Origin of the sequence: Paraburkholderia aspalathi, from assembly GCF_905220735.1 — a bacterium.
GTDB classification, from domain to species: domain Bacteria; phylum Pseudomonadota; class Gammaproteobacteria; order Burkholderiales; family Burkholderiaceae; genus Paraburkholderia; species Paraburkholderia aspalathi.
This window is the reverse complement of sequence record NZ_CAJNBA010000003.1, coordinates 512,172-568,398: the sequence shown is the minus strand read 5'-3', so window position 1 is coordinate 568,398 and position 56,227 is coordinate 512,172. Positions and strand designations below refer to the sequence as shown.

General features: G+C 62.9%; 56 protein-coding genes (2 of these 56 only partly in view). 23 read left to right on the top strand and 33 right to left on the bottom strand.

The annotated features are described in order from the left end of the window. On the top strand, window positions 1–986 hold the 3' portion of the coding sequence (locus KHO30_RS21465) for a phospholipase D family protein (protein ID WP_211702222.1). It extends 691 nt beyond the left edge of the window; 986 of the gene's 1,677 nt are visible here — the last part of the coding sequence; its start codon lies off the left edge, out of view; it ends in the stop codon at window positions 984–986. A gap of 16 nt (window positions 987–1,002) precedes the next feature. After that, window positions 1,003–2,403, top strand: coding sequence for a class II fumarate hydratase (gene fumC / locus KHO30_RS21460; protein ID WP_093640558.1), 1,401 nt, complete (start codon window positions 1,003–1,005; stop codon window positions 2,401–2,403). 164 nt (window positions 2,404–2,567) lie between these two features. Here fumC and KHO30_RS21455 read toward each other — a convergent pair whose 3' ends face one another. The 4 genes from KHO30_RS21455 to KHO30_RS21440 all read right to left on the bottom strand — a co-directional run bounded on the left by KHO30_RS21455 (window position 2,568) and on the right by KHO30_RS21440 (window position 5,829). After that, window positions 2,568–3,074 carry an acyl-CoA thioesterase gene (locus KHO30_RS21455; protein ID WP_093640561.1) on the bottom strand — a complete coding sequence of 169 codons (507 nt, stop codon included), beginning with the start codon at window positions 3,072–3,074 and terminating at the stop codon, window positions 2,568–2,570. Window positions 3,075–3,220: 146 nt separating this feature from the next. Continuing rightward, window positions 3,221–4,282: a GlxA family transcriptional regulator gene (locus KHO30_RS21450; protein WP_211702220.1), complete on the bottom strand. Its 1,062-nt coding sequence runs from the start codon at window positions 4,280–4,282 to the stop codon at window positions 3,221–3,223. Further along, window positions 4,282–5,550, bottom strand: coding sequence for an MFS transporter (locus tag KHO30_RS21445; protein WP_211702217.1), 1,269 nt, complete (start codon window positions 5,548–5,550; stop codon window positions 4,282–4,284). Before KHO30_RS21445 ends, KHO30_RS21450 begins: the two co-directional genes overlap by 1 nt. Before the next feature lie 135 nt (window positions 5,551–5,685). Then, complete coding sequence (locus tag KHO30_RS21440; protein WP_167378466.1) at window positions 5,686–5,829, bottom strand: hypothetical protein; 144 nt, start codon at window positions 5,827–5,829, stop codon at window positions 5,686–5,688. A gap of 247 nt (window positions 5,830–6,076) precedes the next feature. On the opposite strand from KHO30_RS21440, the gene KHO30_RS21435 reads away from it, so the two are divergent. Beyond that, window positions 6,077–6,790: an ArsR/SmtB family transcription factor gene (locus KHO30_RS21435; protein WP_093640570.1), complete on the top strand. Its 714-nt coding sequence runs from the start codon at window positions 6,077–6,079 to the stop codon at window positions 6,788–6,790. A gap of 182 nt (window positions 6,791–6,972) precedes the next feature. Further along, the gene (locus KHO30_RS21430; RefSeq protein WP_211702214.1) at window positions 6,973–9,513 is read left to right on the top strand and encodes a DUF6600 domain-containing protein; all 2,541 of its coding nucleotides are present in this window, start codon (window positions 6,973–6,975) and stop codon (window positions 9,511–9,513) included. A 126-nt stretch (window positions 9,514–9,639) separates the two neighbouring features. Here the strand turns inward: KHO30_RS21430 and KHO30_RS21425 are convergent, their stop codons facing one another. Together KHO30_RS21425 and KHO30_RS21420 are read right to left on the bottom strand one after the other, a co-directional pair. After that, window positions 9,640–10,611 carry a thymidylate synthase gene (locus KHO30_RS21425; protein WP_200621402.1) on the bottom strand — a complete coding sequence of 324 codons (972 nt, stop codon included), beginning with the start codon at window positions 10,609–10,611 and terminating at the stop codon, window positions 9,640–9,642. A 185-nt stretch (window positions 10,612–10,796) separates the two neighbouring features. Next, window positions 10,797–12,191 carry a sigma-54 dependent transcriptional regulator gene (locus KHO30_RS21420; protein ID WP_093640579.1) on the bottom strand — a complete coding sequence of 465 codons (1,395 nt, stop codon included), beginning with the start codon at window positions 12,189–12,191 and terminating at the stop codon, window positions 10,797–10,799. Window positions 12,192–12,727: 536 nt separating this feature from the next. Here KHO30_RS21420 and KHO30_RS21415 point away from each other — a divergent pair. The 9 genes from KHO30_RS21415 (at window position 12,728) to KHO30_RS21375 (ending at window position 21,292) form a co-directional block, all read left to right on the top strand. After that, window positions 12,728–13,288 carry a hypothetical protein gene (locus tag KHO30_RS21415; RefSeq protein WP_093640583.1) on the top strand — a complete coding sequence of 187 codons (561 nt, stop codon included), beginning with the start codon at window positions 12,728–12,730 and terminating at the stop codon, window positions 13,286–13,288. Window positions 13,289–13,350: 62 nt separating this feature from the next. After that, a complete protein-coding gene (locus KHO30_RS21410; RefSeq protein ID WP_234487939.1) occupies window positions 13,351–13,842 on the top strand; it encodes a hypothetical protein in 492 nt (163 codons plus the stop codon). Beyond that, window positions 13,839–14,486, top strand: coding sequence for a hypothetical protein (locus tag KHO30_RS21405; RefSeq protein WP_211702211.1), 648 nt, complete (start codon window positions 13,839–13,841; stop codon window positions 14,484–14,486). Before KHO30_RS21410 ends, KHO30_RS21405 begins: the two co-directional genes overlap by 4 nt. Before the next feature lie 29 nt (window positions 14,487–14,515). Then, window positions 14,516–15,913: a serine-rich family protein gene (locus tag KHO30_RS21400; protein ID WP_211702208.1), complete on the top strand. Its 1,398-nt coding sequence runs from the start codon at window positions 14,516–14,518 to the stop codon at window positions 15,911–15,913. Window positions 15,914–16,081: 168 nt separating this feature from the next. Continuing rightward, window positions 16,082–16,696 (top strand): C39 family peptidase, encoded by a 615-nt coding sequence (locus tag KHO30_RS21395; protein ID WP_234487016.1) that lies wholly within the window; start codon window positions 16,082–16,084, stop codon window positions 16,694–16,696. 6 nt (window positions 16,697–16,702) lie between these two features. After that, window positions 16,703–17,503 carry a peptidase C39 gene (locus KHO30_RS21390; protein ID WP_211702205.1) on the top strand — a complete coding sequence of 267 codons (801 nt, stop codon included), beginning with the start codon at window positions 16,703–16,705 and terminating at the stop codon, window positions 17,501–17,503. A gap of 101 nt (window positions 17,504–17,604) precedes the next feature. Then, a complete protein-coding gene (locus tag KHO30_RS21385; protein WP_234487017.1) occupies window positions 17,605–19,047 on the top strand; it encodes a hypothetical protein in 1,443 nt (480 codons plus the stop codon). 186 nt (window positions 19,048–19,233) lie between these two features. Next, window positions 19,234–20,679, top strand: a complete 1,446-nt coding sequence (locus KHO30_RS21380; protein WP_372341968.1) for a sigma-54 dependent transcriptional regulator — start codon at window positions 19,234–19,236, stop codon at window positions 20,677–20,679. Between the two features lie 112 nt (window positions 20,680–20,791). Further along, window positions 20,792–21,292, top strand: a complete 501-nt coding sequence (locus KHO30_RS21375; protein ID WP_054036133.1) for a dihydrofolate reductase — start codon at window positions 20,792–20,794, stop codon at window positions 21,290–21,292. A 177-nt stretch (window positions 21,293–21,469) separates the two neighbouring features. Here KHO30_RS21375 and pmbA read toward each other — a convergent pair whose 3' ends face one another. After that, on the bottom strand, window positions 21,470–22,840 hold the full coding sequence (pmbA, locus tag KHO30_RS21370) for a metalloprotease PmbA (RefSeq protein ID WP_054036131.1): 1,371 nt from the start codon (window positions 22,838–22,840) through the stop codon (window positions 21,470–21,472). Between the two features lie 234 nt (window positions 22,841–23,074). Between pmbA and yjgA the strand changes: the two genes are divergently transcribed. Together yjgA and mog are read left to right on the top strand one after the other, a co-directional pair. Beyond that, window positions 23,075–23,686, top strand: coding sequence for a ribosome biogenesis factor YjgA (yjgA, locus tag KHO30_RS21365; RefSeq protein WP_211702414.1), 612 nt, complete (start codon window positions 23,075–23,077; stop codon window positions 23,684–23,686). Beyond that, complete coding sequence (gene mog, locus KHO30_RS21360; protein WP_211702202.1) at window positions 23,667–24,323, top strand: molybdopterin adenylyltransferase; 657 nt, start codon at window positions 23,667–23,669, stop codon at window positions 24,321–24,323. The genes yjgA and mog overlap by 20 nt, the downstream gene beginning before the upstream one ends. 65 nt (window positions 24,324–24,388) lie before the next feature. Here mog and orn read toward each other — a convergent pair whose 3' ends face one another. Beyond that, the gene (orn, locus tag KHO30_RS21355) at window positions 24,389–24,997 is read right to left on the bottom strand and encodes an oligoribonuclease (protein ID WP_200653471.1); all 609 of its coding nucleotides are present in this window, start codon (window positions 24,995–24,997) and stop codon (window positions 24,389–24,391) included. A gap of 159 nt (window positions 24,998–25,156) precedes the next feature. Between orn and KHO30_RS21350 the strand changes: the two genes are divergently transcribed. The 3 genes from KHO30_RS21350 to KHO30_RS21340 are packed head-to-tail and all read left to right on the top strand — an operon-like array spanning window position 25,157 to window position 27,705. After that, window positions 25,157–26,416, top strand: coding sequence for a M48 family metallopeptidase (locus tag KHO30_RS21350; protein ID WP_211702199.1), 1,260 nt, complete (start codon window positions 25,157–25,159; stop codon window positions 26,414–26,416). Then, complete coding sequence (gene rsgA / locus KHO30_RS21345; protein WP_211702197.1) at window positions 26,413–27,354, top strand: ribosome small subunit-dependent GTPase A; 942 nt, start codon at window positions 26,413–26,415, stop codon at window positions 27,352–27,354. Before KHO30_RS21350 ends, rsgA begins: the two co-directional genes overlap by 4 nt. Before the next feature lie 30 nt (window positions 27,355–27,384). Further along, window positions 27,385–27,705 carry a putative signal transducing protein gene (locus KHO30_RS21340; RefSeq protein WP_093640613.1) on the top strand — a complete coding sequence of 107 codons (321 nt, stop codon included), beginning with the start codon at window positions 27,385–27,387 and terminating at the stop codon, window positions 27,703–27,705. Between the two features lie 124 nt (window positions 27,706–27,829). Here KHO30_RS21340 and KHO30_RS21335 read toward each other — a convergent pair whose 3' ends face one another. From KHO30_RS21335 to rpsP, 6 genes are all read right to left on the bottom strand, one after another. After that, window positions 27,830–28,768, bottom strand: coding sequence for a CobD/CbiB family protein (locus KHO30_RS21335; RefSeq protein WP_093640616.1), 939 nt, complete (start codon window positions 28,766–28,768; stop codon window positions 27,830–27,832). 115 nt (window positions 28,769–28,883) lie between these two features. Then, on the bottom strand, window positions 28,884–29,600 hold the full coding sequence (locus KHO30_RS21330) for a CoA pyrophosphatase (RefSeq protein WP_200621393.1): 717 nt from the start codon (window positions 29,598–29,600) through the stop codon (window positions 28,884–28,886). 93 nt (window positions 29,601–29,693) lie between these two features. Beyond that, window positions 29,694–30,083, bottom strand: coding sequence for a 50S ribosomal protein L19 (rplS, locus tag KHO30_RS21325; protein WP_012433948.1), 390 nt, complete (start codon window positions 30,081–30,083; stop codon window positions 29,694–29,696). A gap of 145 nt (window positions 30,084–30,228) precedes the next feature. After that, entirely contained in the window at window positions 30,229–30,996 is a 768-nt protein-coding gene (gene trmD / locus KHO30_RS21320) for a tRNA (guanosine(37)-N1)-methyltransferase TrmD (protein WP_054036120.1), read from the bottom strand. 24 nt (window positions 30,997–31,020) lie between these two features. Beyond that, window positions 31,021–31,755: a ribosome maturation factor RimM gene (gene rimM / locus KHO30_RS21315; RefSeq protein WP_211702194.1), complete on the bottom strand. Its 735-nt coding sequence runs from the start codon at window positions 31,753–31,755 to the stop codon at window positions 31,021–31,023. 117 nt (window positions 31,756–31,872) lie between these two features. After that, on the bottom strand, window positions 31,873–32,127 hold the full coding sequence (rpsP, locus tag KHO30_RS21310) for a 30S ribosomal protein S16 (RefSeq protein ID WP_006476550.1): 255 nt from the start codon (window positions 32,125–32,127) through the stop codon (window positions 31,873–31,875). A gap of 172 nt (window positions 32,128–32,299) precedes the next feature. On the opposite strand from rpsP, the gene KHO30_RS21305 reads away from it, so the two are divergent. Both KHO30_RS21305 and KHO30_RS21300 read left to right on the top strand, forming a co-directional pair. Next, window positions 32,300–33,502: a PQQ-dependent sugar dehydrogenase gene (locus KHO30_RS21305; protein ID WP_425312911.1), complete on the top strand. Its 1,203-nt coding sequence runs from the start codon at window positions 32,300–32,302 to the stop codon at window positions 33,500–33,502. Between the two features lie 98 nt (window positions 33,503–33,600). Next, window positions 33,601–34,068 carry an NINE protein gene (locus tag KHO30_RS21300; RefSeq protein ID WP_093640629.1) on the top strand — a complete coding sequence of 156 codons (468 nt, stop codon included), beginning with the start codon at window positions 33,601–33,603 and terminating at the stop codon, window positions 34,066–34,068. 16 nt (window positions 34,069–34,084) lie between these two features. Here KHO30_RS21300 and KHO30_RS21295 read toward each other — a convergent pair whose 3' ends face one another. Further along, window positions 34,085–35,230 (bottom strand): PA0069 family radical SAM protein, encoded by a 1,146-nt coding sequence (locus KHO30_RS21295; RefSeq protein WP_093640632.1) that lies wholly within the window; start codon window positions 35,228–35,230, stop codon window positions 34,085–34,087. A 99-nt stretch (window positions 35,231–35,329) separates the two neighbouring features. Then, window positions 35,330–35,818, bottom strand: coding sequence for an Lrp/AsnC ligand binding domain-containing protein (locus KHO30_RS21290; protein ID WP_211702191.1), 489 nt, complete (start codon window positions 35,816–35,818; stop codon window positions 35,330–35,332). A 169-nt stretch (window positions 35,819–35,987) separates the two neighbouring features. Here KHO30_RS21290 and KHO30_RS21285 point away from each other — a divergent pair, with 169 nt between their 5' ends. Next, window positions 35,988–37,274 (top strand): D-amino acid dehydrogenase, encoded by a 1,287-nt coding sequence (locus tag KHO30_RS21285; protein WP_200623000.1) that lies wholly within the window; start codon window positions 35,988–35,990, stop codon window positions 37,272–37,274. Window positions 37,275–37,421: 147 nt separating this feature from the next. Here the strand turns inward: KHO30_RS21285 and KHO30_RS21280 are convergent, their stop codons facing one another. From KHO30_RS21280 to KHO30_RS21255, 6 genes are all read right to left on the bottom strand, one after another. Next, window positions 37,422–39,212 (bottom strand): acyl-CoA dehydrogenase, encoded by a 1,791-nt coding sequence (locus KHO30_RS21280; protein ID WP_211702188.1) that lies wholly within the window; start codon window positions 39,210–39,212, stop codon window positions 37,422–37,424. Window positions 39,213–39,315: 103 nt separating this feature from the next. Continuing rightward, window positions 39,316–40,251 (bottom strand): electron transfer flavoprotein subunit alpha/FixB family protein, encoded by a 936-nt coding sequence (locus tag KHO30_RS21275; RefSeq protein ID WP_211702185.1) that lies wholly within the window; start codon window positions 40,249–40,251, stop codon window positions 39,316–39,318. A gap of 13 nt (window positions 40,252–40,264) precedes the next feature. Continuing rightward, entirely contained in the window at window positions 40,265–41,014 is a 750-nt protein-coding gene (locus tag KHO30_RS21270; protein WP_172316903.1) for an electron transfer flavoprotein subunit beta/FixA family protein, read from the bottom strand. Between the two features lie 249 nt (window positions 41,015–41,263). Then, window positions 41,264–42,064, bottom strand: coding sequence for a MetQ/NlpA family ABC transporter substrate-binding protein (locus KHO30_RS21265; RefSeq protein WP_175051019.1), 801 nt, complete (start codon window positions 42,062–42,064; stop codon window positions 41,264–41,266). A gap of 33 nt (window positions 42,065–42,097) precedes the next feature. Then, window positions 42,098–42,751 carry a methionine ABC transporter permease gene (locus KHO30_RS21260; protein ID WP_054037200.1) on the bottom strand — a complete coding sequence of 218 codons (654 nt, stop codon included), beginning with the start codon at window positions 42,749–42,751 and terminating at the stop codon, window positions 42,098–42,100. After that, window positions 42,741–43,775: a methionine ABC transporter ATP-binding protein gene (locus tag KHO30_RS21255; RefSeq protein ID WP_175051018.1), complete on the bottom strand. Its 1,035-nt coding sequence runs from the start codon at window positions 43,773–43,775 to the stop codon at window positions 42,741–42,743. Before KHO30_RS21255 ends, KHO30_RS21260 begins: the two co-directional genes overlap by 11 nt. Window positions 43,776–44,026: 251 nt before the next feature. On the opposite strand from KHO30_RS21255, the gene KHO30_RS21250 reads away from it, so the two are divergent. Continuing rightward, entirely contained in the window at window positions 44,027–44,929 is a 903-nt protein-coding gene (locus KHO30_RS21250) for an alpha/beta hydrolase (RefSeq protein ID WP_211702182.1), read from the top strand. 77 nt (window positions 44,930–45,006) lie between these two features. Here the strand turns inward: KHO30_RS21250 and KHO30_RS21245 are convergent, their stop codons facing one another. Both KHO30_RS21245 and KHO30_RS21240 read right to left on the bottom strand, forming a co-directional pair. Then, on the bottom strand, window positions 45,007–45,807 hold the full coding sequence (locus tag KHO30_RS21245; protein ID WP_211702180.1) for an enoyl-CoA hydratase: 801 nt from the start codon (window positions 45,805–45,807) through the stop codon (window positions 45,007–45,009). 61 nt (window positions 45,808–45,868) lie between these two features. After that, window positions 45,869–46,792, bottom strand: coding sequence for a histone deacetylase family protein (locus tag KHO30_RS21240; protein WP_211702179.1), 924 nt, complete (start codon window positions 46,790–46,792; stop codon window positions 45,869–45,871). Between the two features lie 241 nt (window positions 46,793–47,033). Here KHO30_RS21240 and mltB point away from each other — a divergent pair, with 241 nt between their 5' ends. Next, window positions 47,034–48,221, top strand: coding sequence for a lytic murein transglycosylase B (mltB, locus tag KHO30_RS21235; protein WP_234486502.1), 1,188 nt, complete (start codon window positions 47,034–47,036; stop codon window positions 48,219–48,221). Window positions 48,222–48,362: 141 nt separating this feature from the next. On the opposite strand, the gene cysM is transcribed toward mltB, so the two are convergent. The 9 genes from cysM to rpsA all read right to left on the bottom strand — a co-directional run. Beyond that, a complete protein-coding gene (gene cysM / locus KHO30_RS21230) occupies window positions 48,363–49,265 on the bottom strand; it encodes a cysteine synthase CysM (RefSeq protein WP_154566313.1) in 903 nt (300 codons plus the stop codon). Between the two features lie 286 nt (window positions 49,266–49,551). Beyond that, window positions 49,552–49,950 carry a ComEA family DNA-binding protein gene (locus KHO30_RS21225; RefSeq protein WP_154566312.1) on the bottom strand — a complete coding sequence of 133 codons (399 nt, stop codon included), beginning with the start codon at window positions 49,948–49,950 and terminating at the stop codon, window positions 49,552–49,554. Between the two features lie 77 nt (window positions 49,951–50,027). Then, window positions 50,028–51,020 (bottom strand): ADP-glyceromanno-heptose 6-epimerase, encoded by a 993-nt coding sequence (rfaD, locus tag KHO30_RS21220; RefSeq protein WP_211702178.1) that lies wholly within the window; start codon window positions 51,018–51,020, stop codon window positions 50,028–50,030. A 102-nt stretch (window positions 51,021–51,122) separates the two neighbouring features. After that, window positions 51,123–52,130, bottom strand: a complete 1,008-nt coding sequence (gene rfaE1 / locus KHO30_RS21215) for a D-glycero-beta-D-manno-heptose-7-phosphate kinase (protein ID WP_093639303.1) — start codon at window positions 52,128–52,130, stop codon at window positions 51,123–51,125. Further along, window positions 52,084–53,499, bottom strand: coding sequence for a UDP-glucose dehydrogenase family protein (locus tag KHO30_RS21210; RefSeq protein WP_211702176.1), 1,416 nt, complete (start codon window positions 53,497–53,499; stop codon window positions 52,084–52,086). The genes rfaE1 and KHO30_RS21210 overlap by 47 nt, the downstream gene beginning before the upstream one ends. A gap of 126 nt (window positions 53,500–53,625) precedes the next feature. Continuing rightward, window positions 53,626–54,801, bottom strand: coding sequence for a lipopolysaccharide assembly protein LapB (gene lapB / locus KHO30_RS21205; protein ID WP_093639235.1), 1,176 nt, complete (start codon window positions 54,799–54,801; stop codon window positions 53,626–53,628). A 69-nt stretch (window positions 54,802–54,870) separates the two neighbouring features. After that, on the bottom strand, window positions 54,871–55,164 hold the full coding sequence (locus KHO30_RS21200) for a LapA family protein (protein ID WP_054037219.1): 294 nt from the start codon (window positions 55,162–55,164) through the stop codon (window positions 54,871–54,873). Window positions 55,165–55,535: 371 nt separating this feature from the next. After that, window positions 55,536–55,862, bottom strand: coding sequence for an integration host factor subunit beta (locus KHO30_RS21195; protein WP_028200079.1), 327 nt, complete (start codon window positions 55,860–55,862; stop codon window positions 55,536–55,538). 104 nt (window positions 55,863–55,966) lie between these two features. Continuing rightward, window positions 55,967–56,227, bottom strand: the 3' portion of a protein-coding gene (rpsA, locus tag KHO30_RS21190) for a 30S ribosomal protein S1 (protein WP_028200080.1). 1,473 nt of this gene lie beyond the right edge of the window; 261 of the gene's 1,734 nt are visible here — the last part of the coding sequence; its start codon lies off the right edge, out of view; its stop codon occupies window positions 55,967–55,969.

Below are 56,227 nucleotides of genomic sequence, written 5' to 3'. Positions count from 1 at the left end.
AGTTCCGAGACCTCGACGTGCTGGCCGCCGGCCCGGTCGTCGCCGACGTCTCCGCCAGTTTCGACGACTACTGGAACAGCAGCATCGCCTATCCGCTGCGGGCTTTGAACAAGCAGAAGTTCGATGCGAAGGAACTCGACCAGACGCGCGATGATTTACGCCAGCACTGGCGCGCCAACGCCGACCCGTACAACGCGAAACCGCTGAACGCTACGCCGCTCGCCACGCAGATTGCCCAGGATCAACTTGGCCTGACGTGGGCGCCGGCCGAATTCAAGGCGGATCTGCCGGAGAAAATCGAACATCCGTCACCGGACTACGTCAGCCCACCGATGCAGCGGCTGGGCGAGCTGATGCACGACGCGCAGAAAGATTTTCTGATCATTTCGCCCTACTTCGTACCGCACGAGAACGGCGTCAAGGCGGCCGGCGAACTGACGCATCGTGGCGTGCGCATCGCGGTGCTGACCAACTCGCTCGCCGCGACCGATGCGGTAGCGGTGCAGGCCGGCTATAGCCCCTTCCGCGTACCGCTGCTGCAACAGGGCGTGGAATTGTATGAATTCAAATCGCAGCAGAGGGAGCGGCGCGTCGGTTTCGGCGGATCCAGCTCGCGAGCCAGCCTGCACGCAAAGACCTATGTCATCGATCACAAGATCCTGGTGATCGGCTCGATGAATCTCGATCCGCGCTCAGCCAATCTGAACACCGAGCAGACGCTGGTCATCCACAGCCCGGCACTCGCCGAACAGGTCGCGCAGATCTTCGAACGCGCCATTGCGCCCGAAGCCAGCTACCGCGTCACGCTCGCCGACGCGGCGCAACTCGCCTATCTGCGCTCGATCGGCGCGCCCCTCTCGCCGCTCGTCTGGACCGACGTCGAAGACGGCACGCGCCGCACCTATATCTTCGACCCCCAAGCGGGTTTTTACCGGAACGCGCTAACGGGTCTATTCTCCTTATTGCCTGTCAACGCAGAACTTTAAGAAGCGGAGTTAAACCATGGCTGAAGACGTACGAATGGAGCGCGATACGTTCGGTGAAATCGCCGTACCGAACGCTCGTCTATGGGGCGCGCAGACCCAGCGCTCGCTGCAGAATTTCCGCATTTCGTCCGAAAAGCAATCGCCCGAACTGATCACTGCGCTGGCGGTCATCAAGCGCGCCGCCGCCGAGGTCAACCAGGGTCTTGGCGTGCTCGACGAAAACAAGGCGAAGGCGATCATGCAGGCGGCCGACGAGATCATCGACGGCAAGCATCCTGAAGAATTTCCGCTCGCGGTCTGGCAAACCGGGTCCGGTACGCAGACCAACATGAACCTCAACGAGGTGATCGCGAATCGCGCGAGCGAGCTGCTCGGCGGCGAGCGCGGCGAAGCGCGCAAGGTGCATCCGAACGACGATGTGAATCGCGGCCAGTCGTCGAACGATGTGTTTCCGACTGCAATGCACGTGGCCGCCGCCTATGCGATCGTCAAGCATCTGCTGCCCGCGCTGAAGACGCTGCGCGAAACGCTCGACGGCAAGGCAAAAGCCTTCGCGGACATCGTCAAGATCGGCCGCACGCATCTGCAGGACGCTACGCCGCTGACGCTCGGCCAGGAGTTTTCGGGCTACGTCGCGCAACTCGATCATGGCATCCGTCACGTGGAATCGGCGTTGCCGCATTTGTACGAACTCGCCCAGGGCGGCACGGCGGTCGGCACCGGTTTGAACGCGCATCCACAGTTCGCCGACAAGGTGGCGGCCGCGATCGGCAAACTGACCGGCTTGCCGTTCGTCTCCGCGCCGAACAAATTCGAAGTGATGGCCGCGGCCGATGCGCTGGTGTTCGCGCACGGCGCGTTGAAGACGGTGGCGGCGAGCCTGAACAAGATCGCCAACGACATCCGCTGGCTTGCAAGTGGCCCGCGTTGCGGCCTCGGCGAACTGTCGATTCCCGAGAACGAACCGGGCAGCTCGATCATGCCGGGCAAGGTCAATCCGACTCAATCCGAAGCCTTGACGATGCTGTGCGCGCAAGTGTTCGGCAACGACGTCGCGGTGAATATCGGCGGTGCGAGCGGCAACTTCGAATTGAACGTGTTCCGGCCGATGATTGCGCACAACGTGCTGCAATCGGTCCGTTTGCTCGCCGACGGCGCGCACAGTTTCAACGACAACTGTGCAGTAGGGATCGAGCCGAATCGCGAGCGCATCGATACGTTGCTCAATGAATCGCTGATGCTGGTGACGGCGCTCAATCCGCACATCGGTTACGACAAGGCCGCGCAGATTGCGAAGAAGGCGCACAAGGAAGGTACGACGCTGAAGGCGTCAGCGCTCAAGCTCGGCTATGTCACCGAGCAGCAGTTCGACGAATGGGTGCGGCCGAAGGATATGGTCGGGCATTCGGCGGGGTGATCGCCGGTGGGATCGGCAGGAGCCTGGCCGGTCTGGCAGATTCGCTGACGTGATTGCAAATAGCAGGCCGCGCGGACGCAATGTTCGCGCGCCCTGTTGTGCATGCTTCTGGCAAGCGGCGGCACGTCTTCCGCAAGGCGTGCCGATGCCGCCCGAGGCGCCGCTTAAACCTTCCCCTGCGCCACTTCTTCCGGCTTTAGTTCGACGATCGCGTCGAGCGCGTCTTTCACGTCCATCGCGTACCTGGCAAGGCGCTTCTGTTCATCCGTTTCCGGGACGAACGCCGGCACCGGCACCGGGTGGCCGTTCTCGTTGACGGCGACCATCACCACCAGGCAGTCCGTGGTTTGCAGCAGCTCGCCGCCCTTCGGATCGCCCGCCTGCACCGAGACGTGGATGTGCATGCTGGTACGCCCCGTCGCCACGACCCGCGCGCGCAGTTCAACCAGGTTGCCAACCAGGATCGGCCGGCGAAAACGGATATTGCCGACGCTGACCGTCACGCAGTAGCGCCCCGACCACACCGCCGAGCACGCGTACGCGGTCTCATCGATCCACTTCATCAACGCGCCGCCATGCACCTTGCCGCCGAAGTTGACCGAGCTGGGCTCGGCGAGAAAGCGGAAGGTGGTTTCGGAACGGTCCAGGGGCGCTAAGGCAGGGGTGCTCATCTTGACTCCGGTCAATCGGACGCATTTAAAGGAGGCGATTATACGAGCGCAATATTGACTCCGTCGCGGGTCGGATGGGGCTAAGTAGCCGAATTTCGACCTGGACGAGCGCAATGCTTTCGTCGGGCTTTCGGTTCGAGGCCCGTTTAACTCGCCGCCACAAGCGCAGAAACCGCCGCGCGCTGCGGCACGACCGCCGACTCGAACCGCTCCCGATACTCGAGCGGCAACACGCCGAAGCGCCGCACGAAGGCTCGCCTCAAATTCTGCTCGCTGCCGAAGCCACAATCGAGCGCAATCCGCTTCAGCGGCCGGCGCGACTCCGCCAGCGCCCGCGCGGCCGCCTCCAGCCGCAATGCCGACACCGTTTTGGCCGGCGTGCGGCCCACCTCGTCGACGTAGCGCCGCGCGAAAGTCCGTGGACTCATTTGCGCACGCTCGGCCAGCCGCTCGACCGATAGGTCGTCGCGCAAATGGCCCGCCATCCAGCTATGCAACGCCTCGAACGGCCCGCCCGCCGACGCCTGTGCAGCAAGCGCCGCGCTGAATTGCGACTGGCCGCCGGGCCGTTTCATGAACACCACCAGCCGCCGCGCCGCCTGCATCGCAACCGCGTGGCCGACATCTTCTTCGATCAGCGCGAGCGCCAGATCGATGCCCGCCGTCACGCCCGCCGATGTCCAGACGACGCGCTTTCCCTCGCCATGGCCCACGTCGCGGATAAAGATCGGATCCGCGTCGACCTGTACGTTGGGAAAGCGCTGCGCGAGATGCGGCGCTTCCCGCCAATGGGTGGTCGCCCGGCGGCCGTCGAGCAGGCCCGCCGCGGCGAGATAGAAGGCGCCCGTGCAGACTGAACACACGCGCCGCGCCTCCGGCGCACGCCGCCTGATCCACGAGACGAGTTCCGGCTGCAACGTGCAGTGTTCGTCGATTGGGACGCCGGGGACGATCAGCGTGTCGATCGGCTGGTCGTCGAGTGAATCGAGCCGTTGCGTCACGACCGGCAGGCCAGGAAAGGTTTGCAGCACGCCGCCGTCGATCGACGCGACGGTCGTGCGATAGGCGACCGGCTCGGCAGCGTTGCCGGACTTGCCCGCCGCAGCCGCCATGGTCAACTCCGCTCGCCAGAACGCCTCGAGCGGCCCGCATGCATCGAGCAGCACGAGATCAGGAGCGACCGCGAAAACGATATGACGTACCGTCATCAGGACACCCCCGCCGCAAGTTGCCGCTTCCGCGACCACGCATACGCCAGCGTAGCCAACGCCGCCATCCCCAGCAGCGGAAAGATCGCGGCATTGATCGTCGCCCAGCCGAAGCGCGCCAGCAATTGCCCGGCAAACAGCGAGCCCAGCGCGGAAAACGCAAACGTCGTGAATTCGCTGGTCGCCTGCGTCTTGGCCCGCTCGGACGGCCGGTACGATTGTGCGAGCAGCGTCGAGCCGCCGACGAACATGAAATTCCACCCCACGCCGAGACAGGCGAGCGCCGCGTAGAAGTGCGGCAGATCGGTCGAGCGCAGCGCCAACACACCGCACAGCGCCGACAGCACGATCCCCGCACCGATCACCGGCAGCACGCCAAAGCGCCGGATCAGCCGCGCGGAAAACAGCGACGGCGCGAACATGCCGACGAGGTGCCATTGGATGATCGCCGCGCCGTCGCCGATCGTGTGGCCGCACGCCACTGCCGCAATCGGCGTCGCGGTCATCACGAACATCATCACGGCGTAGCCGAGCGCGTTATTGGCGAGCGCCGCTGCAAAGATCGGCTGTCGCACGATTTCGCCGAGTGGCCGCGCCGGTTCGTGCGTCACGGCCGCACTCGCGGACGGTGCGGCGTCGCGATACAGCAGCGCGAGCATGGCAATCGATACGAGCCCGAAGCCGGTGACGAGCGCATAGGAGCCGGCGAAGGCCACCGGCGCGAGCCAGTCCTTGCTCCATGCAGCGAGCAGTGGTCCGCAGACGGCGGCCACCACGCCGCCGGTGAGCACCGTCGAAATCGCGCGGCTTTTGCCTTCGATTCCCACCGCATCCGCAGCCGCCAGCCGGTAGTACTGCGCGAACGCCTGGAACATGCCGACGGTCGCCGTACCGGCGCAGAACGCCCAGAAGCTGTGATGAAAGATCGCCCACACGGAGACGGCCCCGCCCAGCGCGCCGACACCGGCGCCGAGCATGAAGCCCGCGCGCCGTCCGATGCGCGCCATCAGGAACGACGCGAAGATGGTGGTCAGTGCGGCGGCGACGGTAATCAGTGAAAACGGCAGCGTCGCGAGCGCCTTGTCATCGGCAAGCGTGTAGCCGACCAGACCGGTCAAGGTCAGATCGATCGAGACCGATGAGGTGTAGAGCGCCTGGCAGACCGCCAGCACGCGCGCGGCGCGCCGGCTATGAGGATCGGAGTGGCCGGAGTCGGTTTGCGTGCCGGCAAAGGACGAAGCGGCAGAGGGAGCAGCGGGTGGCGGCATCGGTAGGCCTCGGACGGCGAAAGTGGCGATGCCTGGATCGTCACATGGCCGGAGGTGGCAGGAATGACAATGATGCATCAATTCCAGCCAGTCGCCGCACTCGGCCACCTGAAAATGTGGCCGCGCGCCTCGCGCTTACTTGCGAACCGTAATACCTTCGTCGATCGTGCCGTACATCGTGATGCTGCCCGTGCCTGCACCCGAGCTCGAGCCGGAACCGCCCTGCGCGCACGCGCTGAACAACAGAACCGCGGCCGCGGCGGCAAGAAGAAATTTCATGACAGCGTGTTCCGGGCGAAGACAGAGTTCGATTCTAGCCTGGCGGGTCAAGGCGACGCCAAAGCGGCATCGCCACACCGAAACGCAGAAACAGCGCCTCATCGAAGCACGTATCAGCCGGCCCTTCCCGCCGGATTTTCGTAGCCACTGCATTCGACGATTCACGCTAAGCTGAAACATCGAATACAGCAGCCGGATACAGTGGACTGCATGGCGCCCTGCCCGCGCCGCCAACCGGAGACGCCTGATGCCCATCACTCTCACAGACGAACAGAATCACTTCCCCGGCTTGAGCCGCATCGGTGCGCTGCTCGCCGATCCCGGCCGCGCCGCGATGCTGTGGTCGCTGATGGACGGCAGCGCCCGCCCGGCCGGTGAACTGACGATGATCGCCGGGCTCTCGCCGTCGGCAGCCAGCGCTCATCTGGCGCGTCTGACCGACGGCGGCCTGCTCGCGCTCGAAGTGCGCGGCCGGCATCGCTATTTCCGGATCGCCTCGCCGGATATCGCCGCCTCCATCGAAGCGCTCGCCAACGTCGCGCAGGTCAGCGCGCCGCAACGGGCCGTGCCGCGTCCAGTGCGCACCGTGCCGGTCGACATGCGCTACGCCCGCACCTGCTACGACCATATGGCGGGAGAATTGTCGGTACGGGTGTTCGAGCGGCTGGTCGAACGCGGTCTGCTGACGCTGCACGGCTCCTCGCTCGAAGCCACGACCGACGGCGCCGCCCGCTTCGCCGAATGGGGCATCGATATGTCCACCCAGAAGAGCCGCCGGCGCCGCTTCGCCTGCACCTGTCCCGACTGGAGCGAACGGCGTCCGCACCTGGGCGGCGCGCTCGGCGCCGCGCTGCTCGATTCGTGGTCGGCGCATGGCTGGGTCGAACGCACTGAGCGGCCGCGGATCTTGCGCATCACCCCGGCAGGCCACCGCCATTTCGACGCGTTCCTGGCCGCTTGAAACACGCTTAACTGATTGACGCGATTACAGAATTTGCGCATTCAGCTTACGAAACGCCTTATCGAGACCTTTTGTTACACGCTCGTGGGGAAGCCTTACAAAAGTGGGGGCCTTGAAACAAACCGCAAGGGTAGAGTGACTCTCACGGATGTCGCACAATGCGCGTCCGTCGGAGCCAAATCATGAGAACAGTAACCACACCCCAACAATCGAAACGTCGGATCACCGGCTACACACTGATCGCCGCCGCGGCGTTCCTGTTCGCGGCGCAAGCCACCCTCGCGCAGGAAGCCGAACAGGCGCCGCCAGAGGCTGCTTCACAACAGAACACCGATCCGCCTGGGCGTGTTGCACGTCTGAACTACACGGCCGGCGCCGTGACCACCGAACCGGCCGGCGCAACCGACTGGTCATACGCACAGATCAATCGCCCGCTCACCTCCGGCGATCAGTTGTGGAACGATCAGAACGCACGCTCCGAACTGCACATCGGTTCGACGGCCGTGCGCCTCGGCCAGTCCACCAGCCTCGACATCCTCAATCTCGACGACAACAGCGCGCAGCTGAAGGTCGCGCAGGGCACGTTGTCGGCACGCTTGCGCGAACTGGCGCCGGGCTCCACCTATGAAATCGACACGCCGAATGTGGCGCTCGGCCTGAACGGCCCCGGCGACTATCGTGTCGACGTTGCGCCGGACGGCAGCAGCACCACCGTCACCGTGCGCAGCGGCAGCGCGACCGTGTACGGCGACAGCGGCCAGGTGCCGGTCGCGGCCGGCCAGCAGATCCGCTTTGCCGGCACCAACCTGCAACAGGTCGCCGACAACGGCGCGCCTGGTCTCGACGGCTTCGATCAATGGGCAGCGAGCCGCGACGCAGCGGAAGACCGCTCGGTGTCGGCGCGCTATGTGTCGCGCGACATCCCCGGCTATCAGGACCTCGACGCCAACGGTACGTGGCGCAGCAGCCCGCAGTACGGTGAAGTGTGGGTGCCGCGTGCGACACCCGCAGGGTGGGCGCCTTATCACGACGGCCATTGGGTATGGCAAGCGCCGTGGGGCTGGACCTGGGTCGACGACGCGCCGTGGGGCTTCGCGCCCTACCACTACGGCCGCTGGGCCTACGTCGACGACTCTTGGGCGTGGGTGCCGGGACCAGTCGTGGTCAGCGAACCGCCTGTCTACGCACCCGCACTGGTTGCCTTCGTGGGCGGCGGTGGCGGCGGAGTCGACTGGGGCGTGAGCCTGGCGATTGGCGGTGCGGTCGCGGCCGGCGTCGCGTGGTTCCCGCTGGGCCCGGGCGAACCGTGGCACCCGCACTGGGGCGATCACGATCATTGGAGCCCGGGTTACTACAACCGCGTCAACAACACGACGGTCGTCAACAACTACAACCGCAACGTGACGAACGTGAATGTGACCAACATTCACAACACGTACATCAACTATCGCGCGCCGGGCGGCGTGACCGCGGTGCCGGCGACGGCCTTCGTGCATGGTCAATCGGTGGGCCGCTTCGCGCAGAAGGTTGACCCGCAGCAGTGGCGCAACGCGCGGATCAATCCGGGTGGTCCGGGGATCGCGCCGGTGAAGGAAAGCTTCGGACCGGGCCTGCGTAACGCGAATTACCGTCCGCCGGCCGGCGCGATGGCGCGCCCGGTCGTGGCTACCCGCAGTCCGGCCGTGCCGGCGGCGTACCACGACAGCCTTGCGCAACGTTTTGCGCAGAGCGGCGGACGAGTGCCAGGCGCGGGCGCGCCGATCGTGCGAACCTCGGTGCCGGCTCACATGGCGGGCGGTCCTGGGGCCATGCCGGTGCAGAACGTGCGGGTCGTGCAGTCGCATATAGCAGGACGGACACCGGGTGCAGCGCCGGGTGCACCCGGTGCGCCGGGTGCGCCTAATGGCATGCAGCAGGCTGGTCAGCGGCCGGGCGAAGCGCCGGTCAACGGTCAACCGCAACGCGGCGGCGAACCACAGGCGCGGCCAGGCATGCCGCCGCAAATGGCCAACGTGCATCAGCAACCCACCGAGGCTGCTCATCCGTCCAATGGTGTGCCCCGTCCGCCGCAAGCGAACGGCGCGAACCCGAACGCTTTCGCGCAGCAGCACGGCGCGCCGATGCAAGCAGGTCAGCAACCGGGCGCAGAAGGAAGGCACGAGCCTGCATGGACGCAGCCGCATACGCCGATGGCCCAGCAGGCGCAGCAGCACGGTGCCCCGCAGGAACAGGCTCGCCAGCCGGAGGCACGTCCTGGGCCGCAGCAACAGGTTCAGCGCCAGCCAGAAGCGCAGCCGCCGCGCGCACCTGAAGTGCACGCCCAGCCGCAGGCGCCCCAGCCGCAACAGATGCAGCAGGCGCAGCAGCAACCGCGTCAGGAATATCGTCCGCAGCCGCAACAGGTACAGCAGCCGCGTCCTGAACCGCAACCGCAGCAAGTGCAGCAGCCACGTCCGGAGCCGCGCCCGCAACCGCAGCAGGTACAGCAGCCGCGCCCTGAGCCGCGCCCGCAACCACAGCAGGTGCAGCAGCCGCGCCCTCAACCGCAACCGCAACAGGTGCAGCAGCCGCGCCCTGAGCCGCGCCCGCAACCGCAACAGGTGCAGCAGCCGCGCCCTGAACCGCGTCCGCAGCAGGCGCAGCAGCCGCGCCCCCAGCCGCAACCGCAGCACGCCGACCAGCATTCGAGCGGCGGCAATCGTGACGAGCATCACAAAGGCTAAAGGTTACGCGCGCAGCTAGATGCGCTGACAACCCGATAGCCGGAAAGCGGCAAGAAAAAACCCCCGCGATTCGCATCGCGGGGGTTTTTTCTTTGAGCAGCCTGCGAGCAGATGCTCAGCGCGCGTTCAGACCGCCATCGGCGCCGTGAGCGGCTCGTGATGCCGGTAGCCGACCAGCGAGAAGTCCGACGGCTCGATCTTCTCCAGCCATTCCGGCTCATACACGCCGGTTTTCGCATAGTCCGGCACACGGTCCGAGATCGCGAAGGCCGGGCTTTCATACGGCTCGCGCGTGAGCTGTTGCTTCAGCATGTCGAGCTGGTTCTCGTAGATGTGCGCGTCGCCGATGAAGTAGGTAAACCAGCGCGGCGTATAACCCGTCAGCCGGCCCACCAGATGCAGCAACGCCGCGCCTTCGGTCAGATTGAACGGCGTGCCGAGGCCAACGTCGTTGCTGCGGATGTACAGACACAGCGAAATTTCTCGCCGCGCAACATTCGGCAGGAACTGATAAAGCAGGTGGCAAGCCGGCAGCGCGATCTGGTCCAGCACCGCGGGGTTCCAGGCATGAAACAAAATTCGCCGGTCGGCCGGGTTCTGCATGATCGTGTCGAGGCATTGCCGCAACTGGTCGATCGCCTTGTACAGCAGCACCTTGGGGCTGCCGTCTTCCTCGAATTCCGTCACGACCTGGAAGCCACGCGCCGTGGCATCGGCCAGCTGCGCGGCGGCGCCTGCGTCCAGCACCTTGTAGGCCGGCCACTGGCGCCACTGCACGCCATACACGTCGCCGAGATCGTCCGGGCCCTGGCGATACGGATTGGCGAGCCATTGCGGATTCTGGTTGGCGTTCGCGTCCCAGACCTTGCAGCCGAGATCGCGGAAATCCGCGGCGCTGCGCGAGGCGCGCAGAAAGCCGACCAGCTCGCCCACTGCCGACTTGAACGCCAGTTTTTTCGTGGTGACGGCGGGAAAGCCCTGCTGGAGGTCGAAGCGCAACATGGCGCCTGGCATGCTGATGGTGCGGATGCCGGTGCGGTTCTCCTGCCACGTGCCGGTGTCGAGAATCGTGCGGACGAGGTCGAGGTATTGTTTCATGCGGGTTCCTTCGACGAAGCGCGCGCCTGGTCAGGCACACACGCCACGGAGATTGAGCGGAAAACCCGATTTTAACAAGCGCAGCCGGACGGCGCCCGGTCGAGGCGCGCCGCGGAGAAAATATCGGTGGCTAAGGGGCCACTAAGTGGGCCGCTGAGCGGGCGCTAAGTGGACAACTACGCCCGTCAGAGATGCGGCACCGAGGCCGGCAATTCGCCGTGCGGCGTGACCAGCGGTTCGCCTTCCATATGGCGCATGCCGTGCGAGCACAGCAGGCGATACAGCGTCACGCGTGAAATGCCGAGTTCCTGCGCGGCGTCGCCGAGACGGCCGCGATGGCGCAGCAGCGCGAGTTCGATGGCCTGACGTTCGGCCGCTTCGCGCGCCTGCGCAAGCGAAACGGGCACAATCTCCACATACTCGGCCAACTCGAGATCACGTGCCGTGATCGCGCGCCCTTCCGACATCACGATGGCGCGCCGCACGCGATTGATCAACTCGCGCACGTTGCCCGGCCAGCCGTAGTTATGCAGCGCCGCGATGGCGTCGGGCGCGAAACCGCGCAGACGGCGGCTTGCATCTTTCTTGAAACGTTCCAGCATGTGCCGCGCAAGCAGTTCGATATCCTTACCACGTGCACGCAACGGCGGTTCGTCGATTTGCAGCACGCACAGACGGTGATACAGATCGGAGCGGAACCGCCCTTCGATCATCGCGGCCGTCATATCTACGTGCGTTGCCGAAATGATGCGCACGTCGACGTCGATTGAACCGTGCCCGCCGAGCCGCTCCACCTTGCGTTCCTGCAGGAAGCGCAGCAGGCTCGCCTGGCTTTCGAGCGGCAGATCGCCGATTTCGTCGAGAAACAGCGTGCCGCCGTTGGCCGCTTCCACGCGGCCGATCTTGCGCTGGTTGGCGCCGGTGAACGCGCCGCGCTCATAGCCAAATAGTTCGGATTGCAACAGATGTGGGGGAATCGCGCCGCAGTTGATCGGCACAAAAGGTGCATTACGGCGCGCCGAGCGTTCGTGGATCGCGACCGCGGTCAGCTCCTTGCCGGTGCCCGACTCGCCTGAGATAAATACCGGCGCGTCGGTCATGGCCACTTTGCGGATCGAGCGGAACAGCGCCAGCATCGCGTCGCACGAACCGACCATTTCACCTTCGGCGCCTTGCGAAGCGTCGTTCGATGCCGGCTCGCCGAGCGAAATCATGCCGTATGCATGACCGACCGAATCCACGATCCTGTCGCCCGAGTACGGCACCGTTACATAGTCGAAACAATAGTCCCGCACGAGCCGGCGCAAGGCCGCGTCCTGCAATTGTCCAGGCGTGGTTGCCGCAACCCAGCCGACGTTCGGCATGGTCAGACAGGACTCGAAGGCGGCGATTTCGTGTGGCTGAAAATCACTAGACAGATCGAGCAAGCCGCCCGCCGCCATTCCGGCGCGAACAGCACGGCGCACATCGCGCGCCGACCCCACGACTTCGACATGCCAGCCGCGCTGATGGAAGCGAGTATTCAGTTCCGCGCTCGGATCGCGTGAAACGTAAATCAGTTGCCGCGTTGCGGGTTCCATTATTCAGATCCTCTCGTCAACGAACGTTAAGGATGACGCACGCACCTGAACTTCAGTTCAGACACGCTGACTCGTTCGGGATTCGCGATATAGCAAAAACCGAACGGCCATTCCATTCCGTGCGGACAGCTGATCCCCAAGAAAGCGGCGTGTGTGTTTGAGACGGCCCGTTAGCGGGCTTTTTTAAATCTGAAGCTGTTTTCGAGAGCTTACTATACACGCGCCGCTTGGAAAACAATTATGCGAATTTAATCGGGGACCCCTTGCCCAGCAAGGCCAAGCGGCCAATAAATAGTTATTCAGCTTATGAATAAAAGCATTGTGGAAGCGCTTTTCCTAGCGTAGACCCGAAGGTACTTCATACCGTCGGATTTAACGAATTACAGGTATTTTCTGCCTGCCGTTTCAGCGCTGAAACGTTTTTGTCCGATTTCTTACCTGTTACTCCGCGGTATGCGGGTCACATCCAGACGCACCAATGGATTGCGACTCATGGCACACGTTTCGCTAAATGCTGTGCACCAAGGAGACACATCATGCGACTCGCTTTCCGCATCGACCTGAGCAGCATTGCACCTTGCGCCGCACTATGCGCCGCCGCGGTGACCTTGACCGTGCTGTCCGCTGGCGTCAATGCACAGGAATTCGCGCTGCCTCAATCCGCCACGATGGCCGAAACCGCCGATGCCGGTTCCGCCACCCTCGCGAGCACGACGCTCGCAGCGGTGGCCTCGCCGACCACGACGGTTGCGGATGTCACGCATACGACAAGCGCCGCCGCGGTGGACAACACCGTGGCCGCCACGAACGACAGCGCCGCGCCCCGCAGCGATCTGGCCGGCAACGCGCTGAGCATTTCCGCCGACGCCGCGTCTATGACCGATCTCGTGCTGGACGATCAGGCGCTGTCCCACCAACGCGGCGGCTTCGGCGGCATGTTGATGGTTTCAGCAACGCCGCAACTGATGCGCGGCTTTAACAACAGTGGCAACGGCGTAACGCTGTGGGACGAAATTGCCCCGCCGTCGCAGTTGCCAGTTCCCGTCGACGTCGCCCGCTCCGCTCAAGGCAACGTCACGAGCTACCAGAGAAATTAGCACGACGCGCCGCTCGCTGCCCAAGACCGCACCGACCGATCGTCCGCCCGCAAGGAACTGACATGAACGCCTCAACCCAGAAGCCGAACAGCAGCCGCCCCTCGGCAGCCGTGCTGTGCGCGCTGCTCGGCGTGCTCGCTGCCGGCGCCGTAACGAGTGCCGCCGCGCAGCAGTTGACGCAGCCGGGCAACCTCATTATCGAGCGCGACATCACGCCACGCGATGCGTTCGTGCCGGTGCCGAAGAGCCAGGACCCGATCGCGGTCCAGGTCCAGACGTTCCCGAGAGCGACCTTCGATGGCGCGATCGGCACGATGGCGAGCGATCTCGACCTGAACGGCGCGCACGGCACGGCCGGCATCGCCGGCAACGGCTATATGCCTGCACTGGTCGGCGCCAACGGCATCACACACATGCTGGCGGGCGCCGGCAACAACGTTCCGGTCGGCGCGGGCGCCAGCTTCGGCGGCGCAGGTGGGATCGGCAGCTCGATTGCCCAGTCGGTCAGCAGTGCACTCGCCCCCTTGGGCGCAGCTCTAGGAGCCATGAAATGACAACGTCACGCGCACCGGCCAAGCGCCTTCCGTCACGCAAACAGTCGCGCTGGCCCCTGCTTGCCTGGGCAGTGCTTGGCTGGGCGAGCTTCGCGGCCCATGCCCAATCGCTGCCGGCCCAGATCGACGCGGAGTCGGTTATCGGCAAAGGCGCGGTCAGCGGCAGCCTCGGGGTCATCGCCATCAACGAGACCTCCGGACTCGATAACGCACAAGCGAATCAAGGCGTGTTCACCAACGGAGCCACGCCTCTCAACCTGATCGGCAGCTTGCAGGGCGCGGCCACCAACGCCAAGACGGCGGCTGCGAAAAGCACGATCAGCAGTAACGCATTTTCAAACACCTCTGGCCTTATCGAAGTGAATCAGTCGGCGGGTGTAGGGAATCTTCAGCGGAACAGCGCCGTAGTTGGTTCTGGACCGATTGGAGCGGAGATCGTAGCGGATGGGGTGCTATCCGCTACGACCGCCAAGGGCGGCGGTCTGGGAAGGTCTGGCGAAAACCACGACGTACGCGAGGTATCCATCGGTACGGATGCGCTCAAAAACGTCAGTGGGATCGTTCAGATCAACCAGACAGCCGGCTCAGGTAACGTCAGTTCAAACAGTTTTGTGCTCCGTCCCCCGGCGGGCACCTTTTTCTAACGAGCCACACTCTTTATCGGAGCGTCATCATGAAGCGCACTCTCATTGCAGCGGCCGTCCTGTCGACGTTGGCAGCAAGCTCGGCTTACGCCGAATGCACGGCCGGCTGCGACCCGGCTGAGCTCTTTACGGCAACCAACATCTACACCGACATTGGCGAATTCGGTTTCATTACCTTGCGCGGCCACGTCAATGTGTCGAGCAGCTCCGGCGCCACGGTCAACAACACCCAGAATGTAGACATCGGTGGCGTCAACATGAAGACGCCTCCGCAGACCTACACCAGCGGCCACGTAACCACGACGATCGATTCGACCAAATCCTGGTTCAATGGCAGCGGCGGTGGCTCGAACTACGCGGTTCACTCGTCGTACAGCGCTGGCTCGTTTGCCGAAGGCTCGCAAGAACAATCGGCTGCAGCTTACGCACAAGGCCACAGCTTCGGCGAAAGCAGCGGCTTCTCGCAAGGCTACCAAGCATCGGTTGCCGGCGGCAGCCACGTCAACACCCACAACAGCGCGAACGGCTATCTGGCAGCCGGCTTCATCGCTGGTCTCGGCGGCGGCAATGGCGTGATCTTCGGCGGGGTAGCGGCAGGCTTCGCCGCCGCACTGAACACGCACTCCTCGGATAACTTCGGCGGCTACTTCGCCGAGCAGTCCTCGGGACACCAGGCCGCATGGGGACAGGAACATTCGTCCGGCTACTTCGCGCAGGCTGCGGAACAAAGCGCCTCGGGCTACTACAAGGCCAGCCATGTCTCCGCGAGCGCCAACGCATGGGGCTGGAGCGCGCATGACAGCATCAGCGCAGGCACAGTGAATGTCTACGGCAGCATCACCGAGCACATCAACACCGAAAAACCGACGGTGATGTCTGCTGCGATCGGCGACGGCGCATTGCAAACCGCGAACGGCAATATCGGCGTCAACATGGCCACCGGTGTCGACAACGCGCAATCCAATGATGCCGCCCTGTCCAACATGGACGTCGGCCCCGTGTTCGGCACTGCGCAGATCTACTCGACGCAATCGTCGGACGGCAAGGCGCGGATTGGTGACTTCAACTTCACCGCCAGCGTCGGAGCCGACGTGCTGAAGGGCGCGACCGGCAACATCGGGGTGAACGTGGCGTCGGGTGTCGGCAACGTGCAAAACAACAGCCTCGCCGCCTCGGCCACCACGGATAGCAGCAGCAGCGGCATGGGCTGGGGTCATAAGGGCGGCAAGGACGGCGGCGAAGTCATCGCATCCGACCAGAACTGCCAGACCGCAGGAGCAAGCGTCAGCGGCAACTTCACCGGTTCGTCGATGCTCGGTGCGGGCGCTCTGTCCAATGCAAGCGGCAACATTGGGGTGAATATCGCGTCGGGTGTAGGCAACCTGCAACACAACGGCCTTGCAGTCGCCAGCGTGTCGCATCAGTAACTAAAGCAGTATCGCAGGAAGACACCGGTCAGCCTCGTGCTGGCCGGCTGTCTCCGCAGGGGGGGACATACCATGTTCGGGGTGAGCAGGGTAACGCACGGCTTTTTCCTGACACTCTTCGCTGGACTCGTGCTTTCGCAGACGGGTCACGCGCAGAGTGCCCTTTCCATGAACGCAGCAGCGGGCGTGCCGTTCGACGTGAACGTGCGTTCGATCCGCGAGATCCGCTACAACCACATCGTTTCGCAGCGTTACGACTACAGCTGCGGCTCGGCCGCTCTGGCCACGTTGCTGAAGTACGGCTACGGCATCGACATTCCCGAACCCGAAATGATCCAACGCATGATGGTGTTTTCGACACCAGAGGTGGTGGTCAAGAACGGTTTCTCGATGCTTGACATGAAGAAGTTCGTCGAAACGATCGGCCTGCGTGGCCGGGGTTTCCGCGTGACGCCTGAAGCGCTCTATCACCTGCAGATTCCTGTGCTCGTGCTGATGAACAGCGACGGCTACGAGCACTTCGTGATCGTCAAGCACGCGGAAGACAGCCGCGTCTTCATTGCCGACCCAGCGCTCGGCAACCGCATCGTCATGGAAGACGACTTCGTCAAGAAATGGAACGGCCTCGTATTCGCGGTCGTCGGCAAGCCATTTATGGAGGATTCTCCGCTCTTGCAAGGCAACGAGTCGCTCGCGCTCAAGCTGCGTGAACGTGCACTGGAAAACGGCACGGCTGCGACTCCCTTTGTTGAATACGGTTTGATCAAGGCAGAGTTGTTCTGACTCATCATGGACCGAAACTTACTCACCATTGGCTGTGCGTTGTGTTTCACAACGTGCGGCCTCGCATCAGTCGCACACGCTGCCGAGCAGACATCTACGGTGTTTGAAGACGTCGGCGCGCTCAAGCTCCAACCTGTCGACGACGCCATCCTCGCCAACCAGACCGGCAAAGGCATCGTTGGGGACATCATTTCGGGTGTCGTTATCACCCTGCTGTCGCAATGGCAGTTGCCGAACGGCGCCACCGCTGTCGCCTCGGGCTCGCTCGCCATCGGTACAAACACGCCCAACCAGCCGAACGTCCAGTTCAATTCAACGGCCTCCGTGACCGGTCCGAACATGGGCGGCGGCAGCGGCGCCAACCGCAACGCCAGCGCAACCGGCGGGCAGAACGTCAGCGTCAACGGCGTCTCGCAGATTACCCAGGTGGCCGGCAACGGCAACCTCGGGACGAACCAGGCGCTGATCGATTTCGACGCCTCGCCTGGCAGCCTGGCGGGCGGGTCCTATAACAACGCAACGTCGGCCGCCGCAAGCAATTCGAACGGCTCGGTGAAAGCCTCCGTCAGTCTCGCCAACGGCGGCATTTCGATTTCGTTGCAGACGCCCAGCGGTATCGCGACCCAAACCATCGCGCCGTCCAGTGTGCTGCAGGCCGGCAAGATTGCCCAACTCTTGCAGATCGCAGGCAATAACCAGCAAGTCGCCAACCAGTTGCAACTGCATTTGCAGACGCAGCCGATGTCGGCCTCGATGCTGCGCCAGATTGGCGTCCTACAAGCCCTGCAAAACACGGTAAGGAGATAACACGGGCCGCCACCCGACCAGGAAGGAGACCGAAGTACCAAACGACCGCGTGATGCACAAGGAGACATGCGACGCGCAGTCAGAATACCGGGGGAACAAAAATGATCAGATTCTCAAAGAACGGGGCGCCGCGCATGGCGTTAGCGGCTATTCCAGCCGCCGTCATGCTGTTTGCGCTATCGCAGGGGGCCAGCGCGCAAGCGCTCGCCGATCAATCGGTTGAAGAACGGCTGAACACGCTCATGCGTGTTGTCAGCGAGCAGCAAAAGCAGATCATCTCACTCGAACGGCAGGTCACGAACCTCGAAATGTCGCAGCGCGGCCGCGGCGCACCGGGTTACGGTGAGCAGGCCGGCAGCGCGGCGGTCGCCGAGCAGCCTGGCGCAGACGGCCTGCCTGTGCCGTTGCCACCGCTTGCCCAGGTGAACCCGGGTACTCCCGCGCCGGGGGGCGCCACGGGTACCGCGACAGGTGTGCCGGTCACGCCGCCCGTGCCGGAAGGCAGCGGTGGCGGTGGTGGCCTGCCGGCCGCGACCGACGGCAGCGGCGCGATCGGCCAGACGCAGAAGGCCGCGCAACCGGTGCGCACCCAATCGGAAGACGCAGTGGTGCAAAGCCAGCAGCACACGCCGCTGTTCGAGCACAAGCTGACCCTCGACTGGGGTATCAACGATACCTACTACGATCGCCGCCAGTTGCAACTGTCCGGCTTCCTCGCGCTCGACGCGATTTTCCTCGGCAACATCAACCTCGGCGAGACCAAGTCGCACCAGGTGATGGCCGACCTCGACACGCGCTACGGTCTGACCGACCGCATCAGCGTCGACGTCGACGTGCCCTATGTCTACCGGCACAGCAATTTCATCGTCGGCGGAGCCGGCGGAGCGGCGAATACGGTCTCGGATGCCTCGGCAAATTCGAGCAATATTGGCGACGTCAATTTCGGGATCTACTACCAGTTCCTGAAGGAAACCAACAATCTGCCGGATGTGGTCGGCAGCCTGCGCATCAAGGCGCCGACCGGTACGTCGCCGTTCGGCATCAAGCTGGCGCAGGTCGATGCCAACAACACCAACCTCGTCGCCCCCACCAAGCTGCCCACCGGCACCGGCTTCTGGAACATCACGGCGGGCCTGTCGTTGTTGAAGACCTACGATCCGGTCGTGCTGTTCGGCAGCGTTTCGTACACCTACAACATTGCCCGCTCGTTCCAGGACATCTCGTCGGTCATCGGTCAGACCGAACCGGCGACGGTCAAGATCGGCGACGTCGTGCAATTCGGCGGCGGCGTGGCGCTCGCGTTCTCAGACAAGGATTCCGCCAGCATTTCGTACACCATGGCGCTGGAACCCGAGTCGCAGACCAAGTCGCCAGGCGGAACCTATTCGAAGGTGCCGGGCAGCGAGACCACCGCGGCCGCACTGACCTTCGGCTTGAATCACGTAGTGAACAAGCACTTGACGATCAACGGTTCGGTATCGGTCGGCCTCACGCCCGACACGCCGAACTTCGTGATCGGTGTGCGTTTTCCCTACACTTTTTGACGTGTCAACGATACGAGGTTGATCGTGCGCGAATCACCCCATTTGAGCAGCGTTACACCGCCCTCCGGCACTCATCTGTCGATTGCCCGAGCGTCGGATGTTTCTGTGACACGGGCAGCGGAAGTCCTCGTGGGGCGGCCGTCGGAAGTCTCTTTGGCGCGACCTCAGGAGGCCGCTGTGGGACGCTTGCACGAGGCGTCCCCCGCCGCGAATGGGAGCGGTCTGCTGCATGCGCGGACCGATCGGTCGCTGCTGTACGTCGCGCGCACGCCGGACGAAGCGCTCGCCGCCCATCTGAAGAGCCGCGGCTGGCATGTGATGGTGGCCCGCTCAGCGCATGAGGTCTCGCGCCTGCTCAAGCCCGACGTGATATGCGCCGGCATCGTCGACCTGGCCAGCTTTGCGCCGCGCGATCTTGGCGGGCTCGAAGCGAGCCTGCGTCAACAGCAGATCGGCTGGATTGCGCTCGCCACTTCGGAACGCCTCGCCGACGCCAACGTGCGGCGCCTGATCCGCCACTACTGCTTCGACTACGTCAAGACACCGGTGGCCAACGCCACGATCGACTACCTCGCCAGTCACGCATTCGGCATGGTGACGCTGTGCGATGCCGATGAGATTCCGCCTGCCGCGCCCGCTGCCGACGACGAAGATGAAATGGTCGGCACCTGCGAAGCGATGCAGCAACTCTTCCGCACGATTCGCAAAGTCGCCAACACCGACGCCAGCGTGTTCATCTCAGGTGAGTCCGGCACCGGCAAGGAACTCACGGCGCTGGCGATCCACGAACGCTCGCCGCGTCGCAAGGCGCCGTTCATCGCTATCAACTGCGGCGCGATTCCGCACCATCTGCTGCAATCCGAACTATTCGGCTACGAACGCGGCGCGTTCACCGGCGCGAACCAGCGCAAGATCGGCCGGGTCGAGGCCGCGGACGGCGGCACCCTGCTGCTCGACGAAATCGGAGACCTGCCGATGGAAAGCCAGGCGAGCCTGCTGCGCTTTTTGCAGGAAGGCAAGATCGACCGGCTCGGCGGCCGCGAATCGATTCCCGTGGACGTGCGAATCATCTCCGCTACCCACGTGGATCTCGAGATCGCGATGCGCGACGGCCGGTTCCGCGCCGACCTGTTCCACCGCCTGTGCGTGCTGCGTGTCGACGAGCCGCCGCTGCGCGCCCGCGGCAAGGACATCGAGATTCTTGCGCATCACATCATGCACAAGTTTAAGACCGACAGCGCGCGCAAGATCCGCGGCTTTACGCCATCGGCGATCGAGGCAATGTACAACTACGGCTGGCCCGGCAATGTGCGCGAACTGATCAACCGGGTGCGCCGCGCGATCGTGATGGCGGAAAACAAGCTGATTTCCGCCGAAGACCTCGACCTTGCGCAGTTCACCGAGCAGGAGACCATGAGTCTCTCGCAGGCGCGCGAAGCCGCCGAGAAACGCGCGATCGAAGCTGCGCTGCTGCGGCATCGTCATCGCTTGAACGAGGCGGCGATCGATCTGAATATTTCGCGCGTCACGCTGTACCGGCTGATGGGTCACCATGGACTGCGGGAATTGGTCGCCGTTGATGACAAAGCGTCGTTTGAACCGAGCGTCGCCGACGAGGCTGCTCACGAATGATGCGGCGCCTGGCGGGGTACCGGCTGCCCGGCCGGTGCTCCGCCGACTTGCATGGCGGCACGGCGTTGCACCTCAGGTAGAATCATCCTGGTTACGTTCCCCTTTCCATTCGATGACGACGCTCACCTTGATCGTCGCTCGCGCCAATAACGGCGTGATCGGCCGCGACAACCAGTTGCCCTGGCGACTTCCCGAAGACCTCGCGTTCTTCAAGCGCACCACGATGGGCGCGCCCATCATCATGGGCCGCAAGACGCATGAATCGATCGGCCGGCCGTTGCCGGGACGCCGCAACATTGTCGTGACACGGGATGCCGCACGGCGCTTTCAGGGTTGCGACGCGGCCACCACGCTCGAAGACGCGCTGAAGCTGGCCGCCCAGGATCAGGCCCCGGAAGCGTTTCTGATCGGCGGCGCACAATTGTATGCGGAAGGTTTGCGTCAGGCGGACAAGCTGATCATCACCGAGATCTCCGCCGACTTCGAAGGCGACGCCACCTTCCCCGAACTCGACGAAAGCGAGTGGGAAGAAGTCGCGCATGAAACGCATCGCGCCGACGCGCCGAATGACTTCGATTACGCGTTCGTGACGTATAAGCGCAAGGGCACTTGAGGGTGTTGTACCGCGGCTGACTGACGGTCTGTGCTTCGCTTCGCGCATTCGCCATTCGTCTTTCGCCGCTACCCATCGTGCACGCATAAAAAAACGCCACGCTTTGCTTGCGTGGCGTTTCTGTTTGCAGCGCCGTTGTGCAGCCCTGTGCCACCGGCCGGCGCTTGATCGAAGCGCTTACTGCCCGGCGATCGTCATCCGTTCGATCAGCACCGAGCCCGTTTCCTTGGTGCCGCGCGTGATCGTATCCGCGCCGATCGCGACGATATGGCGGAACATCTCCTGCAAGGTGCTCGCCACCGTGATTTCCTCGACCGGATACTGGATCTTGCCGTTCTCGACCCAGAAGCCCGACGCGCCGCGCGAATAGTCGCCCGTCACGTAGTTCACGCCCTGCCCCATCAGTTCGGTCAGCAACAGGCCCGTGCCGAGCTTCTTCAGCATTTCTTCGAAGTCGTCTCCCGGGCGCGTCTTCGAGCTGCGCAGCGACAGATTGTGCGAGCCGCCGGCGTTACCGGTTGTCTGCATGCCGAGCTTGCGCGCCGAGTAAGTGGACAGGAAATAGCCTTCCACTACACCGTCCTTCACCACCGAACGTTGTTTCGTGCGAACCCCTTCTTCGTCGAACGGCGCGCTACCCATTGCACGCGCGACGTGCGGATCTTCGACCACCTGGACGTGCGGCGCGAACACCGGCTTGCCGAGGCTATCGACGAGGAACGAGGTCTTGCGGTACAGCGCGCCGCCGCTGGTGGCCTGGACGAACGCGCCGAGAATGCCGGCGGCGAGCGGCGCTTCGAACAGCACCGGCACCTTGCGGGTGTCGAGCCCGCGCGCGCCGATGCGCGACAGCGCCCGTTGCGCGGCGTAGCGGCCCACCGCTTCCGGATCGGCGAGGTCGGCCGCGCTGCGGGTCGACGTGTACCAGTCGTCGCGCTGCATGTTGCGCGCGCTGCCGGCAATCGGCGCACAGGCGATGTAGTGGCGCGAGTACGGATAGCCCGCGAGGAAACCGCGCGAGGTGGCCAGCACGAACTGCGAGTGCTGCGCCGAGACGCTCGCGCCTTCCGAGTTCTTGATCTGCGGATCGGTGGCGAACGCGGCGTCTTCCGAGCGACGGGCGATTTCCACCGCTTCGTCGGCCGTCAGATTCCACGGGTGATACAGATCGAGATCGCGCGGCGCGGTTTCGAGCAGGTCTGCCTCGGCGAGACCCGCGCAGTCGTCTTCCGCGGTGAAGCGGGCGATGTTGTACGCCGCCGCGACCGTGTCCTTCAAGGCTTGCGACGAAAAATCCGAGGTGCTCGCGTTGCCGCGCTTGTTGCCGATGAACACCGTCACGCCGACCATCTTGTCGCGGTTGTGTTCGATCGTCTCGACTTCGCCGCGCCGCACGGAGACGGACAGGCCGTCGCCTTCGGAGATCTCGGTCGCCGCGTCGGTGCCGCCGAGCGACTTCGCGTGACGAAGGATGTCCGAGGCGATTTCCTTCAGTTCATCCTGGGTATGCGGAAAAAAGCGCTGCTTGACGTCCATGTCTGCTGCCATTGTCGTTGCCGTCCTGTTCGGGGCCGAGCGGCCCTGTGTGTTCGCCCATGCCACGCACCTGCGTGCGCATTTGCAAGTGCATTTGCGTGCGCGTTTGCGTAGTCACGCATCCCGCGATCATAGCAAGGGTTGCGAAGCCGTACCTGGCATTCGCCGCGTCCGCCGGAGCCGGCGAGCGCACTTGTGCGCAGCAGCACGGCGGGTCCGGCGTGCGCGGCACGCTACAATATCGGTATGACACGCAAAACCCGCATTCAACCCATCGAATCCGCCGAGCCGGAAGTCGACGAGAACGGCTACGACCGCCCCAGCAAGTCCCAGCTCAAACGCGAAATGCACGAGCTGCAGGAACTGGGCGCGGCGCTGATCGCCCTGCCGAAAGACGCGCTCAAGCGCATGCCGATGCCCGAAAAGCTCGACGACGCCGTCCGCGAAGCGCGCCGCATCACCGATCACGAAGGCAAGCGCCGCCAGGTGCAGTACGTCGGGCGCGTGATGCGCTCGCTGCTGGACGAGGAAACCGCCGCCCTGCGCACCGCGCTCGACACCTATAACGGCGTCAACAAGGCGGAAACGGCCAAGCTGCACTGGATCGAGCGCACCCGCGAGAAACTGCTCGCCGACGACGCCGCGCTGACCGAATTCATCCGCCAGCACCCGAACGCCGATCCGCAGCAGGGCCGCACGCTGATCCGCAACGCCCGCAAGGAAGCGCAGCAAAGCAAGCCGCCGCGCTATTTCCGCGAGTTGTTCCAGTGGATCAAGAACGCCGACGGCCCGTCTGCCGAGACCGATTCCGATGCAGAAGACGCGCTGGAAGACGACGATGACGACCGCGACGAATAAGCCGGCGCGTAATCTGGTCCGTAATCATCCGGACGAAATCGTGATCGGCCTCGTGTCGATCAGCGATCGCGCGTCGACAGGCGTCTACGAGGATAAAGGCATTCCGGCGCTGCAAGAATGGCTCGGCGCCGCCCTGACCTCGCCGTTCCAGGTGGTCACCCGCCTGATTCAGGACGATGCGCCCACCATTTCCGCCACGCTGATCGAACTGGTCGACGAAGTGGCTTGCGATCTGGTGCTGACCACCGGTGGCACCGGCCCGTCGCGCCGCGACGTGACGCCAGAAGCGACTTTGGCGGTAGCGACCAAGGAAATGCCGGGTTTCGGCGAGCAGATGCGGCAAATCAGCCTGAATTTCGTGCCGACCGCGATTCTGTCGCGCCAGGTGGCGGTGATCCGCGAAACCGCGGATCACGCGGCGCTGATCGTCAACCTGCCGGGGCAGCCGAAGTCGATCAAGGAAACGCTGGAAGGCTTGCGTGACGCGGACGCGGGCGGCGCCGTGAAGGTGCCGGGGATTTTCGCCGCGGTGCCTTACTGCATCGACCTGATCGGCGGCCCGTATGTGGAAACGAACGCCGACGTGGTGAAGGCGTTCCGGCCGAAGAACGCGGTGCGCGCCCCCCGGCAGGGTTGAGTTCAAAGCCGCGGCGACGTTACTCCACTAACAGCGCAACCGCCGCAGCTACAGCCGCGGCTGCGTTACTCCGCCGCCGGCGCTTCCGGCGCCGTCGGAATCAGGAAGTGCTCGCGGTAGTACTTCAGCTCGTCGATCGATTCATGGATGTCGGCCAGCGCCGTGTGCATGGCGCGTTTCTGGAAACCCTTGTAGATCGCCGGCTGCCAGCGGCGGCACAATTCCTTCAGCGTGCTGACGTCGAGATTGCGGTAATGGAAGAAGCGTTCCAGATCCGGCATCCAGCGCGCCATGAAGCGGCGGTCCTGGCAGATCGAGTTGCCGCACATCGGCGATTTGCCCGGCGGAACATAAGCGCCAAGAAATTCGCGAATCTGTTCGGTAGCGTCGGCCTCGCTCACCGTCGACGCCTTCACGCGGTCGATCAGCCCCGAGCGGCCATGCGTGTTCTGGTTCCACTGATCCATTTTGGCGAGCGTTTCGTCGCTCTGATGAATCGCCAGCACCGGCCCTTCGACCAGGCGGTCGAGCGTCGAATTCGTCACGACCACCGCGATTTCGATGATGCGGTCGGTGTCCGGCTCGAGCCCGGTCATTTCCATGTCCAGCCAGACGAGATTCATGTCGCTGCGTACGAGCGGCGGCTGTTCGGTGGAGGCGAGGATGTCAGTCATGAAGGCAGCCCTGATGGCCGCGCAGACGGCTTCTCCGGAAGCGCGCTTGCCGCGGCGAATGTTCGTATGAGATTGGTTAAAGCCGGGTTTGATCTTATCCCCCCGCCGCCAGGCGGGAAGAAACATATAATTCTCGCATAGATACCACGGAATCCCCGGATGCCTACCCTGTACTTCACTGTTCTGTTCGTCGTCGCCGTCGTGGCGATGGTCGGCACCAAGCTGTGGCTCGCGTCGCGGCAGATCCGCTTCGTCGCCGGCCATCGCGAGCAGGTGCCGAGCCAGTTTGCCGGCACCATCGCGCTCACCGCGCACCAGCGCGCCGCCGATTACACCGTCGAACGCACACGCCTCACCATGATCGAGATCGTCGTCGGCGCGGCTGTGCTGATCGGGCTCACGTTGCTGGGCGGCGTGCAGGCGCTCGATCTGGCGATCTCCGACTGGCTGGGCCGCGGCTACACCGGTCAGATCGCCCTGGTCGCGGCGGTGATCGCGATCACCAGCGTGATCGATCTGCCGTTCGAGTACTACCGGCAATTCGTGGTCGAGCAACGCTTCGGCTTCAACCGCATGAGCAAGGGCATTTTCTTCCTCGACCGTCTCAAGGGCGTCCTGCTCGGCGCGGCGTTCGGCCTGCCGCTGCTGTTCGTCGTGCTGTGGCTGATGAACCAGGCGGGCAGCCTGTGGTGGCTGTGGACGTGGATCGTCTGGGTCGCGTTCCAGTTGCTCGTGCTGGTCCTGTATCCGTCGTTTATCGCGCCGCTCTTCAACAAGTTCGAGCCGCTCAAGGACGAGGCGCTGAAAAGCCGCATCGAAGCGCTGATGAAGCGCTGCGGGTTCGCCGCCAAAGGCCTGTTCGTGATGGACGGCAGCCGCCGTTCGGCACACGGCAATGCGTATTTCACCGGCTTCGGCGCGGCCAAACGGATCGTATTCTTCGACACGCTGCTCGCGCGCCTGTCGGGCAACGAGATCGAAGCGGTGCTCGCGCACGAACTCGGCCACTTCAAGCGCCGTCACGTGATCAAGCGGATGGTCGTCATGTTCGCGCTCAGCCTCGTGATGCTCGCCCTGCTCGGCTGGCTGACGCAATGCGTCTGGTTCTATGAAGGACTGGGCGTGCGGCCGTCGCTGATCGGCGGCAATAGCGGCCTCGCGCTGGTGCTGTTCTTCCTCGCGCTGCCGGTGTTCCTGTTCTTCGTCACGCCGCTCGGCAGCTTGAGCTCACGCAAGCACGAGTTCGAGGCCGATGCCTTCGCCGCGACGCAAACCGATGCGCAAGACCTCGTCAACGCGCTCGTCAAGCTGTACGAGGACAACGCGTCGACCCTGACGCCCGATCCGCTCTACACCGCGTTCTATTACTCGCATCCGCCGGCGTCGCAGCGGATCGACCGCCTGTTGCGGCACGCATGAGCGGCCGCTCCCCGAAAGCGCCGCGCGCGCCGTCCAGCACGCGCGTAGGCGGCCTGGTGATTGCCGCTCACGGGCGACACTACCTGGTCGCGCCGGAAGACGGCAGTCCAATGCTTCAATGCTTCCCGCGCGGCAAGCGCAGCGAAGTGGCGGTTGGCGACCGCGTGATTTACGAACCGACTTCGGCGGACCAGGGTGTGATCGTCGAGATCGGCGAGCGGCGCAATCTGCTGTATCGCTCGGATCAGTACAAGTCGAAACTCTTCGCCGCGAATCTCGACCAGCTGCTGATCGTGCTGGCAACCGAGCCGCATTTCAGCGAAGACCTGCTCGGCCGCGCGCTGGTCGCCGCTGAGGCAAACGAGTTGAAGCCGTTGATCGTGCTGAACAAAATCGACGTGACCGGCGCGCTGGAGGGCGCGCGTAAGCGGCTCGAGCCGTACCGCGCGCTCGGCTACACCGTGGTCGAAGTGTCGATCAAGACGCAGCCTGACGCCGCGCACCCAGCTTTGCTCGAGCATCTGCAAGGTCACTCGACGCTGCTGCTCGGCCAGTCCGGCATGGGCAAATCGACGTTGGTGAATCTGCTGATTCCGGATGCCGAAGTCGCGACGCGCGAGATCTCGACCGCGTTGAACAGCGGCCGGCACACCACCACGTTCACGCGGCTCTACCCTTTGCCTGGCGCCGACGGCGGTGCGTTAATCGATTCGCCGGGCTTCCAGGAATTCGGCCTGCACCATCTGACCGAAGGCCGGCTCGAACGCGCGTTTCCCGAGTTCCGGCCGTTGCTGCCGAACTGCCGCTTCTACAACTGCCATCACTTGCAGGAGCCGGGCTGCGCGATCCTCGAAGCGGTCGCCGATGGCCGCATCCGGCGCGAACGGCATGCCCTGTATGCACAACTGGTGCACGAAGCCAGCCAGATCGTGCGCTAACGCGCGCCGCTGTCAAACCATGGATTCACGATGAAATTGATGCGCGCGCCGAATCTGATCATCGGACAGCATTGGGTCAATGTGCTGGAGACGGCGGGCATCGCTTGCGAGTTGCACAACCGCTATCTGAACGGCGCGCTCGGCGATATTCCGGCGGATCAGTGCGCGCCGGAGCTGTGGCTTGTGGATGAGCGCGATGAGGTGATGGCACGGCGGTTGATCGATGCGGCTTCGCATGGCCCGGCTGCGGGGTCGCCTTCGTGGCGATGCCGTCAGTGCGGGGAGACGCTTGAGGCGCAGTTCACGGTGTGTTGGCAGTGTGGGACGGCGCGGGATCCGCTGGATGGGTGAAGGGGTTGAGACTCAGGTGCGGCGCGGTAAAACCGCCGTGCCGTGGGCAATAAAAAAGCCGGGTTCTCATGACCCGGCTTTTTTCTGCGTTGCGTTATTTGCGCGCTGATTCAAGCGAGCTGCATCAGGCAAGCCACACCGCGATCGTCAGCATCAACAGCAAAATCATCCATAGCACCACCGCACGCCACACAAGACCCACAGCCGATTGCAGCGTACGCGGCGTGCAGTCGTCGCCGACTTGCATCGGGCCGCCGTCGCCCGTGGTCAGCGCATCGAGGCTCGAGGGTTCGGCAAGCGGTCCGCTCAATCGCGCGCCCAACGCGCCGCTTCCCGCAGCCAGCAACACGCCGTCGTTCGCATCCGGCCACTGACGCGCGTGATTGCGCCATGCATAAATCGCGTCTTCGAAATTGCCGACAATCGCAAAGCCCAGCGATGTGAGCCGCGCCGGCACCCAGTCGATCACGAAGAAAGCACGTTGCGCGAAGCTCGAAAACGCCGCGGTGCGATCGTCGACCGGCCGTGCCCACGTGCGCGCCAGATACTCGGCGATGCGATACAGCACCGCGCCCGCCGGTCCGACCGGAATCAAAAACCAGAAGAACACGCCGAACACATGCCGATGCGAGGCGACCACCGCGTGAATCAGCGTATGACGCACGATCTCGCTGACGGGCATATCCACGGTATCGAGCCCGGTCCATTCATTCAGGATTTCACGCGCACGCGGGACGTCATCGTTGTTCAACGCGAGGTGGATGTCCGTGAAGTAATGGCTGAACTGCCGGAAGCCGAGCGTGAAGTACAGCACCGCGACGTTCCACAGGAACGCCAGCGCGAAGTGAATGTGATACAGCACGTAGTAGATGAGCGCGACGGCCAGCGTCCAGGGCACCACCACCACCAGCCACGCGAGCAAGCCGTGCTTGGGCTTGCCGGCATCGAATCCGTGCGCCGCCGACTCCGCATGGTATTGAAGCAATGCCGCCACCGGATTGTTCAGCGACAGCGCGCGGACCTGTTCAATAATCAGAGCCAGCAATACGGAGAAAAAAGTCATGCGGTGCGCCGTGCTTTTCGAGTTTTTACGATTGTTTTATAACGATAGCACAGGGTCGGATGCCACTGAGCACGGACGTTGACAAACACCCAACAAGTGCACAACCCGAGGCGATTCAAGCCGCGAGAAAGCGATAAAAGTTGCGCAGCATCGCCGCCGTCGCGCCCCAGATGAAATAGTGGCCACCCACCTGCCCCTCGCGGTCCGCAGCTTCCGCCGACTCGGCCCGCGGATAGGGCATGGCGAAAAAGCGGCGCTGGCCGCCTTCGTAACGAAACACGCGCTCTTCGTGATGCGCAGGGTTCATCAGGAAAGCGAGCGGTACTTCGAAGACTTCGGCCACTTCGAGCGCATCTGCTTTCAACGTGAAGGGCGGATGCACCAGACCGATCACGGGCGTCACCCGAAAACCGGTGCCCGTCAGATAGTCGGGCAACGCACCGAGAATTTCAACGCGCGACGGATCGAGACCGACCTCTTCCTGTGCCTCGCGCAACGCCGTGGCGGTTGCATCCGCGTCGAACGGTTCATGACGGCCGCCGGGAAAACTCACCTGGCCGGCGTGGTCGTTCAGATGGTCGGCACGTTGAGTCAGGAGGACAGTGAGGCCGTTGTCGCGCACGACCAGCGGCACCAGCACGGCGGCAACGCGCGGATCGACGTGCGTATCGCGCCACGGTGCTTCGATAATCGGCTCAGGCGTCCAACTCAGACGCTGCTCGAAGCGCGCACGCAGACCGTCGGGCGTCAGGCGCCCGGCAACCACCGGTGGCAGATCGGCACCCGTCGCTTCGACAGGTAGAGTTTCAGGCTCAAAGGCGGGGCGGATCAACGGGTCTCTCGGAATGAGCGGTTAGGGGACATTCCGCTATTTTGACCTGGCAAACAAAAAAGCACCCGCGAGGGGTGCTTTTTCTTACAGCTTTTACGCTTCCGGAGCAGCGCGGTCTTTCTTGGCGACCAGCTTTTCCTTGATCCGAGCCGACTTGCCCGAACGGTCGCGCAGGTAGTACAGCTTCGCACGACGCACATCGCCACGACGCTTCACGACGATGCTTGCCAGCAGCGGCGAGTACGTCTGGAACGTACGCTCGACGCCTTCGCCCGACGAAATCTTGCGGACGATGAACGACGAATTCAGACCACGGTTACGCTTGGCGATCACGACGCCTTCGTAAGCCTGAACACGCTTACGCGTACCTTCAACCACGTTCACGCTGACGATCACCGTATCGCCGGGGGCGAATTCGGGGATGGTCTTCTCGCCGAGGGCGCGGCCAATTTCTTCCTGCTCGAGTATTGCAATCAGATTCATCACTGACTCCTAGGTCCATCTTGTCGGCGTTCGTACCTGCCTCACAGAAAACTGCTCGGCTACGGCCCCGATAGAGGATGGGTTCACATCTGGCGCCGTACACGCATGCGCGGCACCGCCTATGTCCGCTCGAAAGCCCAAGGCCTTACGCCTTCGACACTTCCTTCGCGAGACTCGTAAGCCATGCCTCGTCGGCACGGCTCAACATCTTGTTCTTTCTGGCCTTCACGATCAGATCGGGCCGTTTGTTCAACGTGTTGCGCAAGGCTTCACGCCGACGCCACGCTTCGATTTCCGCATGATGGCCGCCAAGCAGCACATCAGGCACACGCACGCCGTCGTATTCCTCCGGACGCGTGTAATGCGGACAATCCAGCAGCACGTCGACGAAACTGTCCTGCACCGCCGATTGCGAGTCGTTCAGTACGCCGGGCAACTGACGAACCACGGCATCCATCAACGCCATCGCCGGCAATTCGCCGCCTGACAGCACGAAGTCGCCGAGACTGACCTCTTCGTCGACGACACGGTCGAGCAAACGCTGATCGATCGCTTCATAGCGCCCGCACAACAGGATCAGACCGGGCTCGGCCGCGAACTGCATGACACGATCGTGATTCAGCGTGGCGCCTTGCGGCGACATCATCACGACGCGCGACGCGCCGATGCCCTGCTCCGCCTGCGCTGCTTTCGCCGCGCCGATCGCGTCTTCCAGGGGCTTGGCCAGCATCACCATGCCGGGGCCGCCGCCGTAGGGGCGATCGTCGATTGTGCGGTAGTTGTCGGTAGTGAAATCGCGTGGATTCCACGTGCGCAACCCGTAGCGCTCCTGCTTCGCCGCACGGCTGGTGATACCCCAGTCGGTCAGCGCACGAAACATGTCAGGAAAGAGCGTCACGACATCGAACTGCATCGCTCTCTCCAGTCAGCGAGTTATTTAGTAATCGGTTTCCCAGTCGACGATGATCTGCTTCGCCGCCTGATCCACCGTTTTGACAAAGACGCCGACGAACGGGATCAAACGCTCGCCGGTGACCGGCTTGCCGCTTTTGTCGGTATCCGGATATTCGATGCGCAACACCGAGTGCGCACCGTTGTCGATCATGTCTGCAACCTTGCCGAGGTGGACCCCGGCAACGTTCACCACATCCAGGCCGAGCAGGTCGACCCAGTAGAATTCGTCGGCCCCGAGGGCCGGAAATTCGCTGCGGCTGATATAAACGCGCGTGCCGCGCAGTGCCAGTGCCACATCGCGGTCAGCTACGCCGCCCAGATGAGCAACGATACTGTCGCTATGCGTTTTTGCCTGTAATGACGGCGCCGACTTGCGCTCGTGGCCTTTCAGCAACCACCAGCGCTTCGCGCTTAGCAATGCGTCTCCGCCGTGGCCGGCATCCGCATGCGCGGCTACCTTGACCCAGCCTTTGAGGCCGTAAGCGTCGACGATTGCACCGACCTCGACCGCATCGGCCGGCCAGCTTTCCACCGTTTCCGCTCGCATTTCTGCTGCGCTGGAAGCGGCGTTTACAACTTTGGCTTTCGCCTGCCCTTCGGCCACTTCGGCCGGCTTGCGGACGAATGCACCGAACGGCGCCTGACCAGACGTCTTCGCGCGCGGGGCTGCCGCTTTTGCCTTTACGCGACCTGAATTGCCGGAATCACGTTCAGACATAAGAGAACCTCGCTGCCAACTTCGACGTCTGCTTCAGCAAAACTCGCGCATCGGACTGCTCACGCAAGCTGCGCGAGCCGCCGGCCGAACCGACGACGATACGCTTGCTAGCTACCATTAAGCAGCCGGCTGCGCCTTTTGCGCTTCTTTCACGAGACGCTGAACGGTCGGCGACAGTTGTGCGCCAACACCTTGCCAGTACGTCAGGCGATCTTGAGCGATACGCAGCGACTCACCCTTCGTAGCGACCGGGTTGTAGAAGCCAACGCGTTCGATGAAGCGGCCGTCACGACGGTTACGCGAATCGGTTGCGACGATGTTGTAGAACGGGCGCTTCTTGGAGCCGCCACGAGCCAAGCGGATGATGACCATACTAGAATCCTTGAAAACCGGGGTTCGGAACGACTGAAACACGCGATTATAGCGGGAAACCGACGCCATAACAAACACTTACCGGGATAAACTGCACGACGGGGTTGTGCCGGCCATACAGGCCAAGCCCTCGAAACACGCCGAAACGCCCGAATTACCTGACGGAACGCCCGTGAAACTCCTGCCGCCAGCTGCGTTTTTTTTCGCTTCACGCGCCGTCTTTCGGCGAGCTGCCGGCTTTTCGCCGATTACAGGCTTTTTGCGCGCCGCCCGCGCTCAAGCCCTGCGAGCAAGCGCAGCGTTGTTGCTCGCCGCCACGGCCCTGCCGGTGCTGGCCGCGCTGCCGGTCGAGCGCATCAAACTGCCGCCCGGCTTCCACATCGAGGTCCTCTCGGACGCCGTACCGAGCGCGCGAGCCATGGCGATCTCACCGAAGGGCATTGTTTATATAGGCAGCCTCGACGGCCACGTCTACGCGCTCGAATTGCAGAATGGGCGCGTCACGGCCCGCCACGTAATCGCCTCCGGCCTGGAAACGCCGGCGGGCGTGGCGTGGCGGGATGGCACGCTGTACGTCTCCGCAGTGTCGAAAATTTTACGCTTCGACGCGATCGACGCCCATCTGAATGACCCGCCCAAGCCGGTCGTGATCACCGACTCACTGCCGACAGAGACCCATCATGGCTGGAAATTCATCGCTTTCGGCCCGGATGGCAAGCTGTACGTGCCGCAAGGTGCGCCCTGCAACGTCTGCCTGAAAGACCGCGACCGCTTTGGGATGATCGGCCGCATGGACCCGGACGGCAGCCATTATGAAGTCGTGGCGCGCGGCATTCGCAACACCGTCGGTTTCGCGTGGCATCCGGCGACGCATGAGTTGTGGTTCACCGACAACGGCCGCGACCTGATGGGCGACGACGTACCGGACGACAAACTCAACCGCGCGCCGCGTGCCGGCATGGATTTCGGCTTTCCGTACTGCCACGGCGGCGACACGCCCGACCCCGAGTTCGGCAAAGACCATCCATGCAGCGCCTTCACGCCGCCGGTTGTCAAACTCGGCGCGCACGTCGCCGCGATCGGCATGCGTTTTTACAGCGGCTCGATGTTCCCGGCCGCTTATCGCAACAATATTTTTATTGCCGAACACGGCTCGTGGAATCGCAGCAAAAAGGTCGGCTACCGCGTCGTGCGAGTGATCACCAACCCGGACGGCAGCAACGCGCGCCAGGAAGTCTTTGCCGAAGGCTGGCTCCAGCCAGGCGAATCAGTATGGGGCCGCCCCGCCGACGTGCAACCAATGCCTGACGGCTCGCTCCTGATCAGCGACGACTACGCCGGCGCGGTCTATCGCGTGACCTATTCGGCGCCTTAGCCTTAGCCGTGAACGCGACGTGGCGTAGAATGCGCGTCGGCCCGCCCACCGGCGCCCTGCTCCTTCCGATAGCCTGTTGTCACTTTGCCCTCGCCTACATGTCCACCCTTGCTTCGACTTCCTCGCATTTCAGATCCAAGACGATTACCGCAGCGCTGGCCTTCTTCTTCGGCAGCATCGGCGCACACCGCTTCTATTTGTACGGCTTGCGCGACATCTACGGCTGGGCGCACCTGCTCGGCACGCTGATCGGGATTCCAGGCGCCATGCTGGTGGTGGCGAGTGAACGAGCCTCGATGCTCGGCTGGGTGCTCGCGTTTTTCGGCGCCGTTTCGCTGCTCTCCGCTTTTCTGGCCGCGATCGTCTACGGCCTGCGTCCGGATGAAAAATGGGACGCGCAGTTCAACGCACAAACCCAGCGCAAAAGCCGCTCTGGCTGGACCGTCATTTTCATCGTGATCTTTTCACTGCTGATCGGCGCGTTCCTGCTGATGACGGGCCTCGCGATCTCGTTCCAGACTTACTTCGAAGGTCAGGTTCAGGCCGCCAAAGCACTGTCGCAATGACCCACTGCGCGCCGCGCTAAAACAGCCTCAATTGGGGATTGTCGTGCGGCGAAGGTTCAGCGCGCACCGGCTCAACCCGGCGAAAGTGCGACATATCCAGAATGCCGCGGTCGCGCCGATTTAACCCAAGCCGGCGCACAGCATTGTGGAAGCGCTGCTTCAGCAAGTCCGCCCACAAACCCTCCCCCTTCATTCGAGTGGCGAAGTTCGAGTCGTAGTCCTTCCCGCCCCGCATATCGCGCACGCGGCTCATCACCCGGTCAGCCCGATCGGGGAAATGCGCCGCGAGCCAATCCTTGAATAGCGGTGCCACCTCCCACGGCAAACGCAGCACGATGTAGCTGGCATTGCTTGCGCCTGCCTCTGCGCACGCTTCCAGCACGCGCTCCATATCCGGCTCGGTGACGAACGGAATCACCGGCGCGATGCTGACACCAACAGGAATACCCGCCTCGCTCAACGTACGGATCGTGCGCAACCGCCGCGACGGCGTGGCCGCACGCGGCTCGAGCGTGCGCGCGATATCGGCGTCCAGCGTGGTGATGGTGATCGCTGCCATGAACTGCCCGCGCGCCGCCATAGGCGCGAGCAGATCGATATCCCGCTCGATTAGCGACGATTTGGTGATCGCCGCGAAAGGTTGTCCGCGCTCACTGAGCACTTCGACCACGCGCCGCGTAAGCCGCAAATCGCGCTCGACAGGTTGCCAGGCGTCGGTATTGACGCCGAGCGCGATCGGCTCCGGCACATAGGACTTCTTCGACAGCTCGCGCTCGAGCAACTCAGGCGCATTGATCTTCGCGTAGATGCGGCTTTCGAAGTCGAGCCCCGGCGACAGCCCCAGATAACTATGCGTGGGCCGCGCGAAGCAGTAGATGCACCCATGTTCGCAGCCGCGATACGGATTGAGCGACACGCTGAACGGAATATCCGGCGACGCATTGCGCGTAAGAATGGTTTTGGCCCGCTCTTCGAAAACCTGCGTGCGCAAGACCTTGGGTTCACCGTCTTCCTCCGGCGACGCAAGCCAGCCGTCGTCCACCACTTCACGCTGGTCGACTTCGTAACGGCCTTGCAGGTTCGTCACCGCGCCGCGCCCCTTACGAGGCGCGGGCGGAGCAATCGGAAATTCGTTGGCGGAGTGGGTGTCGGAATCGGTCACGGCTGGAGCACGCAAAAAAGCAAAACGGCGCAAAACACCTGTATAAATATACAGTGTTTACGCCGTTTGTCGAGCCCGGATACACAACTCCTGCTTGAGCTAATCGCCAACGGCAATCGTCAGCGTTTCCTTGATCTCTTCCATGACCACGTAGCTCTTCGACTGCACCGCGCCGGGCAATTGCAGCAGGATGTCCCCCAGCAGCTTGCGGTAGTCGGCCATTTCACCGATGCGCGCCTTGATCAGATAGTCGAAGTCGCCCGAGACGAGGTGGCACTCCAGCACTTCGGGGATCTTCTGCACCTCGCGGCGGAACTGGTCGAACATGTTGCCGCTCTTGTGATCGAGCGTGATCTCGACAAATACCAGCAGCGCCGCGCCCAGCTCAGCCGGGTTCACACGCGCGTGGTAGCCAGTGATCACGCCGTCGCGCTCCATCCGCTTGACGCGTTCGATGCACGGCGTGACGGACAGCCCGACCTGCTCGGCGAGGTCTTTCATCGCCATCCGGCCGTCCTGCTGCAGGAGCCGCAGAATCTTGTGATCGAGTTTGTCGAGAGTCCGGATCGGTTGGCGCTGTGTACGCATGGTGTTTTTGCTGAAAATCTTGAAAATACAATAACAAAACCTACCTGACTGTTAATAGTATAGCGGTTATCACTGGGCGAACAGCGTTACACCTCGTTAATCGAATGAATTCAAACGAATCGACGAGCGCACCGTCCTCAGACCTCTTATTGAACATCCTGGAGCAGCTATGCGAGTCGTCGTTTTGGGCAGTGGCGTTGTCGGAGTGACGAGTGCTTATTACCTCGCGCGCGCCGGCCATGAAGTGACCGTCATCGACCGCGAGGCCGGCCCGGCGCTCGAAACCAGCTTTGCCAATGCCGGCCAGATCTCGCCGGGCTACGCGTCGCCGTGGGCTGCGCCGGGCGTGCCGCTGAAGGCCGTCAAGTGGATGTTCCAGAAACATGCCCCGCTGGCGATTCGCCTGGACGGCACCCAATTCCAGTTGCAATGGATGTGGCAGATGCTGCAGAACTGCACGTCGGCGCGTTATGCGGTGAACAAGGGCCGTATGGTCCGCCTCGCCGAATACAGCCGCGATTGTTTGCAAGCGCTGCGCGCCGAAACCGGCATCCAGTACGAAGGCCGCACCGGCGGCACGCTGCAGGTGTTCCGCACGCAACAGCAGTTCGACGGCGCCGCGAAAGACATCGCGGTGCTGCAGGAAGCCAACGTGCCGTATGAACTGCTGTCGGCGGCCGAACTCGCGCAAGCTGAACCGGCGCTCGCCGCGGTGTCGCACAAGCTGACGGGCGGCCTGCGCCTGCCGGGCGACGAAACCGGCGACTGCCAGATGTTCACCACTCGCCTCGCCGCGATGGCCGAGCAACTGGGCGTCAAATTCCGCTACAACACGCCGATCGACTCCCTCGCCATGGCGGGCGACCGCATCGCCGGCGTGCAGTGCGGCGATGAACTGGTGCGTGCGGATTCGTTTGTCGTCGCGCTCGGTTCGTATTCGACCAAGTTCCTGTCCGGCCTCGTGAAGATTCCGGTCTACCCGCTCAAGGGCTATTCGATCACGGCGCCGATCGTCAACGAAGCATCCGCGCCGATTTCGACCGTGCTCGACGAAACGTACAAGATCGCGATCACGCGCTTCGACGACCGGATTCGCGTCGGCGGCATGGCGGAGATCGTCGGCTTTGACAAATCGTTGCGCCAGGCGCGCCGCGAAACGCTGGAACTGTGCGTGAACGATCTGTTCCCGGGCGGCGGCGATACGTCGAAGGCGACCTTCTGGACTGGTCTGCGTCCGATGACGCCGGACGGCACGCCGATCGTCGGCCGCACCCCTGTGCCGAACCTGTTCCTGAACACGGGTCACGGCACGCTGGGTTGGACGATGTCGTGCGGCTCGGGTCAGTTGCTGGCCGACGTGATGTCGAGCAAGCAACCGGCCATCAAGGCGGACGATCTGTCGGTGCATCGCTATCTCGGCGAGATCGGCGGTGCGCATCGTCCGGCTTATGCCTAAGGTTTAATGTTTTAACGCTTCGCGAGCGGTTACGCCGGTTCGTCATCGCAGACAAACCGGTCTGACAAAACAAACGGCGCCTTGAATAAGGCGCCGTTTGTTTTTTACGCGCGAGCCTTCGCTACCTGGCTCGACAGAAAGGCAACATCAGAACTGATCGTCCGACAACGCCAGCACACTCTCTCCACCCTTCGCGCTAACGATCGAGGCTTCCAACGCCGAAGCCAGCGGCAGCACATGCTCAGCATAAAACTGCGCGGTTGCGATCTTCGCGCCATAGAACGACGGATCTTCAGCTCGCTTTTCAGCCGCCACCAGCAACGCACGCGCCATCTGCCAGCCGCCCAGAACAATGCCCGCCAGCTTCAGATACGGCACGCTGCCGGCGAACACCGCGTTCGGATCGCTCTTCGTGTTAGTGACAACGAAATCGACCGCCGCGGCGAGCGAGCGATGACCCTGCGTCAGATACTTCTTCATCGATTCAAACGCAGCGCCTTGCTGCACGCCGAGCGCCTCGATCGTTTCAGCCACGCCGGCCAGCAGCGCCTTCGCCACCTTGCCGCCGTCGCGCACGGTCTTGCGGCCGATCAGGTCGTTGGCCTGGATCGCGGTCGTCCCTTCGTAGATCGGCAGAATGCGCGCGTCGCGGTAGTACTGCGCGGCGCCGGTTTCTTCAATGAAACCCATGCCGCCATGAACCTGCACGCCGAGGCTCGTCACGTCGATCGACAACTCCGTGCTCCAGCCCTTCACGATCGGCACCAGGTATTCGTAGATCGCTTGATGCTCAACACGTTTTGCTTCGTCGGGATGACGATGCGCGATATCGCAGTGAGCCGCGGCGACATACGCCAACGCGCGCGACGCTTCGGTGAGACCACGCATCGTCGCAAGCATGCGGCGCACGTCCGGGTGCTGAATGATCGCCACCGATTGTTTCGCGGAGCCATCCACCGGCCGGCTTTGCACGCGATCCTTCGCATACGCCACCGCTTGCTGATACGCACGGTCCGACACGGCAACACCTTGCATGCCCACCGCGAAACGCGCTGCGTTCATCATGATGAACATGTACTCGAGGCCGCGATTTTCTTCGCCGATCAGATGACCGATTGCGCCGCCGTGATCGCCGAATTGCAGCACCGCGGTCGGGCTCGCCTTGATGCCGAGCTTGTGCTCGATCGACACGCAATGCACGTCGTTACGCTCGCCAAGCGAGCCGTCTTCGTTGATAAGAAACTTCGGCACGATGAAGAGCGAAATGCCCTTCACGCCGTCCGGTGCATTCGGCGTGCGCGCCAGCACGAGATGGGCGATGTTCTTCGCCATATCGTGCTCGCCCCACGTGATGAAAATCTTGGTGCCGAACAGCTTGAACGAACCATCGCCCTGCGGCTCGGCGCGCGTGCGCACCAGCGCGAGATCGGAGCCGGCTTGCGGCTCGGTCAGGTTCATCGTGCCGGTCCACTCGCCGGAAATCAGCTTGGGCACGTACGTTTGCTTCTGCTCTTCGCTGCCCGCCGTGAGCAGCGCCTCGATGGCGCCGTCCGTGAGCAGCGGGCACAGCGCGAACGACAGGTTCGACGCGTTCAGCATCTCGATACAGGCTGTGGCGATCAGCTTGGGCAGGCCCTGGCCTTCGTAGTCAACCGGATGTTGCACGCCTTGCCAACCGCCTTCGCCGAACTGGCGGAATGCGTCCTTGAAACCGGGTGTCGCGGTGACCACACCGTCTTTCCAGCTGCTCGGATTGCGATCGCCTTCCACATTCAGCGGCGCCAGCACTTCGCCGCACAGTTTCGCCGATTCGTCGAGCACGGCTTGCGCCGTGTCGAGGTTCGCATCTTCGAAGCCTGGCAGCGTCGCGATATCTTCGAGACCAGCCAGTTCTTTCATCACGAACAGCATGTCCTTGATGGGCGCCGTATAGCTCATTTCAGTTCTCCTCCTGCCTGTCGATATGAAAAAGGGCGTCGGACTTGATAGGTCCCACGCCCTTTGTGTGCTGCCAGACGCCTTTTACACGGCGCTGTGGCTGTTAGCCGAGCTCGCTAACCAGTTCCGGCACGAGCGTGAACAGGTCGCCCACCAGACCATAATCAGCGACGCTGAAAATCGGCGCTTCCGGGTCCTTGTTGATCGCCACGATGACCTTCGAGTCCTTCATGCCGGCCAGATGCTGGATCGCACCCGAGATGCCGACCGCCACATACAGTTGCGGCGCAACGATCTTGCCGGTCTGGCCGACCTGATAGTCGTTCGGTACGAAGCCCGCATCGACGGCCGCGCGCGATGCGCCCAGCGCTGCGTTCAGCTTGTCCGCCAGCGGCTCCAGAACCTTGGTGTAGTTCTCGCCATTGCCCAGACCACGGCCACCCGAGACGATGATCTTCGCCGAGGTCAGTTCCGGACGATCCAGCTTCGTCACTTCACGGCTCACGAACTGCGACAGGCCGGTGTCGGCTGCGGCTTCGATCTTCTCGACCGTTGCGCTGCCGCCTTCTGCTGCGACCGGGTCGAAACCGGTCGTGCGGACCGTGATGACCTTGATCGGATCCTGAGATTGAACCGTGGCGATCGCGTTGCCCGCGTAGATCGGGCGCTCAAACGTGTCTGCGCTGTCCACGGCGGTGATGTCGCTGATCTGCGCGACGTCGAGCTTCGCGGCGATGCGCGGCGCGATGTTCTTGCCGTAGGCGGTCGCCGGCGTGAGGATGTGCGTGTAGTCCTTCGCGATGTTCATCACGGTTGCCTGGACGTTTTCCGCGAGACCCGCTTCGAGTTGCGCGGCGTCAGCCAGCAGCACCTTCGAAACACCTGCAATCTTCGCTGCCGCATCCGCCGCAGCCTGTGCGTTGTGACCTGCCACCAGCACGTGAATATCGCCACCAATCTTCTGCGCGGCTGCAATCGTGTTCAGCGTCGCGGCCTTGATCGATGCGTTGTCGTGTTCAGCAATTACCAGATTCGTCATTTCGTCCGTCTCCTCACAGCACCTTGGCTTCGGTCTTCAGCTTCTCGACCAGCGTCTTCACATCCGGCACCTTCACACCGGCGGAGCGCTTCGGCGGCTCAACGACTTTCAGCGTCTTCAGGCGCGGCGTCACATCAACACCGAGGTCTTCCGGCTTGATGACTTCCAGCGGCTTCTTCTTCGCCTTCATGATGTTCGGCAATGTGACGTAGCGCGGCTCGTTCAGGCGCAGGTCGGTCGTGATCACGGCCGGCAGGCTCAGCGACAGCGTTTCAGCACCACCGTCGACTTCGCGCGACACCGTAGCCTTGCCGTCAGCGACGACAACCTTCGAGGCAAACGTAGCTTGCGGCAGGTTCGCCAGTGCAGCCAGCATCTGGCCGGTCTGGTTCGAATCGTCGTCGATGGCCTGCTTGCCGAGGATCACCAGCTGCGGCTGTTCCTTGTCGACCAGCGCCTTGAGCAGCTTGGCGACGGCCAGCGGCTGCAGGTCTTCGCCCGACTCGATCAGGATCGCGCGGTCCGCGCCGATTGCCAGCGCCGTGCGCAGCGTTTCCTGCGCTTGTGTCACACCCGCCGACACGGCGATCACTTCGGTCGCCACGCCCGCTTCGCGCAGACGCACCGCTTCTTCAACCGCGATTTCGTCGAACGGATTCATCGACATTTTCACGTTCGCGATGTCGACGCCCGTGCCGTCCGATTTGACTCGGACCTTCACGTTGTAATCGACCACTCTCTTGACTGGCACCAGGATTTTCATGCACACGCTCCAAAGTTACGAATACGTCAACCCAACGGACATTATAGCGACTGCCCTCATGGCAGCCTGGTCGCGGGCGCTCTAGCAGAAGGATATCGCTCCTCAGCGGCGTGACGGCAATAACGAACGATCGTTCTATTTTAATCTCGAAAAAACCCGGGAGACAACCCCGGGTTAAGACTTACGACTCTAATTTTGCATTGCCGTCGTGTCTTGTCAGGCGAAACGGCCGATAAACCGGCCGCCAACTCACCAGGCGGTGATCACCGCCCCACCAAACTTGCTTTCGACAAACTGCTTCACTTCCGGCGAATGATACGCCGCGACCAGCTTCGCAACCCACGGCTTGCCCTTGTCAGCTTCGCGGATTGCGATGATGTTCACGTACGGACCCTTCGGGTCTTCGATCGCAATGGCGTCCTGCTTGGGCTTCAAACCCGCTTCCATCGCAAAGTTCGTATTGATCGCGGCGGCATCCACGTCGTTCAGCGATCGCGGGATCTGCGCGGCGTCGAGCTCGACGATCTTCAGCTTCTTCGGGTTGTCGACGATATCGAGCGGCGTCGCCTTGAGGCCCGCGTCCGGGCGCAGCTTCAGCAGACCCTGCTTCTGCAGCAACAGGAGTGCCCGGCCGCCATTGGTCGGATCGTTCGGCACGGCGATCTTCGCGCCCGGCTGCAATTCAGCCAGCGTCTTCACCTTCTTCGAATAGATGCCCATCGGGTACGTGACGGTATCGGCGATGCGGATCAGCTTGTAGCCGCGGTCCTTCACCTGCGCCTGCAAGTACGGGTCATGCTGATAGCTGTTCGCGTCAAGGTCGCCGCCAGCGAGCGCCGCATTCGGCTGCACGTAGTCGGAGAACTCGACAATCTTGATGTTCAGACCGTTCTTTGCTGCGACCGTCTTCACGACTTCCATGATCTGCGCGTGCGGACCGCCGGTGACACCGACCTTGATCGTGTCGTCAGCGTGAGCCACGGTGGCGGCAGCGAACAGCGACGCGGCGCCGAGTGTGGCGGCCAGTTTGAGAATGAAACGACGTTGCATGATGGACCTTTCCGAACCTATCGATTCTGTTGTTTACTTATGGCTCAAACGACGCACGAGCCAATCCCCGAACGACTGCACCAGTTGCACGAAGACGATCAGGATCACCACGACCGTCACCATCACTTCCGGCAAGAAACGCTGATACCCGTAACGAATGCCCAGATCGCCGAGCCCACCGCCGCCGATCGCACCGGCCATCGCCGAATAGCCGACCAGCGAGACAAACGTGATCGTCAAACCGGCGACCACGCCCGGCAGCGATTCCGGCAACAGCACCTTGAAGACGATCTGACTGGTGGTTGCACCCATTGCCTGCGCGGCTTCGATCAGGCCGCGGTCAACCTCACGCAGCGCGGTTTCGACCAGACGCGCAATGAACGGCGCCGCAGCGATCGTCAGCGGCACCACGGCCGCAGCCGTACCGATCGACGAACCCACCACGAGGCGCGTGAACGGAATCACGGCGACCAGCAAGATGATGAACGGCGTGGAACGCACGGCATTGACGATCACGCCCATCACGCGATTCACGGCGATGTTCTGCAAGACGCCCTGACGGTCCGTCAGATACAGCAGCACGCCAAGCGGCAAACCGACCGCCGCGCCGACCAGTCCGGAGATGCCCACCATCACGAGCGTTTCCCAGAACGACTGGACGAACATATCGAACATTTCACTCAACATACGACAGCTCCTCTACCACCACACCCTGTTCGCGCAGATAGGTCAACGCCTGTGCGACCTTCGCCGGTTCGCCACCCGCGAGCACCGCGAGCGAGCCGAACGCCTGCCCCTGGATCTCGTCGATCTGGCCGTGCAGGATGTTGAAGTCGAGTTCGTAGCGGCGAATCGTTTCCGACAGGATCGGCTGATCGACACCCGAACCGGTGAACGCGAGGCGCAGCAAGTGGCCGCTGCCGGTCTTCAGGCGTTCGGCCACGCGCGCCTTCATCGCGGGCGGCAGTTCCTGCGCGATCACGTCGCCGATCAGCGCGCGCGTCACTTCATGATGCGGTTGCAGGAAGACGTCGATGACCTTGCCTTCTTCGACTACACGGCCGGCATCCAGCACCGCGACGCGGTCGCAGACCTGCTTGATCACGTCCATCTGGTGCGTGATCAGCACGATCGTCAGGTTGAGTTCGCGATTGATACGCTTGAGCAGATCGAGGATCGAGCGCGTGGTTTCGGGGTCGAGCGCCGACGTCGCTTCGTCGGAGAGCAATACCTTCGGCTTGCTCGCCAACGCACGCGCGATGCCCACACGCTGCTTCTGCCCGCCGCTGATCTGCGCCGGATAACGATCCTTCTGCGCCGACAGTCCGACCAGTTCGAGCAGCGGCAACACGTTCGCCTCGATCTCGTCGCGCTTCATGCCGGCGAGTTCGAGCGGCAACGCCACGTTCTCGTACACCGTGCGCGACGACAGCAGGTTGAAGTGCTGGAAGATCATGCCGATTTCGCGACGCGCCTCGCGCAATTGCGCGGCGGGCAGCGTCGTCAGATCACGGCCGTTGACGACGATATTGCCTTCACTCGGACGCGTCAGCAGATTGATGGTGCGCACGAGCGTACTCTTGCCCGCGCCGCTGCGGCCGATGATGCCGAACACCTCACCCGCCGGAATCGACAGATTGACGTTGTGCAGCGCTTCGACCCAGCCCCGGGGTCCGGCGAACCGCTGAGAGATATTGCGTATTTCGATCATGGAAAAACGAAACGGCGGAGTTTGCCAACGAGCGTTGTGCGCTCCCGACAAGCGGCCGCCGTTGCTTTTATTGGGATTTGAGGCCGCAATTCTACCGCAGCGTCGTCATTCCCTTTAATAATCAATTTCGATTTTTTCATAACCACAGAGCATTAGAGGCGTGCCCGGCGCGAGATGCTCGCGCGTGCGCGCCCGCTGCGACTATGATCGGGCGAATCGAAATCAGGACCCATCCAGGATAAACGGCAGACATGGAAACAACCCGATCCGGCAATGTGCGTCCCGCAGCGGTCGCTCCGAAAGGCGCCCCCGCGCTGCGCTCCACGGTCACGACGAGCGACGGCGTCGAACTGCCGTTGTATCGCTGGCCCGCTACGACACCACTGCGCGGCACGGTCGCGCTGGTGCACGGGCTCGCGGAGCACGCCGGGCGTTATGCGGCATTGGCGGATCGGCTGAACTCGGCCGGCATCGAACTCGTCGCTATCGATTTGCGCGGACATGGGCATGCGCCGGGCAAACGCGTGTGGGTCAACCGGTTCGACGACTATCTGCTCGACGCCCAGGCCTTGCTCGATGAAGCGGCAACCAGTTGTGCACCGCTGTTCCTGATGGGCCACAGCATGGGCGGCGCTGTTGCGGCGCTTTACGCAATCGAACGGCTCGAGGCAAGCGGGCGTCGGCTGAGCGGTCTGATCCTGTCGAGCCCCGCGCTCGCGCCCGGCCGCGATGTCCCGCGCTGGATGCTCAAGGTAAGCCAGGTGATCAGCCGCATCTGGCCGACCTTCCCGGCGATGAAAATCGACGCGGCTTTGCTGTCGCGTCTTCAGCCCGTAGTGAACGCCAATCGCAATGACCCGCTGGTTCATCACGGCGCGATTCCCGCGCGCACAGGCGCGGAGTTGTTGCTGGCGATGGCGCGCATCGAGCGTGGCCGTGCGGGCTTGCGCGTACCGCTGCTGGTGTATCACGGCACCGCCGACAAGCTCACCGAGCCCGAGGGCAGCCGCAATTTCGGCGCGCACGCAGGATCGCCCGACAAGACGCTCACGATGCACGAAGACAGCTATCACGAGACGATGAACGATCTCGACCGGGATCGGGTGATTGGCGCGCTGATCGACTGGATCGAGAAACGGCTGCCTAAAGTCTGAGCGCCGAACGGCTTGCAGAAGTTCGGGCTTCCGCACACACGAGTACTAAACCCGGCCCGCCGCCAGAAACGGCTTGGCTAGCGCTTCCAGTCGGGCGGTCGTTTGTCGATGAAGGCCTGTACGCCTTCGAGTGCGGAGTCGTCCATCATGTTGCAGGCCATGGTCTGGCCGGCTAACTGGTACGCCGCTTCGATCCCCATTTCGAGCTGGCGATAAAACAGGCCCTTGCCGGCGCTCACCGCTTCGACGGGTTTCGCGCAGATGCTCTTCGCGAGCCGCGCGACCTCTGCGTCGAGCGCATCCGCCGGCGCAATGCGATTCACGAGTCCCTGCTGCTTCGCCTGAAGAGCGTCGATGAAATCGCCGGTGAGCAGCATTTCGAGCGCCGCCTTGCGCGACAGATTGCGCGACAGCGGCACCGAAGGCGTCGCGCAGAAAAGACCCAGGTTGACGCCCGAGACGGCAAAGCGCACGGTGTCGGCAGCAACTGCCAGATCGCACATCGCGACCAGCTGGCAGCCGGCCGCCGTGGCGATGCCGTGCACGCGGGCGATCACCGGTTGCGGCAAGCGCTGGATCGTCAGCATCAGTTTCGTGCAGCGCGCGAACAACGCCTGGTAGTAAGCCAACGACGGCTCCGCGCGCATTTCCTTCAGATCGTGTCCCGCGCAGAACGCGCGGCCCGCGCCTGAGATCACCACCACCCGCGCGTCGGACTCCGCCAGCGCCGTCAGCGCCGACTGCAACGCGTCGAGCAGAGCCTCGGAAAGCGCGTTGAAGGCATCGGGCCGATTCATCGTCAAACGGACGACGCCCGGCACGCCGTAGGCGTCGTGTTCGATGTCGACCAGCGACGCACTGCGCACCTCGGCATTCATGGCTCGCTCCTCGTTGAATTCCTGCATTTCGCGACGTTAGTGCATTCTGTCGCGTGACAACTCAGATTCCGGCCAGGGAGCGCACGTGCGCCACCACGCTGCGCCCCAATGCCGACAGGTTGTACCCGCCCTCGAGACAGCTGACGATCCGTCCCTGCGCATAGCGCTTCGCGATCTCGCGCATCTGATCGGTGATCCAAGCGTAATCGTCTTCGACGAGACCCATGTTGCCGAGATCGTCCTCGCGATGCGCATCGAAGCCGGCCGAGATGAAGATCATCTCCGGCTTGAATTCATGCAGACGCGGCAGCCACATCATGTCGACCGCCTCGCGCACTGCCATGCCTTTCGAGCGCGCCGGCATCGGCACATTGCACATGTTGGGCGCCTGATTGTCGGCGCCGCTGAACGGATAGAACGGGTGCTGGAAGATGCTGCACATCAGCACGCGCGAATCGCCTGAAAAGGCGGCTTCGGTGCCGTTACCGTGATGGACGTCGAAATCGATGATCGCCACACGCTGCATGCCGTGCACTTCAAGTGCATGACGCGCGGCGACCGCGACGTTGTTGAAGAAGCAGAAGCCCATTGCACGCGCCGGCTCCGCATGGTGGCCAGGCGGGCGCACGCTGCAGAACGCGTTGTCGTAGCGGCCTTCGATCACGGCGTCGGTCGCGGCCACCGCGGCGCCGGCCGCGCGCAACGCGGCCTGCAAGGTGTACGGGTTCATCGACGTGTCGGGATCGATTTCGGCAAGACCTTCAACCGGCGACCGGCTGCGGACGTAATCGACGTGGGCTTGCGTATGCACGCGCAACAGCGCGGCGTCATCGGCGAGCGGCGGCGACTCGCGCTCGATCAGCGAGTCGATGCGGCTCGCGATCAGTTGGTCTTCGATTGCCTGCAGGCGCGCCGGGCATTCGGGATGCCATTGCCCCATATCGTGCAGCAAACAATCGGCGTGGGAATAGAAGCCTGTTGCCATGATTCTCGTCTGCGGCGCGGCGCTTTCAAGGCGCGCGCGGCGTGTCTCCGTCCATGGGCGCACACACTGGGCGCGCCAACATTTGCCAAGTTACCACACCATGCGACTGTGACGCGCCAGGCACAGTTTTGCAGAAAGCGTCGGGTATACTGCCCTGTCCGTTTCCCCTGTCTCTTTCGCACTGCGCCCCTAGCTCACTATGACCGTCAAGCTTGCTCTGTCTGCACGAAACCGGCTACGCATGAAGACCGCAACCGCCGCACTGTCCGTCGCATCGTGCATGTTCATGGCAACCAGCCCGGCGATGGCGCAAAGCGCCGCGAAAAAGCCACCGGTGCTGCTCGCGCAAAGCCAACCGCAGCCGGCAGTGCCGCAAGGGCAAACCTTCGAAGAAGAGATCATTCCGCAGCGCTACGCGAATAACCCGAATGTCGATGCGTTCATCAGCGACATGTCCGCGCGCTATGACTTCGACGAAGCCGCATTGCACGCACTGTTCGCTCGCGTGAGCTATTCGGCCACCGCGGTCAAGCTCGTCACGCCGTCGCCCTCGCCGTCGGTCAAGAACTGGCGCGTGTATCAGTCGCGCTTTCTCGACCAGGTGCGCATCAACGCCGGCGTGCGTTTCTGGCGCGCCAACCAGGCCACGCTGCAGCGTGCCTACGAAGAGTTTGGCGTGCCGCCGGAAGTGGTCGTCGGCATCATCGGCGTGGAGACGATCTATGGGCGCTTCATGGGCAACTTCCGCGTGCTCGACGCGCTGACCACGCTCAGCTTCGACTACCCGAACACCGCCAATCGTGCGGATCGCCAGGCGACCTTCCGCAAGAATCTTGAAGATTACCTGGTCTGGACGCGCGATTCGCAAATCGATCCGACCACCGTGCTCGGCTCCTACACCGGCGCGATTGGCATTCCGCAGTTTCTGCCGAGCAGCATCGTGCAATACGCGGTGAGCTACGACGGCAACAAGCAGATCGATCTGCGCACGAGCCAGGCGGATGCGATCGGCAGCGTGGCGAATTATCTGCGCCAGAACGGCTGGGAAAACGGCCGGCCGGTGGTGTGGAAGATCGGTACAGACGCCGGCAGCCTGGGCGTGGCGCAAGCCGCCGCCGACGGTAAGCCGGAGCCGCATTGGCCGCTGGACCAATTGCTGCGTGCCGGACTGTTGCTGAACGAGCCAGATGTCGATATCGCGTCGGAAGCCGGCACACCGGTGACCGTGGTGGATCTGCCGTCGCCGGGGCGTGGTACCGAGTTCATGCTGGGCTTGAAGAACTTCTATGTGCTGACGCGCTATAACCGCAGTTTCTTTTATGCGCTTGCGGTTTATCAATTGGGTGAGCGGGTCAAGGCTCAGATGGAAGCAAGCGATGCTGCGAGCGCCAGCAGCACTGCTGCGCCGCCGGTCGCCGCATCGCAATGAGCATGAGCAGAGCGGCGGCGGTTGTCAGACCCTCACTGCATCACGAGCGGGAGCAAGCGACATAAAAAAAACGCCGGTTAAACCGGCGCTTTTTTATTGGCCGACTCGCTTTGAGGGGCCACTCAATGCGCCGCAGCGCAATCAAGCCGGGAACACACCCGTCGACAGATACCGGTCACCCCGATCGCAGACGATAAACACGATCGTCGCGTTCTCGACCTGGCGCGCGACGCGCAACGCCACCTCACAGGCCCCGCCCGACGAGATGCCGGCGAAGATCCCTTCGACCGAAGCCATGCGCCGCGCCATCGCTTCGGCGGCGGCCTGGCTCACGTTCTCGACGCGGTCCACACGGCTACGATCGAAAATCTTCGGCAGATAGGCTTCCGGCCATTTGCGAATGCCCGGAATGCGCGAACCCTCTTCCGGCTGCGCGCCGATGATCTCGATCGCCTGATTCTGTTCCTTCAGATAGGTGGACACGCCCATGATCGTGCCGGTCGTGCCCATCGACGAGACGAAGTGCGTGATGCGCCCTTCGGTGTCGCGCCAGATTTCCGGACCGGTACCTTCGACGTGCGAGGCCGGATTGTCCGGGTTCGCGAACTGGTCGAGGATGATGCCCTTGCCTTCGCGCTGCATCTGTTCGGCCAGATCGCGTGCGTATTCCATGCCGCCCGTCACTGGTGTCAGCACGATCTGCGCACCGTACGCGGCCATGCTCTGACGGCGCTCCACCGACAGGTCTTCCGGCATGATCAGTACCATCTTGTAGCCACGGATCGCCGCAGCCATCGCCAAGGCGATGCCGGTATTGCCGCTAGTCGATTCGATCAGCGTGTCGCCCGGCTTGATACGCCCGCGTGCTTCCGCTTTCTTGATCATCGACAGCGCCGGACGGTCCTTCACCGAGCCCGCAGGATTGTTGCCCTCGAGCTTCGCAAGGATCACGTTATTGCGGCTGCGGATCTCGTCGTCAGGGAGCCGGACGAGTTGCACGAGCGGCGTATTGCCGATCGTGTCTTCAATCGTTTTGTAAGCCATATGGGTTCTGGTGCTGTCGATGCGCGGAGTCTTCAATCTATTGATTCTAAACCACCGTGCGCACGGCTGCCGTGCGGCCCTTCTGGCCGCATGGATGCAGGTGCTGACCGACGGGCGCGCGCAACGCAAAAAGCCCGCGGCTGAGAACCGCGGGAGCCAGTCATCTGCATGACAGCTGAAGGAGTGTTCTTACCCACTCCGACCATGAAGGGGAACGACGGTAACAGGCCAGGCGCGAGACCGTGCGCGCGAGGTGACCCGCCTCGCGCGCACGGCCCGCGTCAGGCTATTTCTTCACCGCCACAGTGGCGTTCTTTGGGGTTGCGGCCGCGCTAGTCGAGTTGGCCGCGTTGGCGCCATTACCCGCAGCGGCCGCGCCTTTGCTCTGTGCAGACGCCGCAGCCTGCGGGTTAGCAGCCGCGCCAGCCGGACCGACAGCGAGACCCTCCGCCTGCAGGCGCTCGACGGTATGCCCGCCCATGCCTTTGACGCGCTTGCCGAGATCGGCCGGGTCCTTGAACGGACCATGCGCTGCACGCTCGTCGAGAATGGCTTTCGCTTTGGCAGGACCGATGCCCTTGATGCCGCGCAGCGCATCCTCGTTAGCCGTGTTGACGTCGACCGCCGCGTATGCGTGGCCAAAAGCGGCCAGCATGGCCGCGGTAACCAGAATTTTTCGAAACATATGGAATCTCCCTCGTACAACCGGTTGGCGACCATCACCAACCGGGAGACTCCAGTTTAAAGAGGTATCCGAAAGAATTACACCTGGCCGAATAGCCAACGTACGTAGCGATCGACACCTTCCTGCACGCTCAGGAACGGCGCGTCGTAACCGGCGGCACGCAGCCTGGTCTGGTCGGCCTGCGTGAAGCATTGGTATTTGCCGCGCAAGGCATTGGGGAACGGAATGTATTCGATCAGCCCTCGCTGCACCTGCTCCGCGAGCGACAAGGGCGGCTCATTGTCCAAAGCACGCAACGTGTTGACCACCGTGCTCGCGATGTCGTTGAACGGCTGCGCGCGGCCACTACCCAGATTGAAGATGCCCGACTTGTCCGGATTGTCGAAGAAGAACAGGTTGACCTTCACCACGTCTTCGACGGAGACGAAGTCGCGCGTCTGCTCGCCTGCGGCGTAGCCGTTGTATTCGCCAAACAGCTTGACCTTGCCCTCGGCGCGGAACTGATTGAAGTTGTGAAACGCCACCGACGCCATGCGCGCCTTGTGCGTCTCGCGCGGCCCGTACACATTGAAATAGCGGAAGCCGGCAATCTGGCTCTTCGCGGTGGGCAGCACTCGGCGAATCACCTGATCGAACAGGAACTTCGAATAGCCGTACACGTTCAGCGGCTGCTCGACTTCGCGCTCTTCGACGAAGCGGCTGGAGCCGCCATACGTCGCGGCCGAAGACGCATACAGAAACTGGATATTCTGCGCGAGGCAGACATCGAGCACTTCACGGCTATAGCGGAAGTTGTTGTCCATCATGTAGCGGCCGTCGGTTTCCATCGTGTCCGAGCAGGCACCTTCGTGGAAAATCGCGCGCACTTTGCCGAAGTCGCCACGCTTGAAGCGCTCGACGAATTCGGTCTTGTCGAGATAGTCGTCGATCTCGCAGTCGACGAGATTCTTGAACTTGTCCGCACGCGTGAGGTTATCGACCGCGATGATGCGTTGTTCACCGCGCTCATTGAGCGCCTTCACGAGATTGCTGCCGATAAAGCCGGCCGCGCCGGTGACGATGAGGGTCATGATGATCCTGCGGTTGCAGTAATGAGCTCAGTTGACGCCTCGCAGGTTCCTCATTTGCGCCGCCGAAACTGAAGCGCAAAGCAGGGAACCCGGCGGGCTGCATCAATGAAAAAGTTCGTCGTAGGTAACGGTGGCGGTACCGAGTTTGCCGACCACAATGCCGGCCGCGCGATTCGCGAGCCCGACCGCCTCGACGAGCGTAAGACCCGCGCCGAGCATGGCGGCGAGCGTGGCGATCACGGTGTCGCCCGCGCCCGATACATCATACACTTCGCGTGCGACAGCCGAAGTGTGCAGGATGCCGTCGTCGGCGAAGAGCGTCATGCCCTCTTCCGAACGCGTCAGCAGCAGCGCCTTGAACTCGAGATCGGCACGCAGTTTGGTCACGCGCGCGATCAGATCTTCTTCGGATTTCCACTGCCCGACCACCTCGCGCAACTCCGCGCGATTCGGCGTGATCAGCGTGGCGCCGCGATAGCGCTCCCAGTCATCGCCCTTCGGATCGACCAGCACCGGCTTACCTGCCGCATGCGCCTTGGCGATCATCTGCGTGACGTGCGTGAGACCGCCCTTCGCGTAATCGGACATCAGGATCACGTCGTGTGACGGCAGCAGGTCGTCGAAACGCGCGAGCCCCGCGAGGAGCACTTCGTGCGCTGGCGAGTTTTCGAAGTCGACACGCAGCAACTGCTGCTGACGCGACAGCACGCGCAGCTTGATCGTGGTGAGCAAATCCGGATCGCGTTCCAGATGCGGCGCCACCCCGCTTTCGGCGAGTAGTTGCACGATGCGCTCACCGGGCTCGTCGTGCCCGACCACGCACAGCAAACCCGCTTGCGCGCCGAGCGCCACCGCATTGCGCGCGACGTTCGCCGCGCCGCCGAGGCGGTCTTCCTGGCGCTGCACATGCACGACCGGCACCGGCGCTTCCGGCGAAATACGGTTCACGTCTCCGAACCAGTAGCGATCGAGCATCACGTCGCCAACCACCAGCACGCGCGCCGCACCGAGGCGTTCGCGCGGCACTACGGTCAGTGCGGACGTGGGTGTGGATTGAGCGGCTTCAGGCATTGCTGGAGACATCGGCCGGAAGTTCAGAGGGCTGGGCATAGGGTCGTCCGATCGAGTGATAGTCGATGCCGAGTTCGGTCATCGCGTCCGGCTCGTACAGATTCCGGCCGTCGAAAATCAGCGGTAACTTCAGCACCGACTTCAGGTGCACGAAATCCGGGCTCTTGAATTCCTTCCATTCGGTGACGACCACCAGCGCGTCGGCGCCGGTGAGCGTTTCGTCCTGGGTGCTCGTGAACGTGAGACGCGCGAGCTGGTCCGGTGCATCGTGCAGATCGATGGCGAACACGCGGCGCGCTTCGGCCACCGCGACCGGATCGTACGCGCGAACCTGCGCGCCACGCGCCAGCAATTCAGCGATCACGCGGCGGCTCGGCGCTTCGCGCATGTCGTCGGTATTCGGCTTGAACGCGAGGCCCCACACGGCGAATGTGCGGCCGCTCAGATCCTCACCGAGCTTGCCCGTGATCTTGTTCACCAGCACGTCTTTCTGCTTGTAGTTCACTTCCTCAACGGCTTCGAGGATGCGCAGATTGTGGCCGGTTTCGGCGGCGGTGCGGATCAGCGCCTGCACGTCTTTCGGGAAGCACGAACCGCCGTAGCCGGCGCCGGCATACAGGAAGTGGTAGCCAATGCGTGGGTCCGAGCCGATCCCGCGGCGTACCGCTTCGATATCCGCGCCAACCCGGTCCGCCAGATTCGACATCTCGTTCATGAACGAGATGCGCGTGGCGAGCATCGCATTGGCAGCGTATTTCGTGAACTCAGCTGAGCGCACATCCATGTACAGCGTGCGCTCGTGATTGCGGTTAAACGGTGCGTACAGACGCTTCATCAGCTCGCGAGCACGCAGGCCGGCTTCGTCTTCGTCGCTGCCGAGCACGATGCGATCGGGGCGCATGAAGTCGTCGACCGCCGCACCTTCCTTCAGAAACTCCGGGTTCGACACCACCGAGAAGCAATGCTGCTCGCTATTGGCAAGCCCGCGTTTGGCCAGTTCCTCTTCGACCACCGCGCGCACACGTTGCGCGGTGCCGACCGGCACCGTCGACTTGTCGACGATCACCTTGAAGCCGTTCATCGTACGGCCGATATTGCGCGCCGCTTCGAGCACGTATTGCAGATCGGCCGAGCCGTCTTCGTCGGGCGGCGTGCCGACAGCGATGAACTGCACCTCGCCGTGCGCCACGCTCGCTTCGATATCCGTCGAAAACGTGATGCGGCGCGCCGCACGCGTGCGGGCGATGATCTCCAGCAAACCCGGCTCGTGGATCGGCACGCCACCGTTGTTGAGGATTTCGATCTTGCGCGGATCGACGTCGAGACAGAAGACGTCATGGCCGATTTCGGCGAGGCACGCGCCGGTGACGAGGCCAACATAGCCCGTGCCGATAATGGTGATTTTCATACGCTTTCCGGTAGAGGGTTCCGGTGAGGGTTTCTCGTAGTGAACAAGGCCGTCATGATCCCGCCTGGCCTATTCCGCCCGACGGGCCGCCGTCGTTGCGGCGCGGCTATGCAATTCCATTCGCTGTCAGTTCGACGCCGTGATCGGTTCGACGCGACGCGGGGCATAGGTTTCCCAACCGCTGCAACCCGGGCACTGCCAGTAGAACAGCCGCGCCCTGAAACCACAATTCTGGCACGTATACCGTGGCAGATTTTTTGTGCGCTGGCGAATCAGCGTACGCATCAGTTCGAGCTCGCTCTTGCGCGGCTCTTCCGCGACGGCTTCCTGCGCTTCCAGGAGACGCGTCATGCCCGCCAAATTCGGCGACTTCTGCATCTGCGAGCGTGCCAGCGCGTGAGCGGCGTCGGGCCCGCGCACCGCCGCAATGTGCTGATAGGTCACGTCGAGCAGATCGTTCGACGGATAGCGGTCCACCCACGTGATGAGCAGATCGGCGCCATCCTGCGGACGGCCGAGCGCCTCATAGGCCTTCATCAGCTTTTCAGCGACGAGCGGCAGATAGGCAGGATTCTGTTCCTCGACGCGCCGCCATTGGATGATCGCGGCCTCTTGCGAGCCGGCCGTCGCGTCCACGTCGCCGAACAGGATCGTGGCGCGTACGTTGGTCGGGTTCGCCTTCAATGCAAAGCCAAGCTGACGGCGCGCCTCATCTGCGTTCTTCTGCTGGAGCGCTTCCTGCGCGAGCTCGCAATGAAACTGCGCGATGTCCTTGTCGAGCGACTCGGCGCCCATTGTTTCCAGATGGCGCGCGATATCGATCGACTTAACCCAGTCTTTCTCGATCTGATAGATGGTGAGCAGCGCACGCTGCGCACCCAACGCGTAATTGCCGGTTTCGAGCGAGCGGAAGGTTTCCTCTGCGCGATCGAGCAAACCGGCCTTCAGGAAGTCCTGACCCAGTTCGTATAGCGCGTGATCACGCTCCGTGACGGGCAGATCGGTGCGGCTCAGCAGGTTCTGGTGCACGCGAATCGCGCGGTCCGTCTCGCCGCGGCGGCGGAACAGATTCCCGAGCGCGAAGTGCAACTCGATCGTTTCCGGGTCGAGTTTGACGACTTCGATAAACGCGTCGATCGCCTGGTCAGGCTGCTCATTGAGCAGGAAATTCAGGCCGCGGAAGTACGAACGCGGCAGGTTGGCGCTTTCGGACAGCAGCGTCTTGAGGTCGTAGCGCGCGGCCATCCAGCCGAACGCAAAAGCGACGGGTATGACAAGCAGCCACCAGAAGTCTAGATCCATGCGATTAATGCAAATGTGCGGGAAAGCGGAAGCGGGAAGCCGCGCTTCAGAAGCGCGGCAGAAGACAACTTAGATCAGCGGCGGCATGGGCGGTTGTTCGACCACCACAGGAGCTTCGCGCGCCACACGCAACTCACGCTTGAGCCGGCCATTCTCCATGCGCAGGCGCACCATGCCCGGCATGGACGACACCAGCCCGGCCAGCAGCCCCACCACGAAGAACGCGAGGCCGATCAGAATCAAAGGCGCCGACCACGCGTAACCCGCGAGGAAATTCAGCGTAGCAGTTTGTGTATTGGAGAGTGCGAGCACCAGCAGGAGCACGAACACCAGTACACGGATCAGCCAGACGATAAATTTCATGAATAGGTCTCTTGACGGCAGTTGCGGGGTGACGCCGGCTTGATGACGCGTCGCGCCACGGTGTTGCCCGCGCCGAAGTGACCCGTATTGTAATGGATGCCCTCGCGGCTGGGCAGGAACTGGCTGATAGAGGACTTACGCGAGGTTTACCTTACCGCAAGCGGATGCATGGGCAGGTGTGTTCGATTGGGGAATGTGCCGGGCTTAAGGGACGACAAAGCGGACGAAAAAGCGAACAAAAAACGGGCAAAAGGCGGAGAAAAGATGCGGACGAAAAAAAAGCGCCCGAAGGCGCTTTTTCTGGTCTTTTGCCGTCTGGCTTTGGCCGCTGACGCTACCAATGCCATGCTGCGAACCGCACAGCGAAGCATTTACAGGTCGTCGTCATCCGGCTCGTCGGCCTTCAACGGCTCGCCCGAACGTCGATCTACCCGCTCGCGCAATTCCTTGCCCGGCTTGAAATGCGGTACGTACTTCTCAGGTACCAGCACCTTCTCGCCCGACTTCGGATTACGCCCGACACGGGAGGGACGACGATTAAGGCCGAAGCTGCCGAAGCCACGAATTTCAATGCGATGACCGTTGGCAAGCGCCTCCGACATCGCATCAAGCATCGTCTTCACCGCGAAATCCGCATCTTTAAGTACAAGCTGCGGAAATCGCGTAGCCAGCTGGGCGACCAATTCCGATTTGGTCATACTGCAGCAGACCTCGCAAGAAAACGCCGGGCCGCCCCCATGTTCTTATGCTCCCCCTCGCGGGGGACCTGGCGCGAGGCGCCAGGTTTGGGGGCGTTCCTCAATTACTGGTTCTGACCGTCGAGCTTGGCCTTCAGCAGCGCGCCAAGGTTCGTCGTGCCGGTAGCAGCCGAGCTCGAATCCGACGAAGCCAGGCCGCGGATCGCTTCCTGTTGCTCAGCCGAATCCTTGGCCTTGACCGACAGGTTGATACCACGCGACTTGCGATCGATGTTGATGATCATCGCGTTGACCTTGTCGCCTTCCTTCAGCACGTTGCGAGCATCTTCCACGCGGTCTTGTGCGATTTCCGAAGCACGCAGGTA

Excerpts from the sequence above, each read along its gene's own strand:
- KHO30_RS21350 (WP_211702199.1), top strand. The coding sequence starts at position 25,157 with ATGCCTACCCTGTACTTCACTGTTCTGTTCGTCGTCGCCGTCGTGGCG.
- yjgA (WP_211702414.1), top strand. The coding sequence starts at position 23,075 with ATGACACGCAAAACCCGCATTCAACCCATCGAATCCGCCGAGCCGGAA.
- rplS (WP_012433948.1), bottom strand. The coding sequence starts at position 30,083 with ATGAATCTGATTGCAATACTCGAGCAGGAAGAAATTGGCCGCGCCCTC.
- KHO30_RS21285 (WP_200623000.1), top strand. The coding sequence starts at position 35,988 with ATGCGAGTCGTCGTTTTGGGCAGTGGCGTTGTCGGAGTGACGAGTGCT.
- KHO30_RS21255 (WP_175051018.1), bottom strand. The coding sequence starts at position 43,775 with ATGATCGAAATACGCAATATCTCTCAGCGGTTCGCCGGACCCCGGGGC.
- KHO30_RS21390 (WP_211702205.1), top strand. The coding sequence starts at position 16,703 with ATGGACCGAAACTTACTCACCATTGGCTGTGCGTTGTGTTTCACAACG.
- KHO30_RS21280 (WP_211702188.1), bottom strand. The coding sequence starts at position 39,212 with ATGAGCTATACGGCGCCCATCAAGGACATGCTGTTCGTGATGAAAGAA.
- KHO30_RS21265 (WP_175051019.1), bottom strand. The coding sequence starts at position 42,064 with ATGCAACGTCGTTTCATTCTCAAACTGGCCGCCACACTCGGCGCCGCG.
- rfaE1 (WP_093639303.1), bottom strand. The coding sequence starts at position 52,130 with ATGCCCAGCCCTCTGAACTTCCGGCCGATGTCTCCAGCAATGCCTGAA.
- KHO30_RS21340 (WP_093640613.1), top strand. The coding sequence starts at position 27,385 with ATGAAATTGATGCGCGCGCCGAATCTGATCATCGGACAGCATTGGGTC.
- KHO30_RS21435 (WP_093640570.1), top strand. The coding sequence starts at position 6,077 with ATGCCCATCACTCTCACAGACGAACAGAATCACTTCCCCGGCTTGAGC.
- KHO30_RS21450 (WP_211702220.1), bottom strand. The coding sequence starts at position 4,282 with ATGACGGTACGTCATATCGTTTTCGCGGTCGCTCCTGATCTCGTGCTG.
- KHO30_RS21420 (WP_093640579.1), bottom strand. The coding sequence starts at position 12,191 with ATGGAACCCGCAACGCGGCAACTGATTTACGTTTCACGCGATCCGAGC.
- KHO30_RS21250 (WP_211702182.1), top strand. The coding sequence starts at position 44,027 with ATGGAAACAACCCGATCCGGCAATGTGCGTCCCGCAGCGGTCGCTCCG.
- KHO30_RS21335 (WP_093640616.1), bottom strand. The coding sequence starts at position 28,768 with ATGACTTTTTTCTCCGTATTGCTGGCTCTGATTATTGAACAGGTCCGC.
- KHO30_RS21400 (WP_211702208.1), top strand. The coding sequence starts at position 14,516 with ATGAAGCGCACTCTCATTGCAGCGGCCGTCCTGTCGACGTTGGCAGCA.
- KHO30_RS21405 (WP_211702211.1), top strand. The coding sequence starts at position 13,839 with ATGACAACGTCACGCGCACCGGCCAAGCGCCTTCCGTCACGCAAACAG.
- KHO30_RS21240 (WP_211702179.1), bottom strand. The coding sequence starts at position 46,792 with ATGGCAACAGGCTTCTATTCCCACGCCGATTGTTTGCTGCACGATATG.
- KHO30_RS21410 (WP_234487939.1), top strand. The coding sequence starts at position 13,351 with ATGAACGCCTCAACCCAGAAGCCGAACAGCAGCCGCCCCTCGGCAGCC.
- trmD (WP_054036120.1), bottom strand. The coding sequence starts at position 30,996 with ATGCAGTTCGATGTCGTGACGCTCTTTCCTGACATGTTTCGTGCGCTG.
- KHO30_RS21375 (WP_054036133.1), top strand. The coding sequence starts at position 20,792 with ATGACGACGCTCACCTTGATCGTCGCTCGCGCCAATAACGGCGTGATC.
- KHO30_RS21270 (WP_172316903.1), bottom strand. The coding sequence starts at position 41,014 with ATGAAAATCCTGGTGCCAGTCAAGAGAGTGGTCGATTACAACGTGAAG.
- mltB (WP_234486502.1), top strand. The coding sequence starts at position 47,034 with ATGAAGACCGCAACCGCCGCACTGTCCGTCGCATCGTGCATGTTCATG.
- pmbA (WP_054036131.1), bottom strand. The coding sequence starts at position 22,840 with ATGGCAGCAGACATGGACGTCAAGCAGCGCTTTTTTCCGCATACCCAG.
- KHO30_RS21275 (WP_211702185.1), bottom strand. The coding sequence starts at position 40,251 with ATGACGAATCTGGTAATTGCTGAACACGACAACGCATCGATCAAGGCC.
- KHO30_RS21440 (WP_167378466.1), bottom strand. The coding sequence starts at position 5,829 with ATGAAATTTCTTCTTGCCGCCGCGGCCGCGGTTCTGTTGTTCAGCGCG.
- KHO30_RS21385 (WP_234487017.1), top strand. The coding sequence starts at position 17,605 with ATGATCAGATTCTCAAAGAACGGGGCGCCGCGCATGGCGTTAGCGGCT.
- KHO30_RS21225 (WP_154566312.1), bottom strand. The coding sequence starts at position 49,950 with ATGTTTCGAAAAATTCTGGTTACCGCGGCCATGCTGGCCGCTTTTGGC.
- orn (WP_200653471.1), bottom strand. The coding sequence starts at position 24,997 with ATGACTGACATCCTCGCCTCCACCGAACAGCCGCCGCTCGTACGCAGC.
- cysM (WP_154566313.1), bottom strand. The coding sequence starts at position 49,265 with ATGGCTTACAAAACGATTGAAGACACGATCGGCAATACGCCGCTCGTG.
- KHO30_RS21425 (WP_200621402.1), bottom strand. The coding sequence starts at position 10,611 with ATGAAACAATACCTCGACCTCGTCCGCACGATTCTCGACACCGGCACG.
- KHO30_RS21245 (WP_211702180.1), bottom strand. The coding sequence starts at position 45,807 with ATGAATGCCGAGGTGCGCAGTGCGTCGCTGGTCGACATCGAACACGAC.
- KHO30_RS21260 (WP_054037200.1), bottom strand. The coding sequence starts at position 42,751 with ATGTTGAGTGAAATGTTCGATATGTTCGTCCAGTCGTTCTGGGAAACG.
- mog (WP_211702202.1), top strand. The coding sequence starts at position 23,667 with ATGACGACCGCGACGAATAAGCCGGCGCGTAATCTGGTCCGTAATCAT.
- KHO30_RS21430 (WP_211702214.1), top strand. The coding sequence starts at position 6,973 with ATGAGAACAGTAACCACACCCCAACAATCGAAACGTCGGATCACCGGC.
- KHO30_RS21195 (WP_028200079.1), bottom strand. The coding sequence starts at position 55,862 with ATGACCAAATCGGAATTGGTCGCCCAGCTGGCTACGCGATTTCCGCAG.
- KHO30_RS21455 (WP_093640561.1), bottom strand. The coding sequence starts at position 3,074 with ATGAGCACCCCTGCCTTAGCGCCCCTGGACCGTTCCGAAACCACCTTC.
- KHO30_RS21300 (WP_093640629.1), top strand. The coding sequence starts at position 33,601 with ATGTCCACCCTTGCTTCGACTTCCTCGCATTTCAGATCCAAGACGATT.
- KHO30_RS21210 (WP_211702176.1), bottom strand. The coding sequence starts at position 53,499 with ATGAAAATCACCATTATCGGCACGGGCTATGTTGGCCTCGTCACCGGC.
- rpsP (WP_006476550.1), bottom strand. The coding sequence starts at position 32,127 with ATGGTCATCATCCGCTTGGCTCGTGGCGGCTCCAAGAAGCGCCCGTTC.
- lapB (WP_093639235.1), bottom strand. The coding sequence starts at position 54,801 with ATGGATCTAGACTTCTGGTGGCTGCTTGTCATACCCGTCGCTTTTGCG.
- rfaD (WP_211702178.1), bottom strand. The coding sequence starts at position 51,020 with ATGACCCTCATCGTCACCGGCGCGGCCGGCTTTATCGGCAGCAATCTC.
- KHO30_RS21415 (WP_093640583.1), top strand. The coding sequence starts at position 12,728 with ATGCGACTCGCTTTCCGCATCGACCTGAGCAGCATTGCACCTTGCGCC.
- KHO30_RS21200 (WP_054037219.1), bottom strand. The coding sequence starts at position 55,164 with ATGAAATTTATCGTCTGGCTGATCCGTGTACTGGTGTTCGTGCTCCTG.
- KHO30_RS21290 (WP_211702191.1), bottom strand. The coding sequence starts at position 35,818 with ATGCGTACACAGCGCCAACCGATCCGGACTCTCGACAAACTCGATCAC.
- KHO30_RS21445 (WP_211702217.1), bottom strand. The coding sequence starts at position 5,550 with ATGCCGCCACCCGCTGCTCCCTCTGCCGCTTCGTCCTTTGCCGGCACG.
- KHO30_RS21395 (WP_234487016.1), top strand. The coding sequence starts at position 16,082 with ATGAACGCAGCAGCGGGCGTGCCGTTCGACGTGAACGTGCGTTCGATC.
- rimM (WP_211702194.1), bottom strand. The coding sequence starts at position 31,755 with ATGTCTGAACGTGATTCCGGCAATTCAGGTCGCGTAAAGGCAAAAGCG.
- fumC (WP_093640558.1), top strand. The coding sequence starts at position 1,003 with ATGGCTGAAGACGTACGAATGGAGCGCGATACGTTCGGTGAAATCGCC.
- rsgA (WP_211702197.1), top strand. The coding sequence starts at position 26,413 with ATGAGCGGCCGCTCCCCGAAAGCGCCGCGCGCGCCGTCCAGCACGCGC.